We start from the raw sequence: 54,516 nt of genomic DNA, 5'->3' as shown, positions 1-54,516 counted from the left end.
CCTAAAAAGAGGCAACGCGCTGCCCTGGATGACGATTTCCGAAGCATCCTGCTCGCCGCGTATTTTTAAAAGCGATTTCCCTGGATTGTACGACTGTATTTCATCGATAACCACAACCGCGTTTGCCAAGCGATGCAACAAATAATTAACTTCTTTCCGATTGGTTTTGAGTATCTCGAAGAATTTAACATGCGATACCAGTGTTATAGGATACAATGCAAACAGATTGTCAATAAAATCCTTCTTGCTGCCACCAAATAGACCGTCTTCGAGCGCTTCCGTTTTACTGGCAAAAGCCGCCTTTGAATGCAATTCGATGATTTCATCGTCATGAAGCCCCATGCTTTCTTTTAAGGCACCAAAAGTTTGAGTGATCAGCGTAGTGAATGGAAACACATAAAAGACCTTATTAATATCCTCATGCGCCCTTAGCAATTCAGCAATGGCAATTGCTGAAAGATTGGTTTTACCTCCACCGGTTGGAGCTTCCAAATAAAACAGATGTTCGCTTAAGTGGCCTCGGATTTCGCGAACCAATTCGATGGACATTTCCTTACGCAACAGGTTCAGGTTTTTACTGGATCTGGTTGTCGGATGTACAAATTGATAGTTGTGCAAACTGTTGAACGTATCGGCATTATATCTATGCTTCTGTAAATGGCCAATTATTTCATTAACCCGATTACGGTCATTAAGCAAACCGAAATCTGTTGTTTTTGCCTCGTTGCTTTCGTTGCCATTCATATATTCATGCGTAGCCAAATAGTCGGCAGCCGTAAGCAGTGAAAAATTAAGTTTGATAAGCGCGAAAAGCGGGAATGGCGTGTAGGGTAATTTGTTTTTTACTGCTTTGTGCCACATGTCTTCCACATTGGCAAATACCTTTGTAAGCACCGGTTCGTCAATGACAATGGAATAGCTAGCAATAAAACGCCTTAACTCATTTACCGAATGCCGGAATTGCGACATGAATCCTTCTTTTTGCTGTATGTCATACAATGCCGGACTGTGGTGTTGCATAATGGTATATGCAAGGAAGAAACAATGGCAAATCATCGTTATTTTCCGTTCCTGCTTCCAGTCATTTTTGAGAAGCCAACGGATATGGTAGCTCAGAAAAATAAAAACACCCAAAAAGGAATGCCCATGTGGTGGTTTTAAAGATGTGTTTCTGAATGCCGTAAAAGCGTTGTTTTGCAACCTTGCCGTTTGGAAGTTTTCATTGATTTTTCCAAAATCGTGGAACACGATCGTATGTACAAACAGCATCTTAAGAAAGTCGGCATCTTCTTCATCCCCCCAACCGTCAACAATCACGAATGGCAGGAGACCGCAAACGTACTAACCACTTTAACTCGTTCAACGCTTCGGCTCCAGGCTGCTATTGGTTACGGCTAAAGATAGGTTTTTTTATCTGACACTCCAAGCGCTGTTAATAATTTGTCATAGGTTTATAGGTTATAACCTAACCACGGCAGAATAAATCGAAAAATGAGTAGGATCAAAATAAAACAATTCGGTTAGGTAAAAGAGGATGCCCCAAGCTTGGCACAAAAATCAGCTATACCCCGAAACCATCATATGCGGGCTGAAACATAAAAGTTCCCGGTCACTTTCGGTCAGACCCACAAGCTCCAACAGGCGTGTTCGCTTTGTCGGATCGGCCCAGCTTTGGAAAAATTGGCCATCCATCCAAGCTAAGCCCTCAAGCGCATACAATCCGGTTACCGTAAATCCAGCCTCATCAACCTCATCAACCAGCATACGGGGCCGATGGAAGTATGCATGTGGCAGTATGCCGGGCATGCCATCCGGAGGTTCATGCTGCCCGGTGAGCAGTTCTGAGCGACACATGGAAAAAATCTGTGGTTGGTGTATCATGCTGCTATGCAGCGCAGCAACAGCAGATGCAGCATGGGTAATGGCAAATCCCAACATCACCCCACCGGGTTTCAGCACCCGACGGGCTTCTTTCAATGCCAGTAAGCGATCACTACGCTCTTGCAAGTGGTATAGCGGTCCATGAAGAATGACAATGTCGACAGAAGCATTTTCAAGCGGCAGACGCCGGGCTTCACCGAGCAAGCAGGCGAATCCGTTGCCATTCCGTTTGGCTTTCCGTTTGGCCTGCTCGATGTGCTGGGGCACAGGATCGATCAGTGTAACCCGGTGCCCCAGGCCACAGAGCCAAGCCGCATAATGCCCCGTTCCGCCACCAACATCGGCAACAGTAAGTACATTGGTTTGCAGATACCGCCCGATCAGCAGCTTATTCCGTTCAAACTCCAGCGGCCCCAACCCAATCTGTAGCCGGGAGTCTTCCGAATGGCGGGTGTAAAATGCGGTAATGGCGGGTTCAATCATCCGGCAAATTTACAGCTATTTCAGATTGTCCCACCTGATTAATTTCATCTCCATTTCTATTCCTTCATCCTCACTTCCAACACCAACGATCTCTATGCCCTTACGACGAGTCATCTAAGGGAAAACCCTTAGGAAAATATACAAGAATCCTTCGATTGACCCACATAACCGACCGGGCTACCTTTGAACTGTAATCTATAATGAAAAAATGAGGAACTCAATACAGGTGATCGCCGCTGCACTCTTCGTACTTTGCAACGCATGCAAAAAAGAAGCCCTAGATGATATGGGCCTCGGCGGCGATATCGAACGTGTTTCGTTATTAGTCGATTATGAATCCGGTTACGGCGGATATATCTATCCGGTATACAATCCCTATGTGTTTTATAAAAACGGAACCGTCGTGAAAGAGCCTAAAATACCAATCGACGAGTTGGATCTTAATACGCTTACAAAAGACCAAGCGGCACGCTGGGGTACATGGCAACGCGCCGGTGACAAGGTGAATATCACCTATTCCAACGGTGATACCGCGGAGAAAGATTGGCCGGGAAACAACGCCTACCCCGCCGCAAAGGGTGAAATGCAGGAGGGCTCATTCAGCTCCATCTCCGGAGGAGGTGACCTCGCCTTCGGAGGTGATGTGGGCATCATCAGTTATTCCAAGATGTCTTTTACCTCCGATGGATGGTACACCACAGAAAATACCGGCGGCGTAAACAGCAGCGATCTCGCTGCTTATCATACCAGCACTACATCAGGAAGATATAGCTTCGACGGAGGGTATGGTATCACCCTCACGGCAAATAATGGACAGACCAAGCGCTTTTTCTTTTGCTGGTACGGAGCCAATCGCGACGGCGTGTTCCGTCTGGGCGGAAGGACATTTACCGAAAACTAACATTCATCGCTATGCCTCATCTCCTTATCGCCTGTCTGGTTGTGCTGCAGTTAGGCTGCAGCCAGGGAATCGGTCATACTGCGCAAGACACCCTGACCGCCACCGAGCTACTCAAAGAAATCGGCAAAGGACACGCATTGACATACCGCGATGTAACCATTGAAGGCGACATCAACCTCCTTGATATGGAAATGGGTCAACTGACTCCCAACAATTTTGTAGCCACTGTCGGCGCGCCACTGTATTTCGAGCGCTGCGAGTTCAAAGGAAGGCTGATCGGTTTTGAACACCGGGGCGACACCGCCCGCGTGATACGCTTTCTATCGGCCGTGTCCTTCAACAATTGCCGTTTTGAGGAAGGCATCGATCTGCGGGGCAGCACATTTGACCATCACCTTTACTTCAACGCGAGCTTATTCGATAAAGAGGTGCAATTGCAGGCTATCCGGGTCGGGGGCGATTTCCGCATGGAGAAGACCATCTTTAGCGGCGGCCTATTTCTCCAGGAGGCGGTCATACAGGGAAGCTTCTGGGCAAAAGACGCCACCGTATTGGGGCAGTTATCGGTACAGCAGGCTGACTTTTGGCAAAACGCGGTATTTGCAGGTCTGGAAGTTCATGGATATGCCGACTTCGGCTTAGCAAATTTCCGGCGATCGGCCTTCTTTGAATATGGGAAATACCACGAACGTGCCAATTTCAGCGGAGCGGCTTTCCGCCATCGTGCGGAGTGGACCAATACACACTTCGAAAAACACGTAGACCTGAGCAATACTTGGTTTGCATTCAAACCTATCTTCACCGGCATCCAAAAAAACGAACCCTTCACCCTCACAGGCGCGCGGTTCGACGGGGGCAAACCCGATAACGATACGTTAAACTGATAGTACCATGAAAACAACACACAAATGGCCCGCACACTTAAAAGCTATAACGGGGTATGGCCTGGCCCTGTTACTTTCATGTTCCTGCTCAAAAAATGGGCCCGACGCTCCCGATGATGGTGATCCGGATCCCGATGGAACCGGATTTACCCTCGGCTGGACAGGAACGGACGATCCTGAATCGATCCCCTCTAACATCTTTCTCGGTTTCGGCAACGGCAATCTGCCATCAAGCTATTCCTTAGTCAACAGGCTTCCGCCCATTGGCGATCAAGGCCAGTATGGTACCTGCGTAACCTGGGCCGCTGGTTACAACCTCAAGACTACCTTAAATGCGTTGGATAACAACTGGACAACGGCCGACCTGAACAACCCTGGCAGGCAGGCAAGTCCAAAAGATCTGTTCCTCTCCATTCCGGCAAACCTGCGTGGTTCGAATTGTAACGGTACGAATTTCGAACCTGCTTTTCAGCAGATGATCGACCGTGGTGTAGCCTCACTCGGCACGGCACCGTATACGGGCATGGGCGATTGCAGCCAATTGCCGGATGCCAGCGCCACGCAGGAGGCGGCAAACAATAGGCTCAGCAACTTCCGGAAAGTCAATATGGATGTTCAGGAAATCAAAACCTACATTTCCCAAAACAGACCCGTGGTATTCGGCGCACGACTCAGCGACAACTTCATGACGTGGCGCAGCGACCAGGTGATCACCAGCCACTCCACCTTTGACAACGTAGGCATGCATGCGTACCACGCGATGATGGTGGTGGGATACGACGACAGTAAGGGGCCAAACGGTGCATTCCGTGTAGTCAATTCATGGGGAACCAACTGGGGTGACACCGGGTTCATCTGGATCGATTATCAGTTTATGATCAATCCCGAGTTCGGTATGATGGGGTTTGTGGCTACCAACGGACAGAGTGAAGATTTCGATCCGGTAGATCCACCCGTCGAGCCAACCGGTGGATACGACCTGGCTCCATGGAACGTAGCCGATAACCCCCATTCTCAATCCAGCAATCAGCGTAACCGCGAAATGCAGTACAACGTTTATAACATCGGCGGCCGAACCATCAACGCCAGCGAGCGGTGGAACATCTGTTACCTGTATTACAATGCTTTCAATGCAGAAGATTTCGGCATCATCCTATACGATGAGTATACGGATCAGTATGGTAGGCTGGGCGACAACGGCGAACTCGCATCCGGTGGGTACGGCGAATCAGGAAACTGGTGGAACCACATTAATCTCCCGCCACAAACCGGCGTGGCCCAAGCAGTTTACAATGCCGATCACATTACGTGGGGGTATACCATGCCCAGAATCAATGGGTTCTATTACCTGGTATGTATCGCCGATGCCTTTGACGTCATTCAGGAAACAGACGAAGCGAATAATTATTTTTTCCTCACAGACGCTTCCGGATGGCCATTATATATACAGGATGGCATCATTCAGGCAGGAATCTTTGGCAAGTCACAGCTGCAATCGAGCACGAAACCGCTCCCCGGTGCGGGCACCCGGATGGTCGATCCGAAACAAAGCGGAAAACAAAAGAATGCCTATACCACCGAGGAGATATCAGACATGATCACCACGTTAAAGAAAAAAGGCATCCTGAAACAGAAAATCCAGCAATTCCAGTCGGAACGTTCCGGTGCAAAAGATTGATTAGGAATCTTCATGCCCGTAACGGGAGGTTCAAAATTGAGCCTCCCGTTTTTCTTTACAGCGGGCAATGCGTAATTTCCCCCCATGATATTGTCTGAATCCCTATACCACGCGCTGGAAGCTTCCCTTAAAAATCTGGAGCAGCAACGCCCGTCTATCCAATCGGTGATACCCATAGCGGGCGGCGATGTCAACCGGGCTTACAAGATCCAAACGTCAAAAGGCAACTATTTTGTAAAGGTAAACAGCCATCCGATGGCAACCCGGATGTTCCTGGCAGAATCCAACGGGCTGGACCGATTACGCGACGCATCGGGACCTGCCCATGTGCCGCAAACGTTCTTTACCGGCCAGGCGCAGGGTGAGAGCTTTTTGCTCATGCGATGGATCAATGCGGGGGATAAGCACGGTCCCGATCAACAGGAAGCACTGGGCAGGCTCCTGGCTTCCGTACACCGTCGGCAAGCAGACACCTACGGACTGGATCAGGATAATTTTATCGGGCCATTACCCCAACATAATACCCCCACGGCGAACTGGGATGACTTTTTTATCGGGCAGCGCTTGCAGCGGCAATTGGAGCTGGCGGAGCAGGTTTTGGACAGAACGGATCTGTGGAAACAATTCGATTTTCTGTTTTCTCGCCTGGCCAACCTCTACCCTGCCGAATCGCCCTCACTCCTCCATGGCGATCTATGGAGCGGTAATTACCTGGTAGATCAGACCGGCACCCCCCTATTGATAGACCCTGCCGTCTATTACGGTCACCGCGAAGTAGATATAGCTATGACGCGCCTATTCGGCGGATTTTCCGAACGGTTCTACACAGCTTACAACGAAGTCTATCCCTTGCAACACGGATGGGAGAAACGTGTCGACCTTTGGAATTTGTACCCGTTGTTGGTGCACCTGAACCTGTTCGGAGACGCGTACATTCCGGCAATCCGAAATAATTTACAGCGATTTATACGTTCCCAATAGTCAGACATCCTTATATTTACCACCGCAAACAGATATATAGACTTCATGAAAGACTTTCACGCGTTGATTCTTGTTGCCGCATTTTTAGCGTCAGCGTGCGACTCAACGAACAAAAATTGCACACCTGTCACAGAAGACCGCTACCTCAGCATGACTGATTCGTTGGCGTCCGCATTGGAATGGCCCGAAAAACTGGATATCAATGTTTTTGCTGGCCCGGACCTGGTACCTAGTCCGGCCTGCCTAGCCGTATCTGCTTCCGGCGATGTTTTTGTGGGCGTCGATAAGATTGGATCCCTCGGAAAGGAAATGGGCCAGGGCGCAATTGTCAAACTGATCGACTGCAATGGCGATGGCATTATGGATTCCCATACAGAATTTGCCCATGTGGATAACCCCAGGGGGATATTGGCAGTAGGCGATCAGGTATTTGTGTTGCATACCCGCTTTTCTCAGGAAACCCAAAAAGCGGCCAATATGGATCTTATTGTCTACGAAGACCTCAATAAAGACGGCATTGCGGACGGCGAGCCCAAGCCGTTGATTACGGATATCAGTAACCCGACGTACCTTGTTGAACGAGGCACCGACCATGCCACGAACGGTATCCAGATGGGTATCGACGGCTGGATTTACATTGCCGCGGGCGACTTTGGTTTCCATAACGCAACCGACCGGAGTGGCAAGCGGTTAACCATGCTGGGCGGTGGCATCGTACGCGTACGGCCAAACGGGACCGAGATGGAGGTATACACGCATGGCTTGCGGAACATCTACGACGTAGCCATCGATCCGTTCATGAATATTTTTACACGTGACAATACCAACGACGGCGGGGGCTGGAACATCCGCTTTTCACACCAGCTCCAGTCGGGCGAATACGGCTACCCGATATTATTCCAGCATTTCACAGAAGAAATTATTCCCGCACTGGTTGATCTAGGCGGCGGTTCAGGTACCGGATCCCTTTACCTTAATGACGACCGCTGGCCGGACGAATACAACAATACGCCACTGATGGCCGACTGGGGCCGCAGTTATCTCTACCGGCATCCCGTACAGCCCGATCAGGCAACGTTTACGCAGCAGGAAGAAAAATTCATCCAGTTACCCCAGATTACAGATGTGGACATCGATGCTTCCGGAACGATGTATTTATCGGCCTGGGACGGTGCGGGCTATTCGGGTAGCCCCGATATTGGCTATGTGGTGCGGGCAGTACCCACCGGATTCAGGTATGAACCTCTTGACGATATTCAGCAGTTTTCAAACCGGAAGCTGGTCGCGCTACTGAAATCGCCGCGTGCCAAAGCCCGGTTGGCAGCCCAATACGAACTGCTGAGCAGGGCCGATAATGCCGATGCCGCCCCACGCATCTGGAAACTTGTAGAAGACAGGTCGCTGGCGATGGAATCACGCGTTGCTGCGCTGTACACCTATACCCAATTGACTGGAAAGGAAGGAATTGCGCAACTGGTGGAAGCCACAACCGATACCGACTTACAGGAATACGCGCTCCGGGCATTGGCCGACCGTAAGGCGTGGGCGAGCGACGTCCCCTTAGAGCCGTTTCTTTTAGGACTGCGCTCGGCCTCACCACGTGTCAAAGCGGCAGCTATCATCGGCGTGGGACGCCTGGGGAACAAGGGAGCAATCAATACCTTACTGGAAACGCAGGTCCCCTCCTCTTTCAAGTCGCCCGACCTGGGAACCGAAGGACCCCACGCTACCCCCAATTCCGAAATTATCTTGCCGCACCTGGCTGTGAAAGCCCTGGTTGCCCTTAATGCAATAGATGAGTGCATCGAGGCATTGAACACCGGAAACCGCGAGCTCGCGTTGTGGGCCATGCGCTATATGCATGACGACCGTGTAGTGCAGGCATTGATTGTAGCACACGAAAACACGGACGACGAGGCATTCAAGGCAAAACTCATCAACACACTGGCACGCATTTACCATGAGGAAGCGCCATATGATGCATCGTGGTGGTGGAGCACGCGGCCAGACACACACGGCCCCTATTACAAGGGTGTGGAGTGGGAAGGCACACCCGCCATCCGGGCATTCTTGTTGGAACAGTGGAAAAAGGCAGGAAGCTCCAACAAGGATTTCTTCAAGGTACTCAACACGAGGTATCGGCTAGCGATTAACCAATTCGGCATCCTCGAAATACAGCCCCCAAAAGAAGACGCACCGCAGGTGGATCTGGAGAAACTCAAAAATAAGAAAGGACAAGTGGGCGAATCCTCGATCGAGGACATCATGTTGGCGCTGGATAAACTCAAGGGCGATGCGAAAGAAGGAGCCGCACTTTTTGTACAGCAGGGATGCAAAACCTGCCATGCCGTTGACCGCAGCGAAGTACAGAAAGGCCCTTTCATGGGGCAGATCGGATCCATCATGAACCGCCAGCAGATCGCCGAATCCATCCTGAAACCCAATGCTTCTATATCGCAGGGCTTCTCAACGGTGCAGATCCAGACAAAAAGCGGGAATGCATACGTAGGCTTTGTCACGGAAGAATCGGCCGACAAGCTTACAATCCGCAACATTGCCGGTGCCGCCACGACCCTTGCGAAATCAGAAATCGCAAGCCGGCAGGAACTGGAGCACTCCATGATGCCGGAAGGATTGGCCAATGCATTGAGCTATCAGGAATTCGCATCGTTGGTGGCTTACTTAGCGGAGCAAAAGTAGTATCCGGATGTCAGACTAATTGTTATCTTTGCACCCGTTTAAATAGAGGACAATTCATGGCTTTACAGTGCGGCATCGTCGGCCTACCCAACGTAGGCAAATCCACGTTATTCAACTGCCTTTCCAATGCGAAAGCACAGGCAGCTAATTTTCCATTCTGTACCATTGAGCCCAATGTGGGTGTGATCACGGTACCGGACGAACGGCTGAATAAATTGGCCGAGTTGGTAAAGCCGCAGCGCATTGTACCCAATACCATTGAAATCGTCGATATTGCCGGCCTCGTAAAAGGTGCAAGTAAAGGCGAGGGCCTGGGCAACCAATTCCTCGGCAACATCCGCAATACGGATGCAATCATTCACGTACTGCGCTGCTTTGACGACGGCAATGTGGTGCACGTAGATGGGTCGGTAGACCCGGTGCGCGACAAGGAGATTATCGATACCGAATTGCAACTGAAAGACCTGGATACCGTAACCAAACGCATCCAGCGGGTGGAAAAACAGGCCAAAACGGGAGGCGACAAGGAAGCCAAGCGGAGCTATGACATCCTGTCTGTGGTAAAAAGCCACCTCGAATCGGGCAAGTCGGCCCGTACGGCTCCCCTATCCAAGGAAGACTTTGAATTCATCGCCGATCTGTCGCTGCTCACCGTGAAACCTATTTTATATGTCTGCAACGTAGACGAGGGCTCGGTGAATACAGGCAATGCATACGTGGAACAGGTCAAAGAAGCCGTCAAAGACGAGGACGCCGAAGTACTGATCATTTCCGCACAGATCGAGTCGGAAATTGCCCAGCTGGACAGCTACGAAGAGCGGCAGCTTTTCCTGGAAGACCTCGGCCTTACCGAATCGGGTGTCAATAAACTCATCCGTGCGGCCTATCGGCTGTTGAACCTGGCCACCTATTTCACGGCGGGTGTTCAGGAGGTACGTGCCTGGACCATCGAAAACGGCTTTACCGCTCCGCAGGCCGCAGGTGTCATTCACACAGATTTTGAAAAAGGATTCATTCGCGCCGAAGTCATCAAATACAACGACTTTGTCAACTACGGCTCCGAAGCTGCCGTGAAAGAAGCCGGTAAGCTGGGTGTGGAAGGGAAAACCTATCTCGTGCAGGATGGAGACATCATGCACTTCCGGTTCAACGTTTAATCCGTTCAACCCGGTCATTATTTTCTTACACCCCCTCTTTTTCCTATCTTTGGATCCGTCTCTTCCATAGGTGCCCTGTGCGGATGGCAAGGGACAGGAGACCGCTTAGCCAATATGATGACAGTCCGGATTTTTACGTTTCTTTTTTTCCTTGGCCTTCCCTTCTTTGTGCACGCCGGAGATGATGCAAAAACAAACGCCCTATTGGTGGAACTGGATAAGGTGATCGGTCAGGCGGAACAATTTAAAAAAGAAAAAGAGCAGCATATTCGTACACTGAAAGAACAGCTTGCCACTCCCGGTTTGTCCGTTGGCGAACAATACGACGTATGCCGGAACCTCACGCACGCCTACGAATATTACCGGTGCGATTCGGCCCGGCAGTATGCGCTGAGGCAACTTGACATTGCGGAAGCTTCCGGGGATATTAGCCGGATCATCGACAGCAAGATTCAGCTGGCATCGGTATTGTTCAAAGCCGCCATGTTTGACAAATCACTGGAACTGCTTGGCAGTATCCCCAAGGAAACGCTGACCGCGGCCCAGGAAATCGAATACTACAAGGCGTATTACGAGACCTATGTATTCTGGCTGGAATTTTACAACGATGGGTATGGCGATCCTTCCATGACCCAGCAACGGGACTTCTATTACGAGCAGTTTTTGCGTGTGCTTCCGCAAAGCACCTATGAATACGCTTCCTATTACGGGATTAAGTACATCAATACCGGCCAGTTGGATAAAGCGGAAAAGGTGCTGTACATTTACCTGCCCAAGGCCAAGCTGGGTACGCGCCCCTACTCCATTCTCAATTCGGTGTTGTCCTTTTTCTACCGGGTAAAGGGCGATTCAACGAAGGTCAAGGCACACCTGGCCCTTTCCGCGCTATCGGACATCCGCGGCAACATCATGGAGAATGTTTCCTTGCGGGAGCTGGCAACCCTGCTGTACGAATCGGGCGATATCAACCGCGCAAACAGCTACATCAAAAAAAGCATGGAAGATGCCAACTTCTACAATGCGCGCATACGGAATTTCCAGACATCCAAAGTGCTGCAGATCATTAACAGGGCTTACCAAACCAATCAGGCAGCCCAGCAACGCAAACTCGAATACCTCTTAGCCGTGATCAGTGTTCTTTCTTTCGGGTTGCTGATCGGTATCTTTTTGATTATCCGTGAAGTCCGTAAGGTGTCCCGGGCAAAAAAAGAAATCAGCACCATTAACGAACAACTGAGGCAGAACAACCTGGCACTGGCCGAGACCAACCACATCAAAGAAGAATACATCGGCCATTTTCTTGAACTGTGCTCGCTGTACATTGAAAAGATCGATAAATACCAGAAAAAGCTATACAACAAGGCAAAGACAAGCAATGCCGACGAGCTCTTTAACACCATCAAGTCTACCCAGTTCATCGAAGATGAGCGCACGGAGTTTTACCACAAATTCGACGAGTCATTCCTCAAACTCTTTCCCGACTTCGTCCATCGGTTTAACGCACTGTTGCCCGAAGGCGAGCAGGTAACCTTAAAACCCAATGAAAAGCTGAGTACCGAATTACGCATTTTCGCACTCATCCGCTTAGGTATCACCGACAGTGCGAAAATTGCGGAATTTCTCAACTACTCGCTGGCCACCATCTACAATTACCGATCCCGCTACCGGAATAAATCAATCGTTCCGCGTGATGAATTCGAAAACAAAATCATGAAAATAGGTGTAAATTCCTTTTGATTCCGGTAATAACCGCCTTAATCCTTTTATATTTTTTCGAAACCGGAACACACACAATTCGTTGAAAATCAGCAAAAAAATCAAAAAATACCTTACCTTTTGTTTATATTTATTTTCTACTCCGGATAATCAAACGATAATCAACTTACTTTCGTCCAAGTAATTCTTGTAAACCAATTTATTAACCCGACATGAACAATAAACTACGTATTGCTTTGTTATGCTTCATCGGCACCCTGTCCTTTATGTCTTGCCACAAGATAGACGATGGAAGTTTTGTGGAGCCGATCACGCTCTATGAAAAGGTCAAGGGTAGCTGGACGTTGAGCGATGTATTGCAGATCGACGAAACGGCCAAGACCGCGGGTATCCAACCCGACGAGATCAGCCTGTATGACCAGTTTGATTTTTCGACCTTTCAGATCACGTTGGACGTGGATGCAGACAACCGCCCCACGGCATACCGTGTGGATGGAAATGCACCGGAGCTGTTCCCAAGCAGCGGATTCTGGGACCTGGATACCGATTTTCCCCGTGCAGCCGGTCCGGCTCCGGTAATCAACCTGTATTCAGATGCCGGAAAAACTTCCTTGATCGGGCAGTTGAACATCTCCGCGATGCCGGGTGCAAATCCGGTAATGGACCTGACCCTTACCCGAAAAACCGCAGGTGTCTCGTTTGTGTCCTACCAATACAAATTGTCAAAAGCTAACCAATAACCAACATGAATAGACTGATATACTGTTTATTAGGGTGTATGCTCTTGTTATGCCCCATCTTAAAAGCACAGGAGACGATCACCAATCCAGACCGCATGTGGACGGTTCCTGCCGTCTATACCCTAGATGAGCCTGTGACGTGGTATTTTGATTTTGCCAGTGCAACGCAGGTGAAAGACGGCGAGCAATTGTATCTATGGATCTGGGCTCCCACCAACCCCACGGGTACCCCCATACCCATCACCTACAGTGGCGACCGGATCTGGAGCATCCGCTTCACGCCGACCGAGTTTTTCGGGATGACGGTTGAGGAACTCTTTGCCAACACGGAAGCGTTTTATTTCCTCATCCGGGACCTGGATGCTACGAAGCTGACGGGTACGCTTTCTTTGCCCAAAACCGACTACATCAAAAATTTCGTGGAAAGCGGCAAGCAGATGGATTTTGCCCCGTCTGATTTCCAGCTAGGCGGCACCCTGTCCATCCTTTTCAATGCGAACTTGGTGGAAGGTTTTCTTCCCGCACCTTCGACCGTGCACATGCACGGTGGATTGAATGATTGGTCAGCCCTGCAGGAATTTCAGGCATGGATACCCGAAATCCGGGAAAAAACCGCTTTCAGGCATCTCGGAAATGGCATCTATAAAAAAGACATCGTGCCGCAAGACTACTTTAACGTGACCGAAGAGTTTGAAATGGAAAACGTGGTTTTTTTGGCCGTCAAATACAACGGAAACGATGCTACACCCGATTGGGCGGGTGCATCCCCGGATTATAAAATCATCGCTCCGGGCGTGCCGGAGCCCTTGCCTCCGGTGTTGTCGTTCTTCCCGCTGAAAATCAGCATCCACGATCTCCTGACCATCACACGCGACAATAACCTGCGCGGGCAGCGGCTCACCTATACAATAACGGGCGGTTCTAAGACGATCTCCGGTGAGCTGGAAGGAGCCATGACACGCCAACGTGCCTACATCCATATCGCCAAAGAGTTTAGCGGTATGGATATTTCATCGCTCCACATTCAGATCAAGGACCAGAATGGCTTGATGATCTACGACGAAGACATGCCTTTGGTCCCAGTTGATAACCCTGAAAAGAACTAACGAATGAACCTGAATAAATTTTCATTATGGCTGATGGCATGCTTGGCTTGCCTCATCAACACACTGTATGCACAGGAAAAACTGACGGTATCCGGTACGGTCGTCAATCCGGATCAGGCTGCCCTGACGGGCGTCAGCGTAGTTTCTGCCTCCGGCGCGGGCACCGTAACTGACGGCGACGGCAAGTTTACGCTGTCTGTAACCCGTGGCGAAACCCTCACGTTCTCTTACGTCGGCTACCAAACGGTTACCGAAACCGCAGGACCGGAGATGTTCATCGAACTACTGCCCACTGCGGCCGTGCTGGACGAAGTAGTAGTGGTCGGTGTCGGTTATGGAACCATGCGCAAGTCTGACCTTACCGGGGCCATCGCATCCGTATCGGCAAAAGATCTGCGGAAAGGTGTCATCACCTCGGCTGAGCAATTGCTCCAGGGTAAGGTTGCCGGACTCACCGTCACCCAGCCAAGCGGAGACCCCACACAGGGTTCGGCATTGCGCCTGCGCGGCGGCACGTCACTCTCGGCAAGCAACAGCCCCCTGATTGTGGTCGACGGAATTCCCGGTGTGGATATGAATACCGTGCAGCCCAGCGAGATTGTCTCCATCGATGTCTTAAAAGACGCTTCCGCCGCCGCCATCTATGGTTCGCGCGGAGCCAACGGTGTTATCATCGTAACGACTAACCGCGAAACCGGGCAACGCTCGATGAGTTACAACGGCTATGTAGCCGTGGGCAACGCCGCCAATCAGCTGGACTTACTATCGGCCAACCAATGGCGGGACTACGTGCGTAAAAACAACGTTGCCGGTGCGGTGGACTACGGTGGCGATACAGATTGGCAGAACGAACTGCAACGGACAGCCGTCTCCAATTCCCATACCCTTGCCTTTTCAAACGGCGGCAAAGACAGCGGATTCAGCGGCTCATTCAGCTACCTCGATGCACAGGGTATCATCAAAAAGAGTTCACTGAACCGTCTGGCAGGAAGCGTAACGGGCTACCAGTACGGCCTCAACAAGCGCCTGAAAATGGAAGCAAGCGTACACGCCAACAAAGACACCTATCAGCCGACCAATATGTCGATCTACCAGCTGGCTTATAACCTCAACCCCACCCTGCCGGTGATGCAGGACGGACAGTATACGCAGATCGGTGGTACACAGAACAACAACCCCGTAGAGGTGCTGAACAACCGGAAAGACGACCAGACCCGCACGCGGATACTCGGATTCGGAAAAGCGGAACTGGAAATCGTTGAAGGGCTGAAGGGGGTCGTAAACGGATCGTACGAGTACAATTCACAGCAGGGCCGCTTTTACCAGCCCTCCTATGCATACGATGGCCGTAGCGACAGGGGATACGGTCGCCGCAATCTGGGCGACTACACCAACCTCCAGTTGGAGACTTACCTCACATATGACAAAACATTCCAGAATGCCCACAGGCTGAACCTCATGGGGGGCTATTCTTACCTAAACAACACCTATGAGGGGTTCGGTGCTGAACGCCGTGGCTTCGATACCGACCTATTTGACTACAACAACCTGGCGGCGGGTATCGATTTCCGGCTGGGCGACGTGTACTCCTACAAAGGACAGGCAAAGCTCATTTCGTTTTTCGGACGTGTCAACTACGTTTATGACGACCGCTACATGGTTACCGCCACCCTACGCAGGGATGGTTCATCGCGCTTCGGCGCCAACCACAAATGGGGTTTCTTCCCCTCCGCATCGGCCGCATGGCGGATATCCGAAGAGTCCTTTATGGAAGGAACCCGCGATTGGCTGAACAACCTCAAACTGCGCATCGGCTACGGGGTTACCGGCAACCAGGATGGCATCGGCGAATACCGGTCGCTCTCGCTCATGGGTACCGGCGGTGGTGCCTATTACGACCAGGCCACCGATTCGTGGAAGCAGTCATACGGAATTACGCAAAACCCCAACCCCGACCTGAAATGGGAGTCGACTGCGCAGACGAATATCGGTATCGATATCGCCTTTCTGGGCAGGTTCAATGCCACAATCGATGCATACATCAAGAAAACATCCGACTTGCTGTACACCTACAACGTGCCGCAGCCACCGTACCTGTATGATAAAATGCTGGCCAACGTGGGCGATCTCTCCAACCGGGGCATCGAGTTGACGCTAGGCGCTAACCTCATCAATAACGACCGTTTTACATGGAATGCGAACCTGGTAATGGCTCACAACAAACAAAAGGTAGACCGGCTTTCCAACGATATTTACCAAACGGATGCGGTACCCTCGGGGAATCTACATGACCTTACCGGCATGTCGGGGGTATTTACCCAACTGCTGAAAGAAGGGTACGCTGTCGGCACATTTTGGGGGCCGAAATTCCTCGGACTGGATGATGATGGCAAATTCATCCTCGAAACCGACGACGCGGGCAATGTCATCCAGCAATACCTCGGGAATGCACAACCCTCCCTGTCGCTGGGTTTTGCCACGGATTTCGCCTACCGGGGGTTTGACCTGAACATCGCCGCCAATGGCATGTTCGGCCAAAAAATCCTCAACGCCCAAGCCATGAACATCAGCTATCCCGGCAGGCTCCCCGGATACAACATCCTCGATTCGTGGCTGGATAAAAATGTAACCGAAGGACCGATCTATTCGGATTACTGGATCGAAGATGGCAGTTTCCTGCGGCTACAGAGCGTTACGCTCGGCTACACCCTGCCCGTGCACAATGCCTGGTTCAGCCGGATAAGGGTTTATGCTACGGGTGAAAACCTGCTGACGTTTACCGGATACAGCGGACTGGATCCGGAGGTCAACTTCAGCGGCCTGAACAGTCCGGGGATAGACAAGTCGATCGGGCCGGGCGACAACTACTACTATCCCCGTGCGAAGACGTTTTCATTTGGCATCAATCTCTCCTTTTAACCTTTAAAACAGCAACGTGATGAAACTGAAATTATCCCTATATTTTGCTGCAGGCATCTGCCTGCTGAATGCCTGCACGGATCTGTCTGAGGAACTTTACGACCGGGTGCAGTCGTCGGACTATGGCAAGACCCCTGCTGAAATTGAGACCATCGTGGGCCGTGCCTATTCTTCGCTGCGCGGCGGCGCCTCAGATGGCGTAAACTTCTATCCTACCGGCGAGTTTGTTTTCTTCGTTACGTCGGTATCGTCTGATGAGTGCGTCATTCCCACGCGGGTGGGTGGCGACTGGTACGACGACGGGGTTTACATCGATCTCCACAAACATACGTGGACGGCGGACAACCCCAAGATCTGGGCACCTTGGAAATATTGCTATAACGGCATCGCAGCCACCAACGCCATCCTCTACCAGGTAGAGCAGTCGGGGTTGGACGCAGCAGACAGCCGGCCACTGTTTGCCGAGCTGAAAGCCCTGCGTGCTTACTATTATTATAAGCTGCTGGACCTATACGGCAACGTGCCCCTGGACACCACCTATGTGACCAACGAGGCGCCCGGCACCTCACCACGGGCCGAAGTCTATAAATTTGTTGAAAAGGAATTGCTGGAAAACGTAGACTACCTGCCGGAAAACGCCTACGGACGCTTCACCAAAGCCGCCGCCAACCTACTGCTGGCCCGCCTGTACCTCAATTCGGAAGTGTATATCGGCCAGGCACGCTGGGAAGATTGCCTGACGGTGTGCGGCAAGATTTCGGGTCAGTTGGAGCCCGACTACTTTACCAGCTTCAAAACAGACAACCAAACATCACGCGAAATTATTTTCGCCATTCCCTACGATGCAACCGTGGGCACGGTGGGCAATTACCTTGCCTCCATGACTTATCACTACGAGCAGATGTGGGCATTCTCGGCAACCGGCAATTACCAGTGGTGCGGCAACGGTATTTCGGCACAGCCGGGTCTCTACTCGGCTTTTGACGAGAACGATGTCAGACGAAACTCCCTGCTCATCGGTCCGCAAATCGATCTGCGTACCGGATCGACCATCATCATGCCCGCCTCCGGCAATCCGCTCGACTATACAGAGGAGATCTCGAATATCAACGAGGCGCTTCAGAACGAAGGTGCGCGCCTCAGTAAATACGAAGACAAGGAAGGAGATCTATGGGAACGGAACTATGATATGGTGCTCATGCGCTACGCCGAGGTGCTGATGATGCAGGCCGAATGCAATGTGCGCCTGGGTAATCCCGCTGCTGCACGTGCATTCGTAGAGCAAATCCGCAGCCGTGCCGGCCTCAGCACACCGGAAACCATCGATCTGGCGTTCATCGACCAGGAACTGCGGCGCGAGTTTGTCTTTGAAGACCACCGCCGCACGGACAACATCCGCTTCGGTACCTTCTTCAACGCCTGGTGGGAAAAAGGAGCAGATCCTGCGGATAAGCACACGGGGCTCTTCCCCATCCCGCAGCAAGAATTGAACAAAAACAACAAGTTAACCCAGAATACAGGCTATTGATCGGGAGATGAACAGAACTATGGTGATATGGTTGCTATGGGCGGTCGTACTTGCCGGGTGCAAGAAAGACACGCCCGATTCAAAAGAAAACGAGACGAAACTGGAAGTGTTTGATCCGGCAGCACCCGGCAAATCCAACCCCATGGAAGTGTGGGTGCACTACATGCCCTGGTTTGAGGACAAAACAACCAGCGGCAATGGACAGTGGGGCCAGCACTGGACCATGGCCAATAAAAATCCGGACATCGTGGATGCGAATGGCAAGCGGCAGATCGCTTCCCATTATTACCCGCTGATCGGCCCCTATGCTTCCAGTAATACGGATGTGCTGGAATACCACTTTTTGCTCATGAAATATGCCGGGATTGACGGTATCCTCATCGATTGGTACGGTACACGCAACCTGTACGACTACGCCCCCATCAAACGGAACACCGAAGCCATTGTGGAGGGACTGAAAAAAGTGGGACTGAAATATGCCATTGTATACGAGGACCAGACGCTACGCGACGGATTCGAAAGCGATGCACAGCGGATTAGCCAGGCGAAGACGGACATGAAATACCTAGAATCCAATTTATTCAGCGACGAACATTACATCCAACTGGATGGCAGCCCCCTGCTGCTTACTTTCGGTCCGCAGGTCATCAACTCCCCTGCCAACTGGAGCACTGTGCTCGGCGGCTTGGTATCCAAGCCGGCGTTTTTCACCCTATACAACCATTCCCATCTCGCCAACAATACCACCTACCACAATGCTTCCGGTGAATACATCTGGGTGGACGCCACTCCCATGGAAACCAAGTATGCCCGCAAAGCCGATGTAGACCGGTTGATCGGCGGTGCTTATCCGGGATTCAACGACTATTACAAGGAAGGCGGTTGGGGCAACCCGGTGCTGGCCGATATTGACCATGAAAATGGAGCCCTGCTTGACCGGCTCTTGCAACTGGCGAACGAGGAAGGCGTACCCTACCTCCAATTGATCACCTGGAATGACTTCGGCGAAGGTACCATGATTGAACCTACCGTCGAATTTCAATATACATTCCTGGAGCGGATACAGGGCTTTACCGGTGTGACATACCGCAAATCCGCACTGGAAAACATTTACACGTACTACGGCCTGAAAAAGCAGTTTGCCAAGGATCCTGACAAGCAAAAGCAACTGCTACAGGCATTCTACTACCTGATTTCCCTACAGCAGGACAAAGCAGCCGCATTGATCAACGAACTAGCCAATTAAAGACGAAGATGAAACCCATTGTATATGTATTGATACTTGCACTTCCATTGTTTTCCTGCACGCACAAGGGCCGTGTAACATCGCCGGACCAATCCATCGCTATCCAAGCCGGTGAAGAAAACGGAAGGATTTTCTATACGGTTAGCAAAAACGGGAAGACCCTTCTGGATAAATCGTTCCTTGGATTCCTACTGAAAGATGGGCCGTTGGGCGAAGACGTCGCCATTACGGAGGTATCGCACACATCATTCAGCGGATCGTGGGACCAAACCTGGGGGGAAGAAATCGTGGTTGACAACACCTATAATCAGATGACCCTCCAGGTAGCCGAAAAGTCGGGCCTTAAACGCAGATTCGACGTTGTATTCCGTGTGTTTGACGATGGTTTCGGCTTCCGCTACGAGTTTCCCAAACAGCCCGGCCTGAATGAATTTGTCATCATGGATGAATACACCGAATTCAATTTCACGGGCAAGCATAAGGCCTGGTCAATTCCCTATGGAGCCAATTATTACGAAGCGTTGTACGAGCCGCATCCGATCAACGAACTGGATACCGTCTGCACACCGCTGACCATCGAAACCGATGATGGACTTTACCTTGCCGTGCATGAAGCCAACCTGACAGATTATGCGGCCATGAACCTGGTTGCTGAAAAGGGCACCCCGAATTTACACGTTTACCTCACGCCGTGGTCAACCGGCGAAAAAGTGTTTATGCAAGCACCCGGTACCACCCCGTGGCGGACCCTGATTATTGCCGACACGCCCGGAGACCTGCTGCTTTCGCGGCTGATGCTTAACCTCAATGAACCCTCCAAAATCGAGGATACTTCGTGGATCAAACCGGGTCGCTACATCGGCATCTGGTGGGGCATGCACATGAATGCCTATACGTGGCATATCGGTCCGAAACACGGGGCAACGACAGAAAATACCAAGCGTTATATCGATTTCGCGGCAAAACATGGATTTTCGGGTGTATTGGTAGAAGGGTGGAATACCGGCTGGGAAAACGACTGGACCAAAGAGGGTGACAAGTTCAGCTTTACCCAAGCCTATCCGGATTTTGACATCGACGGCATTACAGCCTATGCAGCCGAAAGGGGCGTGAAACTCATCGGACACCATGAAACCGGCGGTGCTACATTGAACTACGAGCGCCAATTGGACAGCGCCTTTGCCATGTACCAACGTTTGGGGGTCAACGTGGTGAAGACGGGCTACGTAAGCCCCCTGTTGGATGGAAAAGAACGGCACAGCAGCCAGTACGGCGTCAGGCATTACCGCAAGGTTATTGAAACTGCGGCTAATTACCACATCATGATCGACAACCATGAGCCGGTGATGCCCACCGGCTTACAACGCACTTATCCCAACTTAATGACCCAGGAGGGTGTGCGGGGACAGGAATGGGACGCTTGGGACGCAGCGGGCGGAAACCCGCCCGATCATACCACCCTCATCCCGTTTACCCGGGGACTGGCCGGCCCGATGGACTTTACCCCCGGAACATTTAGTTTTGAAAATCCCGTTTTACCGGATACGCGCGTCAAAACCACGTTGGCCAAACAGCTGGCATTGGCCGTGGTGCTGTACAGCCCGTTGCAGATGGCCTCAGACATGATTGAACATTACGAGCCCTATCCGGCACCGTTCGAATTTATTACCTCCTGCCCTACCAATTGGGCTAAAACCGTAATCCCACATGCCAAGATAGGGGAATACCTGACCGTGGCCCGGAAAGACCGGGAGTCGGACGACTGGTACCTGGGTAGCATTACCAACGGCAAGAGCCGCAACCTATCCCTGTCATTGGATTTTCTGGATAAAGGATTTACGTACCGGGCAAAGGTATTCAAGGACGGCGCAAGCGCATCGTATGACACCGACCCCTATCCGGTGGCTATTGAGGAACTGGACGTCACGTCGACGACAACCTTAGACCTCCAATTGGCCGCCGGTGGCGGTACAGCCATTATTTTCAGCCGGTTATAAGTTTTGCACAACGAACCTAAAGCCTCCGCATCATAGAGGAGTCAGCTGGCGGTCAGCGTGCAATCATCTTGCAGTCAGGGTGCGAAAAACAGCCAGCAGACCGCCGGCACAGTGCAGGCAGCGGGCTACGTCATGCGCAGCAGTCACGCAGCGGTCAGGCAGCAGGTACGCAGCCAGCCAGAAGACCAAACCGATCACCCAAGGTCACTGCAAACAATTACCCCACCTGATTGTTTTGGGAATATGGAATACGGGGTATTCCCGCAATCAGACGAAACGCTGAAAGCATCGTAAACTAACTAAACAGATCGTTATGAAAAGAAAAGCCAATCCCAAAACACGGCAACTGGATCAGCATGTGGTGGATAACAGTCAGCGCATCATGACCACAAACGACGGTGTTCCGGTTTATGACAACAACAACACATTGAAGGCCGGGAACCGGGGGCCTTCGTTGCAGCAGGACCACATCTATTTCGACAAACTGATGCACTTTGACCGGGAACGCATCCCCGAACGTGTGGTGCATGCCCGTGGTTCCGGAGCACACGGTATCTTTGAAGCGACCGCTGATCTCTCGCAATACACATCGGCTGCTTTCCTGAAAAAGGGAACAGTTACCCCTGTGTTCGTGCGGTTCTCCACCGTAGCGGGATTCAAGGGATCTACTGACCTTGCCCGGGATGTCCGGGGCTTCTCGGTGAAATTTTATACCGAGGAGGGCAATTATGACCTGGTGGGCAATAATATTCCCGTGTTTTTCATCCAGGATGCCATGAATTTCCCGGACGTGGTACATGCCGTGAAGCCGGAACCGAACAACGAAATGCCACAGGCTGCTTCAGCCCATGATACGTTTTGGGATTTCATCTCGCTCATGCCCGAAGCGGCACACATGACCATGTGGGTGATGTCAGACCGCGCAATCCCCCGGAGCCTACGCATGATGGAAGGATTCGGCGTCCATACCTTTAAATTCGTAAATGCCAAAGGCAAGGCGACATTCGTCAAGTTTCACTGGAAGCCCCGTCTAGGCGTACATTCGGTTGCATGGAATGAGGCCCAGAAGATTTCAGGATTTGATTCCGACTTTCACCGCAGAGACCTGTGGGAAGCCATTGAAAACGGTGATTTCCCGCAATGGGACCTGGGTGTACAGTTGATTCCGGAGGAAGACGAAATGAAGTACAGTTTCGACCTGCTCGATCCCACCAAGATCGTTCCCGAGGAACTCGTACCGGTACAGCTCATCGGCACGATGACGCTCAACCGGAATCCGGAAAATTTTTTCGCCGAAACCGAGCAGGCTGCATTTGATCCCGGAAGGGTGGTACCCGGTATCGACCTTTCAGACGACCCACTGTTGCAGGGCAGGGTGTTCTCCTACCTGGATACCCAAATTACCGATTGGGTGGCCCCAATTTTCACGAACTGCCGATAAACCGGCCAGTCAACGGTAAGCATAACAACCAAAAGGATGGCTTTGGCCGAATGGATGTTTTAAAAGGAGCCGTAAGCTATTTCCCCAACAGCAAGGCCGCCGGCTGTCCGTACCATGCCATGCTCAACGGGGAGACAGGATTCCAATCCCACAGGCAACCGATCGATGCAAAAAAGGTGCGCGAACGTTCTGATTCATTCGCAGATCATTTTACCCAGGCCCGCCTGTTTTTCAACTCGCAAAGCCCCGAAGAACAGGATCACATCGTAAGTGCACTCAGTTTCGAACTGTCAAAGGTAAGCGATGTGGATATACGCAAAAGGGAACTTGCCATCCTGAATCAAATCGATAAAACACTCGCCAAAAAGGTGGGCGATAACCTCGGACTGGTACCCGCGGCAGAACTGGATCCGATGACGGTAAAATTCGCCCGCTACAATCATCCCCGGTACCCCATTAAGCCCCCAAAACCGGAAATTAAAAAATCAGAAGCACTAAGCATGAAGGTTAAGCCCGGAGGCGGTACCATCAACTCAAGAAAGGTAGCATTCCTGATGGACGATGGGGTAAGCCAAGCCTCGGTAGACCGGATGAAACGTACATTGGAAAAGGAGGGCGCACAGGTGGTGCCAATTGCATCGCATGTCGGTAAGATCACCTTTAAAGAGGGGGGAGAAATGAACATCCAACATTCCTACCTGACTGAGGCATCGGTTTGCTACGATGCTTTTTATACACCAGACGGCGACTCCGTGGAGTCACTTGCGAAAAATGCTGACTACCTCCAATTCATCAACGAAGGATATCGGCACTGCAAAGCACTAGCCTTTGCCAGGGGTGCGGAAGAATTGGCCAAACGCTCATTTATCGAGAAAGACCAGGGGGTGATTTTCGAAAGTTCCGACAACCTTACCGGAGATTTTGTGGACGTGATGAAAAGGCACCGCGTATGGGAAAGAGAAAAACCGAGAAAGGCACCTTCCTGATCGAGAATGATGCATTTACTGCCACCCGGTAATGGGCTTTCGGCTGATATAGACGATGGCGGAGTCGCGGCGCCCATCCAGCTTTTGCCCTTTAACGAATCAAACTTTCAACAGCTTATCGATTGGGTCAAGGATAAGCAGTTGCTCACTCAGTTTGCAGGCCCGATATTTACCTTCCCAATAACGGTCGAACAGCTTCTGAAATATACACAAACCACCAATCGGCAAATTTTCTCAATTTCCGAAAGAACATCTGGCCAGGCAATTGGACACATTGAATTAGACCGGATAGACTACGAGCATAAGTCGGTCCGCGTATGCCGTTTTTTAATTGGACGTGAAACACACCGGGGAAAGAAATATGGCCAGCAGGCGTTGGAAGCCCTTCAAAAAATAGCCTTTGATGATTTGTCATTAAATCGTTTGGAATTGGTCGTCTTAGCAGAAAATGTATCCGCAATAAAATGCTACGAAAACTGCGGTTTTATGACAGAAGGCGTCATGAGAGAAAGTTATTGGATGAACGGAAAACCGGTATCTGCGCTAATGATGAGTATACTATCAAGTGAATATCGTGCACGTCACAATAACGGGGGATGATAAATTTTATGTTACGGCTCCCCCCTAAGCGGCAAAGTTGGATCAAAAAAATGCAAAAAATCTCACAGCTCTGATTACATTTGTCCCAACAAATGTAATCACTGAAAATTATGAAACTAAATCCAGCCAAAAGCCGTTTCTCCCTGCTGTTTATAGCGCTATTCACGTTGGTTGTATCCTGCGTAAAGCATGAAACACCTGATCCGGATATGCAATTCCCTTTCTCGGTAAAAGCAACCGCTGTAGCATCGAAAGGCAACGTGCGGCTATTCACGCAAGGAGGTGAAGTAACCGATGAATCCGTAATTGCCCGTTTCATTGCCGATGCCGAGGGATTCAATGCGAAATTCGAAGTAGCCCCCACGGATATAGTCACTTTCCATACCGATTCTACCGCCGAATTCAAAGCGTTAACCGGAGTAATCAAGGTAGCGGTACCAACGTCCAACAAACTGGCTTTCCGCTATCCGTTTACGCTTGATAAAATACAGCCGTCCATGTGGCAACCTCTGCTGGATCACCAACTGATTGCGAAAACAAACATCACGCATACGGTACCCACCGCTACCGGTTTCACCCACGTCGGCGAGGTAGTGCAGATCGCTTCCGGCGACTATCAATCTTTTGAATTGCCCGCTACGGTTTATAAGTTAAGCCGTTGGGTAGGCCAGGGAGATGCCGGTGCTTCTTCCTACATCAACTCTGGTGTGTTCAGCCCGTTTAACGAAGATTTTTTGGAAACCCTCCGTCCGCGTGATACCATTGCTTACCAAGAAGGCTCGTTACGATTTACGAAGTAAACAAAAAACGGAGAGGTCCATAATGACGGTGCAAAGGTTGTATAAAAAAAGAAACCCGTTACCTTGTAGATAACGGGAATCCGCCCCAATGGGGTTAGGGGCTATCAACCTAAACCTACTGCGAATATAAATATATTTGTCATTATTTACCAAAATTAAAAAACCTTTGTCCTGCTGCACCTCGTTTATTTAATGTTTCGGGGAATAGGACTTCTTGTAAGTCAACGGTGAGACACCTGTTTTCTCCTTGAAAAATTTCGAGAAATAATACTCCGACTCGAAATTGAGGTCATATGCGATTTCCTTGATCAGCTTATCGGTATATAAAAGGAGGTGTTTTGCCCGGTCGATTTTCAGTTGCAATAGATATTTGCCCGGAGCGATACCCGAATATTTTTTGAAGACTTTACGGAATAGGGAATAACTTATTTTCAGCTGGTCGGCGATTTCCTCGATGGTTACCTTCGTTTCCACATTTTCACGCAATAGCGCTGTTGCTTTTTGCACAAGCTGCTGATGGTCATCGTCAGTTCTGGAAAGCGCCTGTTGTTTGGATAATGAGTAAACCAACCCCAGTAGATACAGGACACAACCGCTTACCAGCGGCTGATATCCGGAGCGCTCGTGCCGGGTGTAGTCTACGATGTCTTGATATAACCGGATGATATCCGGTCGGACCCCGGTAAAAAACACAGGCTTCTTTTTTGAAAAAAAAGAATGCCTAATCAGGTTATCCGCAATTTTCCCGTTAAAGCCTACCCAGTATTCACTCCAACCTGTTCGGTCTTGCGGCTTATAGCGGTGCCATTCGCCCGGAAACAACAGGATAACAGCCCCTTCACGAATGGTTATTTTACCACCGTTGGTCGACTCAAAGATGCCACTGCCCGCTGAGATATATATTAACTGATATTCCTGCAGGATTCTGCCTTGTTCCCATTTAAAGCGATATGCAGCCGGATGTTGTTGTTCATTTGGATAGGTATAGGCTTCGGGTATAGTCCCATATCCAACGTCCAATAGGGTCAATCCCCACTTTTCGTCAGCATGGCTAGTTGGCAGGTACTTGTGGTAGGTATCCATAAAACTTAGTGACGAATATAATTAATTACCGGTGAAAATGAATTAGTTTTTCACCAGAATAACGGGTTGCTTTTGGTATGCATTTTTATGCATCTATGTGAGAGTTCAGAAAAACTTCATGTACATTTGCGTTTATCAATTATAAAATGCATTAGGAGGAAATGGCTGCCAAAGTCTTATTGGATGAACGTACGCTACTATCCAAGGTAGCTGAGGGTGATCAACGAGCCTTCCGAGCCATTTATGACCACTACTACGATCGTATCCTTGGGTACGGCCTTCGCCTCCTCAAATCAGACCTGTTAGCCGAGGAAATGGTTCAACATGCTTTCTTAAAAATATGGACACTTGAAGAAAAGCTAACAGAAATCGAAAATCTTGAACGCTACCTGATAACCGTTGCGCGCAACCATGCGCTTGATGTGCTCCGCCGACGAAAGCTCACCGTCAGGGTAAACCGGGAAATCAGCATGGACTGGTCGGAATCACATAACGAGACCGAAGAAGAAATTCTACTAAACGATACACGCAGGATGCTTGACGAGGCTATTGAGTTACTGGCACCCCAACAAAAACGGGTCTATAAGCTATGCCGCCAGCAGGGTCTGAAGTATGACGAGGCGGCCAAAGAGCTAAACCTTTCTCCGGCAACTGTGCAATCCTATATGAAACTCGCCCTTAGCACGCTCCGAAAGCACCTCGCCAATCGCACGGACATCGTGGCAATGCTGATTATTTTCAAGCTCTTTTAAAAAAAATCCACCTGATACCCCCAAAGTTTGCTGCGGTCCGTCTACTTAATAAAGGATGGCGGCAGAATGAACAAAAGCAGGATCACCTACTTGATTGAGCGGTATCTTAACGATACGGCAACAGCACAGGAGCTGGACGAACTGGAAAGCGTATTGGCAGATCCCGATGCCGATCGTATGATTAAAACTATCCTCCGTGACAGCTACTACCACTTACCTGAGGTTACGGGAAATCATTCGGATAGCGAAGCAAAAGAGCGGATATTCCAACAGATCGTTACACAGTCGCAGCAACAGACGGAACCAGCAAAGCGCATAACGGAGAGACTGCTCAAGTGGTTACCTTATGCCGCAGCGATCGTTATCGTTGCAGCAATCGGATTATTGATTTGGAACAATAAACGGCCTTCTCATCAAGAAATAGCCGCTGCCGAGATATATCCGGGTGCAAATGGTGCTACCCTCTCGCTTGCCGATGGCAGAACCATCGCCTTGGATCACACCCAAGGCGGAATCAAGGTCGGAGCGGGAGAGATTACCTACAGCGACGGTCACTCCCCCATCCTTAAACTGGGTGACGGCGGGGAGCCTGTTGAAAAATTAATGCTTTCAACACCCAAGGGAGGCACATATACGGTCACGTTGCCTGACGGATCGAGGGTTTGGCTTAACACGGCCAGCACACTAACCTACCCCTCACAGTTTAATGACGCGGAGCGGGTGGTTCACTTAGAAGGCGAAGCGTATTTTTCAGTGAACAAAAGACCCGGAAAATCGCGGGAGACCCAAGAAATTCCTTTCAAGGTGGTAAGTAACGGGCAAGTAGTACAGGTACTGGGAACGGAATTCAACATATCAGCCTATGCCGATGAGCCCGAAGTCCAGACCACCTTAGTAGAGGGCCGCGTACGTGTTTCGGTAGATAAGGGTGCAGCAACAGGTGTATCGAAACATGCAACCACTACCCTATTGGAGCCAGGCGAACAAGCGATAAACCGAGCGGGCGTCCTCGATGTTCAGGCGGTAGATCCGAATCAATATACGGCATGGAAAGATGGCCTTTTCTATTTTGAAAGATCACCGCCTCAAGTTGCAATTGCACAGCTGGCGCGCTGGTATGATCTTGAAGTAGTTTATCAAGGGAAAACCCCGCAGGTTAACATTTTTGGGGTAATTGACCGGAATAAATCGCTGGGCTCCGTCCTGAAATCACTTGAAAAAAGCGGACTCAGATTCAGGGTAGTCCACGTGAATGGAGTTAATCAGCTTATCGTTTTGGGAGAGCACTAGGCGGATCTCAAAACCATTGTTAAACATAAAGGTAAATCATGAAAACATAGAATCAAAGAGATACAGTTAGATCGAATTCCAACAAAAAAACGGATGATGCTGACGACATCACCCGCTTCGTTTTGCTTGGACTGATACCCGGCCATGGTGTTAGCTAGGGCCGAAAACCAATTTTTTAACCATCCAAACTATACAAATATATGACTTTTACACGATGTGTAAGGGGATATCCCCGGCCTTTTAGATACCGATTAGTACTCATTATGAAATTAGCGATTTTCTTGACCGTTGTTTTTATATTTCAAGCATTCGCTGAAGGTAAAGCACAGAAGATAACACTTAACGCCCGAAACACCACGCTACGCGATGTGATGTTGGAAATCCAAAAACAACAGGGGTATTCGTTTCTGTTTCGTGGCGACCATATTGCGGATACGCGCATAGATGCCCGGTTAGAGCAAGTTGAATTTGCGGAGGCCATGCAGAAAATTTTGAGAGGTCACGGACTCGATTGGTCGATAGACGATGGCATCATAACTATCATGGCCGGACAAACCGAAAAACATCAGCCGCCATCCCCTGTGCAAGACCATACGGTGACGGGTATTGTAACCGACGAGTCAGGAACGCCACTGGAGGGGGTGACGGTAAGTGTCGTTGGCCAAAATATACGTACGAAAACCGGTCGGCAGGGTGATTACCGGATCACATTGCCCGATGAAGATGCGAGACTGGCCTTCAGCAGCGTTGGTTTTGAAACGCAGGAACAGCCGACACGCGGGCTTACCAACCTGAATATTACCCTGAAAACCGCAATAGACGATTTGAATGAGGTGGTGGTGGTGGGGTACGGATCGGTGAGGAAAAGTGACATTACGGGCAGTGTAGCTTCGGTAAAAGGTGAAAAAATCACAAATACCAGTTCAGGAAGTTTCGAGGCACTACTGCAAGGCCGCGTAGCGGGTTTACATGTAATCAATAGCAACAGTGATAACCCGCAGGGTGGGTCGACGGTGCGGGTTCGGGGGATTAGTTCCATCAACGGCTCGAACGCTCCGCTCGTTGTAGTTGATGGAATCCCCTTTGGTGATGCCGGGGGGTTAAACCTGATCAATCCGAATACCATCCTTTCAATGGAGGTACTGAAAGATGCCTCGGCCACAGCGATTTACGGTTCGCGTGGGGCAAATGGCGTTATCATGATTACCACGAAACGCGGCGACAAACATGTGCCCAGCGTTTGGCTCGACCAAAAGACGAGCTTCGGTGCATTCAGCGAGAAACTGGATTATTGGCGGGACCCATTGCTTATGGCCGAGTTGGCGGATGAGGCAAACGAGAATGCGGGTATTGACCCGATATATATCGGTAAAAAGGATGCAAATGGAACGTATTATCCATCGAGGGCGGATATAGCTAGTGGTGCATGGCCTTATTATACGGAATGGGCGGATTATGTGTTCCGACCCACGGCGATAACGTCAGAGACAAATCTCGGTGTGCAGGGCGGCGGAGATAAAAGCCAGTACTACCTGGGGCTTGGCTACTATGACGGCGAAGGCATGCAACGGAAGGATGACTATAAGAAGGTTACATTGGATTTATCTTACCAGCATGAGTTGTCGGAGTACCTAACCATTATTTCGAAAGCTGGCTTCATTGACGGAGACCGTAACCGGAATTATGGCATGAATTACCAGCGTAACCCTTTGTTTCCGGTATTTAACGGCGATGGTACCTATTTCAAAGCAAATGCCCTGGACTATGGGAATGCGCTGGCAATGACCAACGAAAGAAAAGACGTATCTCCGAATACCGACGGGTATGCAACGCTTCAATTCAATGTGAAACTTGCCAATCCGCTTGAGCTGGTTTTACGGGGGAACGCGCGTGCTGGAACGGCGGGTCATAACTTTTATAACCCCCGTGTTTATACCCAGGGTGGCGATCTGTATGACGGCGAAGGCGGCATTTCGTCGTCTTCATACAAAAACGTAACACTGGATGGGTACCTGACGTATACCAACACCTTTGCAGAGCGGCACGCGTTTACGGCGATGGGTGGTGTAACGTATGAAAACGGAACAAATAAGACCCTGAATACGATAGGACGGGGATTCGCAAACGATAATCTGATGGAGGAAAATATGTCTGGCGCAACAGAACGCTTCATCACGAATGGTTTCAGTGAAACGGTTCTGGCTTCGGGATTCACGCGCTTTAATTACGCCTTTGCCGACAAATACCTATTCACTTTCACCGCGCGCGCAGATGGAAGCTCCAAATTCGGCGACAACAACAAATGGGGGTTTTTCCCTTCGGGAGCAGCCAGTTGGCGGTTATCTGAGGAGGCGTTCCTAAAGGATGTCGAGGCTATTGATGACCTGAAAATCCGTGCGAGCTATGGCATTTCCGGAAATCAGGGCATCGCACCGTATCAAACCATTTCAAAATACGGACAGGACTACTATTACCTCAACGGCGAGGAGTTCATCATTTATGGCCTAGGCCAGCAAATCGGAAGGGAAGGTATCGGCGACCGCTATGTACAATGGGGCGGTATGGCAACGAAAGACTTACGCTGGGAAAAAACGTCGCAGTTTGACCTCGGATTGGACGCTTCGTTGTTTCACAACAGGCTTAGCATAACCCTTGATTATTACTATAAGAAAACAAGTGATCTGCTGCGCCAGCAATTCCTCAACCCGAGCACTGGGTTCGACCGGGTGTGGACGAATGACGGAGAAATCGAAAACCGGGGGTTCGAACTGGCGGTGGATGGACGGATTTTAACCAGCGGAAAACTAAAATTCGATGCCGGATTGGTGTTCTCACTCAACCGGAACAAGGTGCTTAACATTGGTTCACAAGAAAAGTCGGGATATGTGGTCGACAAAAACGGACTCCGGTACGAACCTTATGGAAGTGGGATCTTTAGCGATGCATATTTAAATGTGCTGGCTATCGGCCAGCCGGTGAACGCATTTTATGGCTATGAAGTAGATGGGATTATCCAGGAAATGCCTGATAACCCGGTGAAAATGACCAGACCCGGCGAATTTAATTACGTGGGGCTGCGGGAGGACGGAACACTTGACCCCGATATGCGCCGAATTATCGGGGATCCGAATCCGGACTTTACTTCCAGCCTGAACCTCCAGCTGAGGCACGATGCAGGAATCGACTTCTCACTCATGCTCTACGCCATGTATGGAAATGATGTTTTCTCCACCCGTAAGCTGGATCGGATATCACTGCAGAAAGATCGGTGGACGGGTGAGAATCCGAACAATGTGCGTCCGAAACTTCGGGCAGACCGGCAGTACTTCGCATCTTCCTGGTTTGTGGAAGATGGCAGTTTCCTCCGGATACAGCACGTGACCCTGGGCTACACATTCCAACGTATTCCATTTCTCCAGCAAGCCCGTATTTTTCTGAATGCTACGAACCCCATTGTGTTCTCCAACGTAAGTGAATATGATCCTGAAGTGGGTGAAAATGGCAGGGGAAGCGCTCCGTATCCGCGCGTGGCAATTTACACAGCGGGTCTGCAATTGAAGTTTTAAGCAACCATAGTTAAAAAAGACATGACTACAATAAAAAATCTTTTTGCCGGCTTACTTTTATTCGTTTCCTTATCTTCCTGTAACGACATGCTGCTGGAACAACCTTACGGTGTGTATTCGGATAATAATTTTTTTACAAGTGAAGCCGACGCGCTGAATGCGCTGCTCTATGCGTATGATCCGATCAGTAACATCGAGTATGGAGCCCGGTTCTTGTTTAATCTTACGGATATTCCTACGAACCAATACCGATCCTACAATAAAGGATTGGAAACAGGCCTGTTCGAATGGGACGTCAATCCCAATACGGAGGAAATTCTCTATTTTTTCAAATATTGCTACCTGGGCATTACCCGGGCAAACAGCGTGCTCGAAAATGTGGGTAGTATGACCAATATTTCAGACGAAGCCCGCCGCCAATTTTTGGGCGAAGCCCATTTCTTAAGGGCATTCCATTATTTTATGCTGGTCCGCATCTACGGCGAAGTGCCCTATCATGTGAAGGTAGTACAGGGTGTGCAGGAGGCAAAAGTACGTTTTGGATCCCTACCGGAATTATACGATCTCATCATCGCCGATTTAAATGAGGCAATCACGCTGATGAACGTTGCCAAACAGCAAGGGCGTGCAGACAAAGTGGCTGCCCAGGCACTATTGGCAAAAGTATACCTTACCCTGGCATCGTCGAAAGAAACAGGTGCCCCCGGCTATGAGTGGGTTTCGGATGTGGATAACCTGTTTGCCAATGCGGCAGAAACCGCCGGGCAGGTATTGCGCGGACAGAATACGTACGGCCTGGACCCGAATTTACTCAACGTCTATGACGTTGAACATCAAGCAGACGGAAAGGAGCATATTTTTATAACTTCCATGACCCGCGAGGGAAGCGGCTTTGAAGGGAATTACTCGCAACTACCCCAGATATTCACGATCGGACTTCCCAATGTCTATGTCGCTAATACGCTGACAGGGGACGGCGGAGTGATACCAGTAATCCAACCGGGGCAGCAAGGATGGCAATACTACCGGGTGGACAATGAATTTTACCACAGCTTCGACGACAACGATCTGCGAAAACGTTTAATGGTGACGACGATTTACAATGCCGATGGATCGGTATTGGCCAACTGGTCTGAAGATAATCTGACAAGCTCCAACCCTACGCTTTTTGCATTCTTCTATCCGTTTAGCCGGAAATACACCGATCCACATTCCAATTCGCACCGCACCAGTGCCAATCTCTACCTCATCCGTTTTGCAGAAGTGGCATTGACTTACGCAGAGGCGGCGGGGCCAACCGATGAGGGGTATTACTGGATCAATCAGGTAAGAGAACGAGCCGGTTTAGATGAGTTGCCCCCGGGGCTGTCTGCACAGCAATTTAAAGAAGCCGTGTGGGACGAGCTGACTTTCGAGCTTGCTTTTGAAGGGCATGGCCTCTTTGAGCTGCGGAGAACCAACCGTGTGCTTGAGGAAGTAACCAATAAACCCGTAAATGAAGAATATGCCTATTTTTTCCCTGTTCCGCAGCGCGAACTCGATTTGAATCCAAAAAATTAACCAAAATTTCGAAATGAAAAGGAAATGTAAATATGTGTGGGTTTGGCTGTGCCTGGTGGCAATTTCTGCATGCAGCAAATTGGAAAATGAACTGACCACGGGATCCAAAATAACATTGACTTCGCAAGAAGAAGTAAATAACTTTAAAGCAGATGGTGACATCTTGCAATTGACAATCAGTGGTGAATCCATTACCGATCTTTCGACATTGAATGTGCAGAAAGTCAAAAACCTCATCATCGAAAACACCGGGATTGAACAGTTACGCATACCGACCTTAAATGCGATCACCGTCATGATGCATATAAAGGGTAATCAACGGCTGTTATCGCTCGATGGCCTGGATAATCTACGATTTATAAACGGAAGTTTAATCATTGAAGACAACGATGCACTGGAGGATATATCGGGAATATTGGGACTGAAGGTTTTTACCGGTAGTCTAACCATTACCGGCAATGACCGGTTGGGGAAAAATGAAGTTTGCCTAACCGATCAGCTAGGCTTTTGTGTCATTAAACACCTGGTGGAAAGCGGTATATTTTCAGGCACGCTCACGTTGGCAAGTAACCACCCCGAAGCACCAACATCACTTCAGACAATTGGGCAGATCTCCGGCGACGATGTGATCAGTTACACGCTGGGATCAAAAGCCGATATCGAGAATTTCAGCCCGCTGTCGGATACCGTGCTGAACCTTACGGTAACCGGAAAGGAAATCAACTCGTCGTTATTAAACTCGCTTAGCAGCAAAATAAAATGGATCAAAGGTACAGTGCTCATCGAAAACACCGTTATTGTGGAGACAGAAGGCTTTTTTGACAAGGTGCATTGCGATGGCAGCATTGTACTCAGGGACAACCCAGAGCTCTTCAACCCGCAGGGATTCAGAGGTTATCGGCACATCAAAGGAGACTTAATTATCGAGAACTGCCCCAAGCTGGCCTTTTGGTGGTCCGCAGAAGGAAACGTCGGATTTTCCGGAATCGAGCAAATTGACGGCAGCCTGACCGTTGATCCCGCCATTGGCCTTGAATCGGGTGGAGCAAGTTTCTTAAGGCTAGCTCATGTGGGTGGCAATTTTGTTTTAGTGGGCAGTCCTGACGCGGGAAACATCTGGAACCTAGATACCTGGTACAGCATCGGCGGAGGAATCAAGTATATCGGTGGTGATTTGATATTCAGAGACCATTTCACGGTGAATGGTTTGAGTGGTTTCCAAGGACTTGAACACATCGGTGGCGATGTCTACATCTTGGATAACGGTGCAGGGAATAACCAAGAGATCCCGCTGATGAACACCGATAATCAAATCGGCTTCTGTATCGTCAAAACACTGATTGACAAAGGGGTACTGAAAAAGGAAAATCCAACCGTTCAGCTGCGGGTGAAACCGGGAGCACCACTGATAGATTTAAATACGTTGGCTGCATGCCAATAATTAAAAATACAAATGATAAGATCATGAAAAGATTAAGAGAAATAACTGGAGGCATGTGGATGAAAAAAATGATAGTTAAGGGATTCATCCTCGCAGCTGTATTATTGGGGGCGTGTAGCAAATCCGGAGAAGGAACCGTAAGCAAGACCAGACCGCATTTCGAGCGGAACTATACGTTTTCCGATGGGAACGTACCCCGTAATGTATTGGAAAGCTACCTTTCACGGGCCATCCTACAAGCGGAATACCTAAATACCGAAGGGTTTTATAACGATGGAGTATACCCTTATAAAGCGGATGACTTCCGCATGCTCAAGGAAGTTGGTGCAAAATTTATCGGCCGGGCAATCTACTCCTGGGATATCCCGGAGGCGTTTGTAAACCCGGCATTCCTGGCAAATGCGAAAGAGCGGGTGGAGCAAATGCATGCATACGATCCGGAAGTAATCTTTCAGGCCTGTTTATTCGAAATTGTGTCTACAAAGGTTGCGCAAATCCCCGTTCCCGACTGGGTTTTCGAAGCGTTCGACTTACCCGTTGAAGTCAGGAATTTTGATTATACACAGATGCTAAACGAAGAAGGAAAGTTCATTAACCATTGGCGAGAGGGAGCGAGTGTACCCGATATTACACGGATAGAATCACAGCTGTTCTTCTACTTCATGGCGGCGTCGTACATTGACATCGGCATCGAAGCACTTCACTTCGGTCAGGTAGAATTGATGGCCATGAATAGCAACGGAGGTGGTCCGGAAGCCTGGGATACCGTACTGAAGAACGTGAGGGAGTATGCACAAGCCCATGCTCGCAGGGGAACGGTGTTGTGCGACGGGCATATGGGAAGCGGTGGTATGGTAATCGACGGCAGGTTACTATTCGATTTTGTTTCGTTTCCGATGCGCATCAAAGAGATTATAGGTGATCCTCAAAAAGGGGAATTGAAAAAGTTTCACCTCGATGCCATTTATGGCCGCACCAAAGGTGGCATTACCCCAAGTGGCTGGAGCTGTGATCAGGTACCTTACATTGTTGAATTGGACAACTTCGGAATCAGCGACCACCCCGGTACACCAAACCTAAATGACCATTTTGTTTGGGGTTTTGACGAAATCTCCTGGTTTGCCAAGCAGCCTGAGGCCTACCGCAATGAATTCCTGCAATATGCCGACGGGTGGATCGAGCGGGTGGATCCGAATGGCTTTATCCAGATGCCCGGAAGCCGGGTTACCACGGGCACCGAGGGAAATCGCTACCGCGCAAATGCACCCAGTGATTCATGTCCCTTAGGTATGGGGCAAGAACAAATAATCAAAACGATCTGGAATCAATGATGCATATCGGCACCCCGGGTTGCCTTTAATGGCTTTAACGGCAACCTGGGGCTGTTCGGATTTAGCGCCAACCTAACCCGGGTGCAACATGCTTCAAAATAGAAGACAGCACGTGCACATTATAGTCAACTCCCAATGTATTGGGTATCGTCAAAAGGAGCGTATCCGCTTCCTGAATGGCTTCGTCTTGCCCCAATTCTCTGATCAGTTGATCCGGTTCAGCGGCGTAACTTCTTCCGAAAATGGTCCGTTTGTCATTTTCAATTATTCCGATTTTATCAACCCGACCGGCTTCCTGTCCAAAGAAATAGCGATCCTGATCGGTTACCAATGCAAAAATAGATCGACTCACCGAAACCCTTGGTTCGCGTTGGTGGCCTGCCTTTTTCCACGCTTCTTTGTACAACCGGATTTGCTCTGCCTGCTGTATATGGAAAGGTTTGCCGTTTTCGTCGTATTTCAGGGTAGAGCTTTGCAGGTTCATTCCATTTTCCGCGGCCCAAACGGCCGTAGCATTGGAAGCAGCTCCCCACCAGATACGTTCCCGCAATCCTTCTGAATGCGGCTCCAAACGTAACAGGCCCGGTGGATTCGGAAACATCGGGTATGGATTCGGCTGTGCGAATCCGATTCCCTTTAATTTATCCAAAAATTCCAATGCTTTACGGCGTCCCATGTCTGCGTCGGTTTCACCTTCACCCAGTTCATATCCAAAATAACGCCAGCCGTCGATGACTTGTTCCGGCGAACCTCTGCTGATTCCCAATTGCAACCGCCCTCCCGATATTAAATCAGCAGCTCCGGCATCTTCCACCATGTACAGTGGGTTTTCATAACGCATATCGATTACACCGGTTCCAATCTCGATATTGCTTGTCTTGGCACCGATAGCCGAAAGCAAAGGAAATGGCGATGCCAACTGAGCCGCAAAATGATGTACCCGAAAATATGCTCCATCTAACCCCATTTCCTCGGCGGCAATAGCCAAATCAATGGATTGAAGCAAGGTGTCGCTTGCTGTGCGGGTTTTGTAAGCGGGATGATTGGACCAATGTCCAAACGATAAAAATCCTATTTTCTTCATAAATCGTTTTACAAAGGTAATAATTATCATCCTGCTTCAGCCCATCACGCATTTGGTTATCAGGCCCGGTTATATTCTTTGGCCGCCAAACAAAAAACCCGTTACCTAAGATAACGGGCCGCCCCAATGGGGTTAGGGGCTATCAACCTAAACCTAAGACGAAGATACTGAAAAAACCCAATCTCTCAAAAGATTTTAATTTTTGAGGTAGGTCCCTGTTTGGTGATGCACCCCCGAAAGTATCTTATTCCGTTGTTAACTTGGCAAGATCTTCGTTCTTTCCGTTATCAAGAAAAAGATTATTGCCTTCTATCCGATAGCTTTTTGTTTGCTCCAATGCGTCAAAAAACTGTCCTTCCAATTCCAGATTAGGGCAAGCCATCATTGTGGCTCCTGCCTGCGAAAGTTCAATGCCTCCGCCTTCTTTCAGTTCAAAGCTCCCCATAAAATTATTACAGCCCCCGTTTCCGTTCAGTCTGTTTGTCTCCTCGTTAAAAATCAGGTGTGGTTCTTTATTGAAAGTCGTATCCAATTGGATGGCTTTACCGCTTAATTCGATCAATTTCCATTCTTTACCAAACAAATCAGTTGCATCAGCTGCTACCTGCTCTTCAACTGTTGCTTGTTGTGAGGTGTTTTTGGTGTTTGTGTTATCGCAGGCCGCTGCTACAACTGCCAATGCGACGATTAAAAGGCTTCTTTTCATAACTTTATTTAACATATTATAGGTAAACTTACTCAAAAATACTCACTTTCTTTCGCTTGGCTGCTATACTTTTTGTTCAGCAAATAACGTAAAGCGAAGCCCCGAAACGGGGAGAATCGGGGCTTTCAAACTAACCAATTATAAACCTAAATTATGAAAAGACAATTTTTTATTAACTGCTTATATAACGCACCAAGATGTGGTTTTGTTACAACGAAAATGTTAAGATTTGTTAAATGAATCTTAAAGTGGTCAAAAAAGAAACCTGAGGCATCAATACATCCACCGTGCGTCGTTTTCCATCACGTCCCTGTACCGGAACTCTGCTATCCGTTTGATCAGTTCTTCGGGCAGCGGTTGATCGTACGGGAACTGTATGGTATCCTTACCGGTTTTATAAGGAGCCAATTCCTTCCTGAATGGCTCCAATGAAGGCCCCGTGGGCATAAATCTCAGGTGGCTTTTGAAAGCAGCATACGAAAATAGAATTCGCTTTTCGATTAAAACAGGCTGCCCCCATTTCAGTTCCTCGGACGCGTTTGGGGCAATGGATTTCAACAGGGAACGGATTTCGTTCAGCTTTTCCCGGGCATAGTCAGGAGCCATATCAACGTATTCGTCTACAGTGTTTGGTTTTGAAGCAGGCATGGCAAGTAATTAAAGTTTTTTTAACAGTTATCTATTCCTAGCATCTTTACAAAACTATTGTTTCAGACAGACTTTTTTGCCGGGCAAAAGCGACGAATTAGCGGTGAATTTGAGACAAAATGATTGCGACCGCTCCGAAGGGATATCGTTTTATGTTTCCTGAACGTCTTACACATCTGCAATACCGTAGCATTGGGGTCCAAAATCAATTTTGTTTCTGTTGTTGTATTTCATTAATCATCTTAGCAGCGTTGTCATTTTTGGGATCGAGTGCGAGTGATTTTTGGTAATTGGCAATCGCGAGATCCAATTCACCAAGCTTCATACAGGCTTCGGCATAGCTGTCGTACACATTTGAACTACGTGGATACAGGTACATATTGATCTCAAAGACCTGTTGTGCTCGCCTTGTCTCTCCGGATCCCAGCAGCCGGTACCCCAATTGATTCAACCGGCCTTCGTCAACGGCGGGATCTTCAGGATGTGCCTTGACCAAGCTTCGATAGGCGTCAAGCGCACCCCGGAAATCGCCTTCAACAAGCTTTTCGTAGGGCACTTTCTCTCCGGCTTTCATGGATGGGTAAGCGGCGGAAGTTGCTCCTGTGTAGGGATTGAGTAGGATTAACTGGCGTTTACCAGACGACTTGTCCAGTCTGAATTGGATATGCTGATCCTGCTTGCGGGTCACAAACGTGCTATCGGCTATACGGACCAACTCTTCGGGGTTACCTTCAATGTCCTTGGTCCATATTTCATATCCATCACGGTATACAGTGATCACCTCCTCATTTCCCGACCGGTAGCGGCCCTCAAGAGTAATGGTATCCTTTCCAGTGGCTCTCCGGTATACGGGCACATAATTGTCCCAGCCGTACGTAAGGGCAACGGAACGTATCAATTCATCAATGAATTGAGGCTGGTTGGCATTGGTCATAACCACGACACCGTATCCTTTTTCCCTATGCGCGACGAGCATGCTGGAAAAGCCTTCATTCCATCCGCCGTGATTGAAATACGTATCGTCCTTCCGCTTGTCGAGAAAGATACCCAATCCGATGAAATCGGTGACATAGGGTGTCAGCATTTCTGCAACCATTTCCTTCGGCAGCACCGCATCGGATCGCCCTGCATAGGTTTGCTGTATATTAATCGCAAACCGGGCAAGGTCGGTTGCAGTGGTCCACAGTCCCGCGGCCGCCAACTCGGGATATGTATGTCGTTTGCCATCGGTCATTGATCCATCGGGCAGGTAACCGGTAGCGGCCAGCTTGAGCGCCGCCCCGGTAAGCGGCTGCGTATACGAACTGTTTTGCATGCCAAGCGGCTGTAGCACCAATTCATCCATTAGCACAGGAAAGGGCTTTCCGGTTACATCGATCATCAGCTGCTGTAAAATGCAAAAGCCACCGCCGGAATAGCGGAAACTTTCGCCCGGCAATTTATCCACACGGATCGCCGGTGTATTGGCGGGAGTCACGCCATCCAGCACCTGCACGAGACTGGGCAAAGGAACGCCTGGGCCATATCCCGGAAAACCGTGTACCGTTGTGCCCGCCGTATGGCTAAGCAGTTCCTTGAGTGTGACATGGTGCTTAAGCGTCCACTCATTTTCAGGCAGATGCCACGTCTTCAGGTAGCTGTTGATATCTTCGCCGAATGCGAGTCTATTTTCGTGCACCAGTCGCAATGCGCCATATGCTGCCACGGGTTTGCTGATGGAAGCCGCTTGAAAAAGGGTTTGATCGGTTATAGGCTCGCGACTTTGCGTGTCCGTAACCCCGTAACTTTTCGACCAGGCGACCTGGTTGTCATAGATAACCGCAATGCTCACACCCGGTACGCCGTAATGCGCCATACGCGCTTCAATGGTCCATGTGGAATCGCCCTCGATCAGGACCGGCCCGGTTAGGTTTGTTTCCACTTGTTTGATGCGATCTTCCGGTGCCCGGGTACAGGCGAAAAACAATGCAGCGGATAGGAAGGCAACGAGAAAATGATTGTTTTTCATCATGTTGAGCTTTAATGGGCGGCGGACGTGGATATCAAAATCGTTATGAAAAGAAGTGCAAAGTAGAAAAAATTGATCGGTACACAAAAAATTTCTGGAGTCAGGTTGAGAAGAATATACTTAGACCAGGAGGATGAAGCCAAAAAATTGTTATCCTTATCCATATTGATTTCAAAAATTTGAATATCTTTGCATCCCCGTTCCCGTAGTTCAATGGATAGAATTTCAGATTCCGGTTCTGAAGATAGGGGTTCGAATCCCTTCGGGAACACAAATCTTACCATCAAAACGTACAAAAGCCTGCAAATTGACCATTTGCGGGCTTTTTGTTTTTATCAGCATCCCGATTCATTCAATTATTCGCATAAAAACAGTGCGTAATTCGGTGAGTCAATTCCTAACCTACTGCTACTCACTGAAAGTACATTAAGTTGTTGAGCGACAACCCGTTCAATACCTGAACATCTTGACTACCGTAGGTTGCAAGGCTACATTTGTTCACCATAAATGATGTATTATCATGAGTACAAATTATTCCTTGCTCTTCTACTTGAAGAAACCAAAAAACTATGTTAGCGGCCCCGTTCCCATTTACATGCGGATTACCGTTGACGGAATCCCGAAAGAAATTTCAATCAGCAGGTCGGTCGACCCCTCCCGATGGAGACCCAAAGCGAATCGAGCCGCAGGCACCAAAGAAGAAAGCCGTACATTAAACAGCTACCTTGAAACCCTTGTCCGGAATATAGAGGACGTCCATACGGCGCTTGTCAAGGAAAATGCCGTTATCACCGCCGAATCGCTGAAAATGCGGTTTCTTGGACAGGACACCAAAAGACATTACCTGATTGAAATATACCTTGACCATAACCGAAAGATGGAAACCCTGCTCGGCAAAGGATACAAGCCCGGCACGCTGAAAGGTTACAAGACTTCCGTTGGTCACCTTACCGATTACGTGCTAAAGCAATACGGGGATATGGATATTGATATTCAGCGCATCGACCATGCATTCATTGAGGGTTACGAATTCTTCCTCCGCACGAAAAAAAGTTGTAGCCCCATATCAGCAGCCAAATATATGAAGCACTTTCGCAAGGTTGTCAAATTGTGCCTTGCCCACCGCTGGATTACCGCAGACCCATTCGTATTTTACAAGAATACCGCCAAGCCAAAGGAAAAAGGATTCCTCACACAGGATGAACTTGACCGGATAATGGCTAAGCAATATGTCACGCCACGGTTGGCTCACGTTCGCGACATATTCATTTTCAGTTGCTACACCGGCCTGTCGTATGCCGATGTAAAGAAATTGAGAACGTCCGTCATCGCAAAGGGTGTGGACGGCAAGCTGTGGATACTAAGCAGCCGGGAAAAAACGGAAACGGCTACCAATATCCCCCTGCTACCGCAGGCAAAGGAAATCATCGACCGCTATGCGGACTATCCTACCTGTGCTTCCAAAGGGTTGGCACTTCCCGTATTGAGCAACCAGAAGATGAACAGCTACCTCAAGGAGATAGCCGACCTGTCCGGCATTACCAAAACGCTGACGTTCCACATGGCTCGGCATACTTTCGCAACTACGGTAACATTAAGCAACGACGTACCCATTGAAACAGTTTCCAAGATGCTTGGCCATACGAGTATCAGGACCACCCAGCATTACGCGAAACTGCTGGATACGCGAATCGCCAACGATATGCAAACTTTACAGCGTAAGTTGTCAGGAAATTAATTTACCCATATTCGATATCCGTTCGGGGATATATTAAGTTCCCAAACGGATATTAGATATAAATACAAAACATTATATTTGAATCATGGCCAAAGCAACAAAACCAACAATAGGCACTTATATCGACCCATTAACCGATTTCGCATTTAAAAAGCTTTTCGGGAGTGAACCCAACAAGGATTTGCTGATTGACTTCCTCAACGGCGTATTCCGTGGACGGAAACACATCGTGGATTTGGTTTACAACAAAAACGAGCATCCCGGCGAAACGGTAAACGAGGGTGGTGCCATATTCGACCTTACCTGTACCGGAAACGATGGGGAGCAATTCATCATCGAAGTACAACGGGGAAAACAATGCAACTTCAAGCAACGGGCAATCTTCTATACCAGCCGCTTAGTCAGCGAACAGGCTCCAAAGGGCAGGCGTTCGGAGTGGGCTTATGACGTGAAAGAAGTGTACCTCATTGCGCTCTTGGAAGATTTCTCCTTGGATACTGTTAGTACTGATAGCGGTTTCCTGCATGATATTTGCTTGAGCAACAGGGAGACAGGCAAGGTTTTTTATGATGGGCTGGGGTATATATTCATTGAATTGATTAAATTTGTAAAAACGGAAGCGGAACTGGATACTGACCTTGACAAATGGCTCTATGTTTTGAAGAACATGAGCGGCATGGATAAGATTCCGGTATATCTCCGCAAACCGATTTTTGAAAAACTGTTTAACATTGCTGAATACAGCAATCTGACAAAGGAGGAAAAGACCATGTATGACACAAGTCTGAAACGCAAATGGGATAATAAAGCTGTGTTGGACTATGCAGTCAACGAAGCTGTAAAGGAAGCTACCAAAGAGGTTGAGTTGAAAAAGGACTTTTCTTTTGTCAAAGGCCTCATTGAAGGCACCGATTTCAGTGACGAGAAAATAGCCGATTTAGCATCCGTTTCGTTGGAGTTCGTCCAAAAGGCCAGAGTCGAATTGCAGGGCAATTAGAAGCTTCATCTCGATGTTTGATACAAGTTTGAAACGCAAATGGGATAATAAAGCTGTGTTGGACTATGCGGTCAGCGAAGCTGTAAAAGAGGCTGCATATAACACTGCGGTTGATATCGCACGTGACTTGAAAAGGGGCGGCTTTTCCGTTGAGCAGATTGCCAAATATACCAAGCTGTCCATCAAGGAAATCGAAAAATTTTGATAAAAAATCCACACCATATAGTGTAAGCCATCCCCAAAACGGATGGCTTTTTTCGTACTCCCCTTGCACACACCAAGGCATTTTAACCGCTTAGGCCACCGAACGCAAGGCGGGGGAATCGGGTCAAGGGCGCCGGAGAGCAAAGGCCTGTGGGAGGGGGCGTTTATATACCCTTGACCTTTCCCACGCCGTGGGTAATTTTGGCCGGGCGGTGCAAAGGCCGGATGTTTTCACCCATCGGTAAACTCACCGCCTGATACCCCGTGACTGCGCTTTCTTTTTCCGTTTGCGCCGCTTCTCCTCTTCCTCGATGGGGCTTTGCTGCTCACCCGCTCCCTCCACCGGAGCCATCAGTAATCCCAATAGGTCGGCAGCCATGCTGCCCGTGGTGGTCAGCATTTCGCCCACGCTTTCGAACATGCCTTGGGCAACATCATGCGCCAGCTCCATTGCCAACGGCTGACCTTGCGGATGCCGCCTCGTCAATTCCGTGAGCGTGTGCATCTGTGCCTTTTGCCGTGCTGTACCGTTCTTCATCGTATTGGCATATTGCAGGCTGTCTTTCAGGTTACGCTCGAAGTCGAACAGTTCATCGAACAGCGTCTCGCCCGACTGCTTGAACGCGGTGCGGTCGAACTGCCCCAGCTTCTGCGAATGGGCTTTGTTTTTGCCACGTGACGTATTCTGCGGGCTTAGCTTGATTTTATTGGTAATGTCCTTGCGGCTCACGATGATTTGGATGTGCATCTGCCGCCCCTCCTTGCGTTCGCCTTTTCTCTTTAGCCCGCTTTTCACCTCTTTGTCGTTGTGGTTGTAATAGCGGTGGTTTTCCAGCTTGCCGAACCAAAGCAGGTCTTTGTGGCTGTCGATGCCGGGACGTTTGAAGTTACGGGCATACTCGTCCATTACCCTCGCGGCAAATTCCTTTAGCTTTTCCCTTGCCCCGTCCTCGCCGTATCTGGACACGAGGTGCGCCAGCTCCTTTTGGCTGGGGCTGATGTTGATGAGGAAAAACTTACTGTCTTCCCTGCCCAGCTTCGCCACGTTGCGGTCGATACCCATCCGCACCTTGTGGGGTTTGATGTCGTTGTCCGTTCCGTTGAACCAACGCTCCGGTTCGTTTCCCATCCCTTTTTCCGGCTGCATCCGATTTTCTTTTTCGAGGTAATGCACCAGCGCACCGCTGCTGCCCTTGTTGTCGCCCGTTTCCGATTTGGTAATGTTAATATACATGGTCTTGTGTTACAGGTTGTCCAACGATTGCCTTGTATACTTGGCCAGTTCTTCTTTTTTGGCAGCCGATACAGGCCAGCCCAAGGCTTCACGCTGGGTGATGTAGTAATCCAGTACCTGCCGGAACCTGGACTTCAATGTTTCCCTTTCCCGCATGTTGCCGAGCATCTTTTTCAGCGTGCCGTCCACCAGTTTCAGGTAGCCGATGGTTTCCCTGCCCATGATGGTTGCCTCCGACTGCCCTTTGCCGATGTTTTTTAAAAGCGGGCTTTGTGCTTTGGCGATGGCCATCAGTTCCTCCATTGCCGAATACATAGGCACCAGCATGTCACCCTCCTGTTTGCGGATGAACGAGAGGATGCGGCTGATACCGCTTGACAGTTCCTTTTTCAGCACCTCGTCGTTCAGGTCGGCGGGGTCTTTCTTGCTTTTGTAGAAATAATCCACCATCTGCATGACCACTTCCCGCTTGGTGCGGCCAAGTTTCCGCGCAAGCAGGGTGAGCCGTTCGTCCACCGCCTCGGGGAAACGGACGGATTTCCTGTTCTCGTCAATCCTGACCATTTACCCCTCCCTCCGTGCGGATGATGAACCTGAACCTGCTGCCCTTGGCCGGATGCCACGAAGGGCGGTACTCCACATAACCGTAGGCCACCAATTCCGACAGGCACTTGTGGTAGGTGGCGATGGAGCGTATCCGCGAGAAGCGCATGAGCTTCCTGCGGCTGGCGTGGAAATGGTTTTCCGGGTTGCCGCAATCGTGGTGGTAGAACAATGCCGCCACTAACCCGATGTGCGTGGGCAGCAAACGCCCATCATCGCCAATCCGCTCAAAGAACGCGCTGAACGCGTGCCTGGGCATTTCCATCCGTTCAGCCATTGCCGTTACCTCCCTCCATCATTTTCCTGATGTCTCCCCTGCGGTAGTACATGCTGCCGCCCAACTTGCGGTAAGGCAACGTGCCATTGATACGGAGGTTCTGCAACGTACCGGGCGATATGCCCAGCAGCCTGCGTACCTCGGCACTTTTCAGCCATTCCCTGCCAAGATTGTCTTTTTCCCTGTTTCCGATGATTTGTTTAAACTCCTCCAGCATTTCCCGTTTGAACTGCCGGAGGTCTTCCCTTGTGACGATGTCTATTTCCATATCCCTATCATTATGTTTCCCTATCCATATATCCCGATAGTGGGATATTCAATCGCGCCGTCTAAGCGGCGCACGGTATACCGCCAAGTATACCGGAACCTTGCGCTGGGCCTATCCCAGCGTACCCAGGTATCCCCGGAGGATACCCGAAACCCCCATGGCGATAGCGTGGGGGCAAGCAAGTAGGGCTGTGCCCAACTTCCGCTTGCTCCATTCCCATCGGGGAATGGCAACTTGGCGGAACGTGCGAACAGCACGGTTCGGCTCTGCGGCCAAACAGGGTGATATCCGGTGTTTCCATCGGGCGGCACCCGCTCCGTTGGGACAAAGTTGGGGGATAAAACAGGAATATGGATGACCAACCGGGGCGGCTTGGTCATGTTCGGGGATTGAACGGGTAGACGGTTAGGCTTGGTCTGCGGGAACGATGCGGAACAGCTTCCTGCCATCCGGCACCTGCGAACCCTTTATCGGAGCTTCGTCCTTGCCCACGAAATAATTGCGTGCCGTATCCAATGGGATTTCCTTGCCGCCGTGGTTGAAGTATTTCGCTACCAATTTGTAATACGGACTGTGGTGGTCGCTTTTGAGCAGCGACCTCCCATTGGGCAATCCCACTTCGCGCAGTTGCTGGATGAGGTCGATGAGCGTGGGCAGGTAGCCGTCCTCAACAAACACTTTCTGTGCAACCCCATATTTTGTATGCGCTTTCAACTGTTCTTCCAAATTCTGTATATGAGCTTCGAGTTCGGCTATCTTTCCGTCTTTTTCTTTCAGCAGCACATCGTTAGGCCGGATGTTCCATTTATCGCGCGTGGCGAGGTATTGCTGGAATTCGGTAAGTTTCCCGATGTTTGACTGATGCCGGGGATGCCCGGATGAGAACGGGTCTTTCCGTTCGAAATGTTCAATCCGTTTCTGCACGATGTACCACACATGGGAAAGGAAATCTTTTTCGGAACCCTGACCCGTGGACAGGAAATGATTCAGGTGGTAGGTGTAATAGTTCTCAAATTCGGTTTTGTCTAACCCATATATTTTGAGCAAAAAATGGTTGTTGCCATAACCCCTCTTTAAACCAAATATGTTGCCTACATCAAACGGATGTGGGGAAAAATCGAAACGCTTTCTGCTTTTGAAATATTTGACCATGCTTCCTTATTTTTCCAATAAAGATAAGGAATAGGCGCGGGCGAAAGAAAAATAGGGGTGATGGGAACATTAAGTACGCTTTGGTATTACTTGTAATTTGCATATGTCAAACCGTTACTGTATTCAATGCAGCCCCGAACGCTTCAAGCATATCCCCGCAAGCCTGCTCCACCAATTCCTGTATGGTCTGTGACTTGTCCACCAAGTAAAGCAATTGTCTTTCGGTTATATAATACCCGTTCTCATACCGTACCGACAAATAGGCGCTGTCCAGCAACTCCATAATTGTCATGTCGTTTTCGTCATTCCTGTCGAAAACCAATTTAAGCTGCGGTAGGTATGCCAACACAATTTGATGGTGGTTCCGGATGGAATGTGACAGCTTTTCCTTGCCAAAAATCACGATTTCCGCCATACGGTAGCACAATTCAAACACCTGATGCAACATAAACGCGCAAAGCTGGTAATTACCTTTATCCAAATAAAACTGCGCTCCATCGCTGAAAGCCTTTATTTTCTGCTTTTCCATTCCAAGGGCTTCATTTGCCCGTTTAAGTACCCTTTCGGGCGATAGCTTGCTGCTTAGCGCCACGTAATTTGCCTTGGAATTTATGTAGAGCAGGTTGTCGGGCTGGCAACGGAAAAAGAACGCTATCCCGCCCTTGCGTATGCTATGCCGTACTTCATTGGCATAATAAAGTTTGTGCCTGAAATGCGAATACATGCTCATTACCGTACCGACCAACGGCTTGGCCTCGGTAATGAATTGTTTGTTCGTGTGTGGGAGAAGAATGATAAATTCCTGATGGCATATACCCTGAAATTCATACCGCGAAAAATAGATTTGGTCTACGAGAATGGTATTGACCAGCCGTTCGGTAATCGCGGTCAACTGCTGGAATGTTTTCATGTCGGGGCAAAGCATCTGAATCTAAATTGATGTGGTATAATGGATACTACCATTTATCGTTTTCATTTGAAGACATTTTTCGGCGATTAGTCGGTATAGTACTTCTTTTAGGTATCGGGGGCGTAAAATGGGATTATGGTGGGTGAGCCTTATGCGTTCATAGATTTGCAATGGAGATTGCGGGTACTCGAAAAAGGAAATCCGCAATAACCAATTAACGGCCTCATCAAACAAAGCCAACGCTTCCTGTTGCTGTTGGGTTTCCAGCCGGAATGGTAATTCCCTGTATGTAATCGGGAAATTCTTTTTTATCACGTTATCCCCTTTCTCAATGCGTATCAACCACGGATGGTGGAGCGTGTAATGATAAGCCCCCTGTTTTTCTTCACGCTCACCTTTTATGATACGTTTGTAATCATAGCCGAATTCATCGCGCTCGAAATTGATTGGACTCCTTAGCTGCGTTTTGAAAACCGAACAGAGCAGCGTTTTCTCGGCCTCGGTTAGTTTAGTTCCGTCTCGCATTTCTTCATATTCGCCGTAGAAGTAGGGATGCTTGCCCATCAGGAAAGATGCTTCCTCCTGCGTGTATCCGATGGCAATCCTCGATTGGCAGAACCCGAAGCGCACGTTAAAGTCGTCCTGTGTGACCAAACCTTTATAGGTGTATTTTTCCATTGCCATATATCCTTACATTGGTGGTTTTTCTTCCGCTGCTTCCTGTAAAGGCTCGACCCGGCTGCCCTCGTCCACACTAAGCCAAGAAAACCTCGGTGTACCGCAATACGAAAACCTGCTCCTCCCCAATATCCTTGCTTCCATTTCCCCATCTATCCAAACGGATGCTCGGGCATTATTGGTGAGATATACCATCCCGGTTGACGCTTGGAGCGATGCGCCGTCATACCGGCCATCGTGGTATACATTCAGGAATGCTTCAATGGTTTCACCTGCTACCTTTACATGACCACGTTTGAGTATGGTGCAATCCATACGCAATGCATCCACATTCAACTCCACCGTTCCACCCTGCCAGATAATGACACCAAGTTTTTCTACCCGAAGTTCTTCCGGCGTGGTAACATTTGCCCTATCAAAAAGCTGGATGCCGTTTAGGTGGGTACATGTAAGCTGTATTTTGGGATAGCTGTTGCTTAATAACAGATAGCCATAGTGCATGGGCTTGGTTTGGATGATTAATTCACCGTTCTCCACGTGGTAATCAATCCATTCGGCAATGTCATCCGGTTCATCCACATGGATGGCACATGAACTATCCTGATGTAAAGAGACCTCGCACCGGGTAAGGATGCGGATGGTGTGAAAAGGGGTTATGCTATTCATGGTTTTATACGTTAGTATTTTTCAAGTATGGATATATCGTCCTGCCGCCTGTTCTTTTCAAACCAGTGTTTGAACCAATATTCGATATACATATGATTGTTTTTCCAAAACAGTTCCTTGTCGTCCCAATCCATATTTTCGGTTGTGCCATAAATGGTCCTCACCGCCTTTAGCTCCTTGAACATCGTGTTTATCTCTTTTTCCGAATATGTCGGTTGCCCGAATCGGCAGGTAAGGAAAAACTTTTTGGCAGCTTTTCGCTGTTCTTCTGTTGCCCTGTCTGATGGTGCATAGCACACCATCCGCATAAAATCGCAGAGAATGTCTTTTGGCACGACACCGAGGATGGCGCATAACATCCTGAAATTGCTTGGGATGAACAGATCGACCTTTTTCCATTTGGACGAATACATTTCGCCGATTTCGGCATACTTCTCATGCTTGTCCACCGTCCTAACCTTGGTTTTTTGCTTTTTCATGTCTTGCAGTGTTTGGTTATACTATCAAAGTTCCCTAAGCGGAAAAGCATATACAAACCTATGGGCGGCATAAATTATCCCTCTATCGGAATATGTTATCCGTGAAATATTCCGTATTTTCGTCATCGGTAGCGGCTTGCGATGCTACCTTTGTCGCATCATTTTATCATTATGGAAAGAACACAACAAATACACGAGGGACGCAACATTAAACGGTTCAGGGAAATGCTCGGCATGAAGCAGGAAACCCTTGCCTATGAATTAGGTGAGGACTGGACACAAAAGAAAATATCCCAACTGGAAGCCAAGGAAAAAATCGAAGCGGATATATTGGAGCAGGTGGCCAAGATTTTAAAGGTAAGCCCGGAGGCTATTCAACGGTTTGACGAAGAGAATGCTTTAAATATTATTTCCAATACATTTACCAGCCACGACACCTCAACCCTCAACGCCATTAACCATAACTGCACATTCAACCCCCTCGACAAGCTTGTCGAAGCTTACGAAGAAAATAAAAAGCTGTACGAACGACTGATTGAGGCGGAAAAGGATAAGGTGGCTTATTTGGAGCAATTATCGAAGCCTAAAAAATAATCAACTTTCTTTGTTTTGGTGTATTGACAAGTTATGAGTGCAATGCTAAAAGCCACATTAAATTTAACGGTAATTTTTTTAATTATTATTGGTATCATTTTCAAATCCGAAGCGATCCTAATTACGGCCTCTGCTTTATTTATCGTGAATGTTGTATGCGAGCTAATATTCATAGCTAAGCAAGCAAACGACTATAAACAAGGAAGATACAGTAATCCAGTAACAAACAACAAAAAGATTAAAGGACTGCAAATTTTTTTGGAGGTCCTCTTGGTGATTTTTGGTATGTTTTCCTTCATATATGAAAATTCCTATGGCTTAAAAACATCAGGCAAGATAATTTGGTTTAGTATCATTGGCGCCTATATTTTTGGAGGCATAATAATATCGGAAATACTTAAAATTCCTATTCGAATGGGTTACGGAGGATGGACAATAGACAAAAGAAGAAGGAAAATTTAAAGCCAAGCCAGTTGTTGATTAATTATTTTGGCTCATGTGTGCATTAGATAATCTAATAATTTAGAATATGTCAACCTACCTTTACCTTGTGGGAATCGTCATTTTCGGATTGATAGGTCTATTGCTAAGAAAATTGCTTGATAAAAAGTTACTCCGTTCTTATAACGCATTAGCTGCAATCCCAACAGAACGCAATGGTGAAGAACTTATCCAGGGTTATTATTCCACGGAAGTTACTGTAGATGTCTCAGAAGACCATTCTGCAACCGATACTTACAATCCAGCTAAAAATACGTTCCATTTATCCGCTGACACTGCACGTAATCGAAATGCATTAGCAATAGGCAGGACGGTATATCTGTGTGCTTTGAAATATCGCCTTGATAATGGACTTGATAACACGGCATTGAGGCCAGTCTTGTCAATAGCAAGACTGGTTTCAGGGTTGGTGTTCTCCATACTGATAATTGTCGCATTATTCATAAACAGCGTCATCACTTTACAGGTTTCCTTAGTCTTTTATTTTGTCAGCGTTTTGATGCTTTTTTTCTTAAACATACTGCCATTAGTCAAAGTAAAAGGCAATATATCCCAACTGAAAAAAACACCGTCGGGTTATGTGACTGAAAACGAAATTCAAGCATTAAAGCAGGTTTTAAAAAGCAGGTTAAAATATGAAACGGCGATGCTTATCTTTCATCCCATTCTTGTAATTTATTATTATATCTATTTACTGTTTCAAAGCCGGGACGACAAATCTGCCAACAACGAACGTGAAGGAAAGTCGAATCGCGAAACCACGAATGACAGAGAACTTAAATCAACAGGTTCATCGCACGGTCTACATGCTTACGCTATGGGACTTAATTGCTATTTTAACCAACAATGGGATGAAGCGGTAGCCTATTTCGATAAGGCATTGGAAGAGGGCGCAATTCTCGGTGATATAGAAAAGAGGGACTTTTTTTCTTACAGGGCTCAATGTTTACAGGCATTAAAATATGAATATGACGCTATAGACGACTTCGACAAGGCCATCGAAATCTCTCCTAGAGACTGCAACCTTTACTTTTCTCGGTCAATTTCCAAGGGTGCCATATTGGACTATGTGGGAGAAATCACCGATTTGAAAAAGGCAATTGAATTATCAAAAGAAAGCACATCACTAAATCGAGAGTATAACGATGAAGCAAAAAAACTGGGATATTCGGATGCAGCAAATATGTTCTCTACGCGAATGATGATAGCTGAAAACAATCTTAAATCAGAAGCACAAAGGCAAGAAATGCTTAACAATGCCACGTCCGACCCAGAAAGGGAAAGGCTTCGCAAGTCCTTTGAGCAAATTCGAAATGTGAAACTGAAATTGGTTAAAAAGAGGCAATAGAAAATCTTTACTTTGAATGGGCGTTTGATTCTTACTAAAACCTCGGATTTGGTAAAAAATGCAAATAACGATATAATGACTGAAAATTTAAAAATTCCAATTTTAGCTAATAGTTATACAGATTTAAGCGAATTCGACTTTTCATTTAAAGGAATTCAAATAATGGACGTGAAAACAAGTTTTTTTGCCAATTACTTGGATTCCTTAGAAGGCAACGACGAAAAATGGGACTATCACGAAATGTTTGAGGAAGTCGTTTTACAAAATATAGAAGAACATGAAAAGTACTATGCAATAGTAAAAACAGAACCATTTGAAAACTTTAATTATCGAGAAATCCTTGCCGTTTATAAGTTGCTACTTATTATCTTCCCATCTGATTTACAAATACAATATGTCTTGGAATTTAATGGTTATGATTTGGGCATGTCTATATCAAGCTGGCAACGAACCTACACGGGCGAATATCCCGGAAAGATATTATATCTCCCTGATGCACCAGTTTCGGAAATCAATGAGTTCGTCGAAAAGGTTTTTGTTAGGATGAATGAAAAAGGTGCAATTGGATACATTATTGAAAATTATATCACCAGCTATGAGGCCTCACACCGCCATTTTCAATATTTAAATCTATGTTTCTGCCTTGAAACTATTGTGGATGGACGCACTGAACTAACATATCGTATGAAAAGAAATGTTGCCATCCTTTGTGGCACGAGTTCGTTCAATTCGCAATTAATATTTGACAACATTACAAAGATTTATAACCTTAGAAGTAAAATAGTGCATGGCGATACATATAATGAACAAAAAATTGAAGACTATTTACCCTTTCTAATATCCATAGTATCCCGTACAATTATAGAATTGCTTATCCACGACATCTATGATATTACTGCTATCGGGAGATTAAATAAACGAATCACCACTTTAGGTTTTGGTGACCGTCATAAAATATCAGATGACTGGAAAAAATTTGATTTTAATATTTTTACTATGACCACATCGAACTGGATAAGGCTGCAGTAAATAATCTTACCGGTTTACAAACGAGAAAAGTCATCAAATCAATACATGATATATACACTATTACTTTACTTACTACTCATTTGCATTTTATCAATCGTGATGGTAAACCTTATTGCTAAGAAAAAAATTAGTGAAGAAAGAATTTTGCAAATTGTGTTTCTATCATTGGAGCTTGTATTTGGTCTTTATTATATGATTTTACAATTAGATACCAGTCCCCTCTAATTTATACCAAAATTAATGGGATGGGTGTTTTCGCTATCACCCTTTGGCGCTTATTCATAAAGAATATTGGTGCTTTGATAACTTTATATCTATTCATGGGGCTATTTTTAGTTCCATTTATACCTTTTCGAGATAAAATGAAAAAGTTACATAAGATGGCCGATGAAACTGATCCAATAGACATATACATCACTTATTTTCTTTTCTCTAACATTATTATTTCGAGCTTTTTCTTATTTATGGCATATTTTAAATTATCTCCGTAACCACTAAATTTGGTATGGGTACGTACGTTTTTTTGTCAGTTTGTAGGATGGTGTAATCGGTAAATACAAGTGCAGAGAAAATGGAAAATAAGGATACAGAGAAATCGGCAACAATAAGTACATGATTTCGGCAA

The 54,516-nt window shown here is 48.3% G+C and carries 46 protein-coding genes, 1 tRNA gene and 1 pseudogene; 31 read left to right on the top strand and 17 right to left on the bottom strand.

Features of this window, described 5'->3' with window-relative positions:
- On the bottom strand, nucleotides 1-1,317 hold a 1,317-nt coding region (locus tag IEX60_RS22585; RefSeq protein WP_188753670.1), incomplete at its 3' end, for a CRISPR-associated endonuclease Cas3''.
- A gap of 240 nt (nucleotides 1,318-1,557) precedes the next feature.
- The gene (locus tag IEX60_RS22580; RefSeq protein WP_188753669.1) at nucleotides 1,558-2,364 is read right to left on the bottom strand and encodes a class I SAM-dependent methyltransferase; all 807 of its coding nucleotides are present in this window, start codon (nucleotides 2,362-2,364) and stop codon (nucleotides 1,558-1,560) included.
- Nucleotides 2,365-2,572: 208 nt separating this feature from the next.
- On the opposite strand from IEX60_RS22580, the gene IEX60_RS22575 reads away from it, so the two are divergent.
- From IEX60_RS22575 to IEX60_RS22495, 17 genes and pseudogenes are all read left to right on the top strand, one after another.
- Entirely contained in the window at nucleotides 2,573-3,265 is a 693-nt protein-coding gene (locus IEX60_RS22575; RefSeq protein WP_188753668.1) for a hypothetical protein, read from the top strand.
- Between the two features lie 11 nt (nucleotides 3,266-3,276).
- On the top strand, nucleotides 3,277-4,149 hold the full coding sequence (locus tag IEX60_RS22570; protein WP_188753667.1) for a pentapeptide repeat-containing protein: 873 nt from the start codon (nucleotides 3,277-3,279) through the stop codon (nucleotides 4,147-4,149).
- A gap of 7 nt (nucleotides 4,150-4,156) precedes the next feature.
- A complete protein-coding gene (locus IEX60_RS22565; protein ID WP_188753666.1) occupies nucleotides 4,157-5,827 on the top strand; it encodes a C1 family peptidase in 1,671 nt (556 codons plus the stop codon).
- A gap of 84 nt (nucleotides 5,828-5,911) precedes the next feature.
- A complete protein-coding gene (locus IEX60_RS22560) occupies nucleotides 5,912-6,808 on the top strand; it encodes a fructosamine kinase family protein (protein WP_188753665.1) in 897 nt (298 codons plus the stop codon).
- Between the two features lie 45 nt (nucleotides 6,809-6,853).
- Nucleotides 6,854-9,508: a DUF7133 domain-containing protein gene (locus IEX60_RS22555; protein WP_188753664.1), complete on the top strand. Its 2,655-nt coding sequence runs from the start codon at nucleotides 6,854-6,856 to the stop codon at nucleotides 9,506-9,508.
- Nucleotides 9,509-9,564: 56 nt separating this feature from the next.
- The gene (ychF, locus tag IEX60_RS22550; RefSeq protein ID WP_188753663.1) at nucleotides 9,565-10,665 is read left to right on the top strand and encodes a redox-regulated ATPase YchF; all 1,101 of its coding nucleotides are present in this window, start codon (nucleotides 9,565-9,567) and stop codon (nucleotides 10,663-10,665) included.
- A gap of 114 nt (nucleotides 10,666-10,779) precedes the next feature.
- Nucleotides 10,780-12,402 carry a SusR family glycan utilization regulator gene (gene susR, locus IEX60_RS22545; RefSeq protein ID WP_188753662.1) on the top strand — a complete coding sequence of 541 codons (1,623 nt, stop codon included), beginning with the start codon at nucleotides 10,780-10,782 and terminating at the stop codon, nucleotides 12,400-12,402.
- A 191-nt stretch (nucleotides 12,403-12,593) separates the two neighbouring features.
- Nucleotides 12,594-13,121 (top strand): DUF5004 domain-containing protein, encoded by a 528-nt coding sequence (locus IEX60_RS22540; RefSeq protein WP_188753661.1) that lies wholly within the window; start codon nucleotides 12,594-12,596, stop codon nucleotides 13,119-13,121.
- 5 nt (nucleotides 13,122-13,126) lie between these two features.
- Nucleotides 13,127-14,227: a hypothetical protein gene (locus IEX60_RS22535; RefSeq protein WP_188753660.1), complete on the top strand. Its 1,101-nt coding sequence runs from the start codon at nucleotides 13,127-13,129 to the stop codon at nucleotides 14,225-14,227.
- 3 nt (nucleotides 14,228-14,230) lie between these two features.
- Complete coding sequence (locus IEX60_RS22530; RefSeq protein ID WP_188753659.1) at nucleotides 14,231-17,146, top strand: SusC/RagA family TonB-linked outer membrane protein; 2,916 nt, start codon at nucleotides 14,231-14,233, stop codon at nucleotides 17,144-17,146.
- A 19-nt stretch (nucleotides 17,147-17,165) separates the two neighbouring features.
- Nucleotides 17,166-18,674, top strand: coding sequence for a RagB/SusD family nutrient uptake outer membrane protein (locus tag IEX60_RS22525; protein ID WP_188753658.1), 1,509 nt, complete (start codon nucleotides 17,166-17,168; stop codon nucleotides 18,672-18,674).
- 7 nt (nucleotides 18,675-18,681) lie between these two features.
- Nucleotides 18,682-19,920: a glycoside hydrolase family 99 protein gene (locus IEX60_RS22520; protein ID WP_188753657.1), complete on the top strand. Its 1,239-nt coding sequence runs from the start codon at nucleotides 18,682-18,684 to the stop codon at nucleotides 19,918-19,920.
- An 8-nt stretch (nucleotides 19,921-19,928) separates the two neighbouring features.
- The gene (locus IEX60_RS22515) at nucleotides 19,929-21,917 is read left to right on the top strand and encodes a glycoside hydrolase family 97 protein (protein WP_188753656.1); all 1,989 of its coding nucleotides are present in this window, start codon (nucleotides 19,929-19,931) and stop codon (nucleotides 21,915-21,917) included.
- A gap of 57 nt (nucleotides 21,918-21,974) precedes the next feature.
- On the top strand, nucleotides 21,975-22,211 hold the full coding sequence (locus IEX60_RS22510) for a hypothetical protein (protein WP_188753655.1): 237 nt from the start codon (nucleotides 21,975-21,977) through the stop codon (nucleotides 22,209-22,211).
- A 19-nt stretch (nucleotides 22,212-22,230) separates the two neighbouring features.
- Nucleotides 22,231-24,344 (top strand): annotated as a pseudogene (locus tag IEX60_RS25225) (catalase).
- 6 nt (nucleotides 24,345-24,350) lie between these two features.
- Nucleotides 24,351-24,944, top strand: coding sequence for a GNAT family N-acetyltransferase (locus IEX60_RS22500; protein ID WP_188753654.1), 594 nt, complete (start codon nucleotides 24,351-24,353; stop codon nucleotides 24,942-24,944).
- 110 nt (nucleotides 24,945-25,054) lie between these two features.
- Nucleotides 25,055-25,744 carry a hypothetical protein gene (locus IEX60_RS22495; RefSeq protein WP_188753653.1) on the top strand — a complete coding sequence of 230 codons (690 nt, stop codon included), beginning with the start codon at nucleotides 25,055-25,057 and terminating at the stop codon, nucleotides 25,742-25,744.
- Nucleotides 25,745-25,933: 189 nt separating this feature from the next.
- On the opposite strand, the gene IEX60_RS22490 is transcribed toward IEX60_RS22495, so the two are convergent.
- The gene (locus IEX60_RS22490; RefSeq protein ID WP_188753652.1) at nucleotides 25,934-26,827 is read right to left on the bottom strand and encodes an AraC family transcriptional regulator; all 894 of its coding nucleotides are present in this window, start codon (nucleotides 26,825-26,827) and stop codon (nucleotides 25,934-25,936) included.
- A gap of 161 nt (nucleotides 26,828-26,988) precedes the next feature.
- Here IEX60_RS22490 and IEX60_RS22485 point away from each other — a divergent pair, with 161 nt between their 5' ends.
- From IEX60_RS22485 to IEX60_RS22460, 6 genes are all read left to right on the top strand, one after another.
- On the top strand, nucleotides 26,989-27,579 hold the full coding sequence (locus tag IEX60_RS22485; RefSeq protein ID WP_188753651.1) for an RNA polymerase sigma factor: 591 nt from the start codon (nucleotides 26,989-26,991) through the stop codon (nucleotides 27,577-27,579).
- Nucleotides 27,580-27,645: 66 nt separating this feature from the next.
- A complete protein-coding gene (locus tag IEX60_RS22480) occupies nucleotides 27,646-28,869 on the top strand; it encodes a FecR family protein (RefSeq protein WP_188753650.1) in 1,224 nt (407 codons plus the stop codon).
- Nucleotides 28,870-29,132: 263 nt separating this feature from the next.
- On the top strand, nucleotides 29,133-32,435 hold the full coding sequence (locus tag IEX60_RS22475) for a SusC/RagA family TonB-linked outer membrane protein (protein ID WP_188753649.1): 3,303 nt from the start codon (nucleotides 29,133-29,135) through the stop codon (nucleotides 32,433-32,435).
- A 21-nt stretch (nucleotides 32,436-32,456) separates the two neighbouring features.
- Nucleotides 32,457-33,995 (top strand): RagB/SusD family nutrient uptake outer membrane protein, encoded by a 1,539-nt coding sequence (locus tag IEX60_RS22470; RefSeq protein ID WP_188753648.1) that lies wholly within the window; start codon nucleotides 32,457-32,459, stop codon nucleotides 33,993-33,995.
- Between the two features lie 13 nt (nucleotides 33,996-34,008).
- Nucleotides 34,009-35,436, top strand: a complete 1,428-nt coding sequence (locus IEX60_RS22465) for a hypothetical protein (RefSeq protein ID WP_188753647.1) — start codon at nucleotides 34,009-34,011, stop codon at nucleotides 35,434-35,436.
- Nucleotides 35,437-35,459: 23 nt separating this feature from the next.
- Nucleotides 35,460-36,767 (top strand): hypothetical protein, encoded by a 1,308-nt coding sequence (locus IEX60_RS22460; RefSeq protein ID WP_229717726.1) that lies wholly within the window; start codon nucleotides 35,460-35,462, stop codon nucleotides 36,765-36,767.
- Nucleotides 36,768-36,828: 61 nt separating this feature from the next.
- On the opposite strand, the gene IEX60_RS22455 is transcribed toward IEX60_RS22460, so the two are convergent.
- From IEX60_RS22455 to IEX60_RS22440, 4 genes are all read right to left on the bottom strand, one after another.
- Nucleotides 36,829-37,851, bottom strand: a complete 1,023-nt coding sequence (locus tag IEX60_RS22455; protein ID WP_188753646.1) for an LLM class flavin-dependent oxidoreductase — start codon at nucleotides 37,849-37,851, stop codon at nucleotides 36,829-36,831.
- Nucleotides 37,852-38,095: 244 nt separating this feature from the next.
- Entirely contained in the window at nucleotides 38,096-38,557 is a 462-nt protein-coding gene (locus IEX60_RS22450) for an META domain-containing protein (RefSeq protein ID WP_188753645.1), read from the bottom strand.
- Nucleotides 38,558-38,830: 273 nt separating this feature from the next.
- Nucleotides 38,831-39,205, bottom strand: coding sequence for an iron chaperone (locus tag IEX60_RS22445; RefSeq protein ID WP_188753644.1), 375 nt, complete (start codon nucleotides 39,203-39,205; stop codon nucleotides 38,831-38,833).
- A 205-nt stretch (nucleotides 39,206-39,410) separates the two neighbouring features.
- On the bottom strand, nucleotides 39,411-41,216 hold the full coding sequence (locus tag IEX60_RS22440) for a serine hydrolase (RefSeq protein ID WP_188753643.1): 1,806 nt from the start codon (nucleotides 41,214-41,216) through the stop codon (nucleotides 39,411-39,413).
- A 196-nt stretch (nucleotides 41,217-41,412) separates the two neighbouring features.
- Between IEX60_RS22440 and IEX60_RS22435 the strand changes: the two genes are divergently transcribed.
- The 4 genes from IEX60_RS22435 (at nucleotide 41,413) to IEX60_RS22420 (ending at nucleotide 44,153) form a co-directional block, all read left to right on the top strand.
- A tRNA-Arg gene (locus tag IEX60_RS22435) sits at nucleotides 41,413-41,484 on the top strand.
- A 249-nt stretch (nucleotides 41,485-41,733) separates the two neighbouring features.
- Nucleotides 41,734-42,951, top strand: coding sequence for a site-specific integrase (locus tag IEX60_RS22430; protein WP_188753642.1), 1,218 nt, complete (start codon nucleotides 41,734-41,736; stop codon nucleotides 42,949-42,951).
- Nucleotides 42,952-43,036: 85 nt separating this feature from the next.
- Nucleotides 43,037-43,948 (top strand): Rpn family recombination-promoting nuclease/putative transposase, encoded by a 912-nt coding sequence (locus tag IEX60_RS22425; protein WP_188753641.1) that lies wholly within the window; start codon nucleotides 43,037-43,039, stop codon nucleotides 43,946-43,948.
- 13 nt (nucleotides 43,949-43,961) lie between these two features.
- Complete coding sequence (locus IEX60_RS22420) at nucleotides 43,962-44,153, top strand: hypothetical protein (protein WP_188753640.1); 192 nt, start codon at nucleotides 43,962-43,964, stop codon at nucleotides 44,151-44,153.
- 246 nt (nucleotides 44,154-44,399) lie between these two features.
- On the opposite strand, the gene IEX60_RS22415 is transcribed toward IEX60_RS22420, so the two are convergent.
- The 10 genes from IEX60_RS22415 to IEX60_RS22370 form a co-directional block, all read right to left on the bottom strand.
- Nucleotides 44,400-45,386: a DUF5712 family protein gene (locus IEX60_RS22415; protein WP_188753639.1), complete on the bottom strand. Its 987-nt coding sequence runs from the start codon at nucleotides 45,384-45,386 to the stop codon at nucleotides 44,400-44,402.
- Between the two features lie 9 nt (nucleotides 45,387-45,395).
- Entirely contained in the window at nucleotides 45,396-45,950 is a 555-nt protein-coding gene (locus IEX60_RS22410) for a BfmA/BtgA family mobilization protein (protein ID WP_188753638.1), read from the bottom strand.
- Complete coding sequence (locus IEX60_RS22405; protein WP_229717724.1) at nucleotides 45,937-46,254, bottom strand: hypothetical protein; 318 nt, start codon at nucleotides 46,252-46,254, stop codon at nucleotides 45,937-45,939. The genes IEX60_RS22410 and IEX60_RS22405 overlap by 14 nt, the downstream gene beginning before the upstream one ends.
- A 4-nt stretch (nucleotides 46,255-46,258) precedes the next feature.
- Nucleotides 46,259-46,534, bottom strand: coding sequence for a helix-turn-helix domain-containing protein (locus IEX60_RS22400; protein ID WP_188753636.1), 276 nt, complete (start codon nucleotides 46,532-46,534; stop codon nucleotides 46,259-46,261).
- Nucleotides 46,535-46,554: 20 nt separating this feature from the next.
- On the bottom strand, nucleotides 46,555-46,914 hold the full coding sequence (locus tag IEX60_RS22395) for a hypothetical protein (RefSeq protein ID WP_188753635.1): 360 nt from the start codon (nucleotides 46,912-46,914) through the stop codon (nucleotides 46,555-46,557).
- 25 nt (nucleotides 46,915-46,939) lie between these two features.
- Nucleotides 46,940-47,686, bottom strand: coding sequence for a hypothetical protein (locus tag IEX60_RS22390; protein ID WP_188753634.1), 747 nt, complete (start codon nucleotides 47,684-47,686; stop codon nucleotides 46,940-46,942).
- Between the two features lie 106 nt (nucleotides 47,687-47,792).
- Nucleotides 47,793-48,596, bottom strand: a complete 804-nt coding sequence (locus tag IEX60_RS22385; protein ID WP_188753633.1) for a HEPN domain-containing protein — start codon at nucleotides 48,594-48,596, stop codon at nucleotides 47,793-47,795.
- Nucleotides 48,597-48,617: 21 nt separating this feature from the next.
- Complete coding sequence (locus IEX60_RS22380) at nucleotides 48,618-49,280, bottom strand: hypothetical protein (RefSeq protein WP_188753632.1); 663 nt, start codon at nucleotides 49,278-49,280, stop codon at nucleotides 48,618-48,620.
- 6 nt (nucleotides 49,281-49,286) lie between these two features.
- Nucleotides 49,287-49,940: a GIN domain-containing protein gene (locus tag IEX60_RS22375; protein WP_188753631.1), complete on the bottom strand. Its 654-nt coding sequence runs from the start codon at nucleotides 49,938-49,940 to the stop codon at nucleotides 49,287-49,289.
- Nucleotides 49,941-49,951: 11 nt separating this feature from the next.
- A complete protein-coding gene (locus IEX60_RS22370) occupies nucleotides 49,952-50,419 on the bottom strand; it encodes a hypothetical protein (protein ID WP_188753630.1) in 468 nt (155 codons plus the stop codon).
- A 171-nt stretch (nucleotides 50,420-50,590) separates the two neighbouring features.
- Between IEX60_RS22370 and IEX60_RS22365 the strand changes: the two genes are divergently transcribed.
- The 4 genes from IEX60_RS22365 to IEX60_RS22350 all read left to right on the top strand — a co-directional run bounded on the left by IEX60_RS22365 (nucleotide 50,591) and on the right by IEX60_RS22350 (nucleotide 53,891).
- A complete protein-coding gene (locus IEX60_RS22365) occupies nucleotides 50,591-51,013 on the top strand; it encodes a helix-turn-helix transcriptional regulator (protein ID WP_188753629.1) in 423 nt (140 codons plus the stop codon).
- Between the two features lie 33 nt (nucleotides 51,014-51,046).
- Nucleotides 51,047-51,475, top strand: a complete 429-nt coding sequence (locus IEX60_RS22360) for a hypothetical protein (protein ID WP_188753628.1) — start codon at nucleotides 51,047-51,049, stop codon at nucleotides 51,473-51,475.
- 67 nt (nucleotides 51,476-51,542) lie between these two features.
- Nucleotides 51,543-52,862 (top strand): tetratricopeptide repeat protein, encoded by a 1,320-nt coding sequence (locus tag IEX60_RS22355; protein WP_188753627.1) that lies wholly within the window; start codon nucleotides 51,543-51,545, stop codon nucleotides 52,860-52,862.
- Nucleotides 52,863-52,937: 75 nt separating this feature from the next.
- Nucleotides 52,938-53,891, top strand: a complete 954-nt coding sequence (locus tag IEX60_RS22350) for a HEPN domain-containing protein (RefSeq protein ID WP_188753626.1) — start codon at nucleotides 52,938-52,940, stop codon at nucleotides 53,889-53,891.
- Nucleotides 53,892-54,516 lie beyond the last annotated feature (625 nt).

Origin of the sequence: Parapedobacter defluvii (assembly GCF_014642075.1) — a bacterium.
Classification (GTDB): domain Bacteria; phylum Bacteroidota; class Bacteroidia; order Sphingobacteriales; family Sphingobacteriaceae; genus Parapedobacter; species Parapedobacter defluvii.
This window is presented reverse-complemented; position numbering and strand designations above follow the sequence as displayed.

Excerpts from the sequence above, each read along its gene's own strand:
- IEX60_RS22580 (WP_188753669.1), bottom strand. The coding sequence starts at position 2,364 with ATGATTGAACCCGCCATTACCGCATTTTACACCCGCCATTCGGAAGAC.
- IEX60_RS22575 (WP_188753668.1), top strand. The coding sequence starts at position 2,573 with ATGAGGAACTCAATACAGGTGATCGCCGCTGCACTCTTCGTACTTTGC.
- IEX60_RS22570 (WP_188753667.1), top strand. The coding sequence starts at position 3,277 with ATGCCTCATCTCCTTATCGCCTGTCTGGTTGTGCTGCAGTTAGGCTGC.
- IEX60_RS22565 (WP_188753666.1), top strand. The coding sequence starts at position 4,157 with ATGAAAACAACACACAAATGGCCCGCACACTTAAAAGCTATAACGGGG.
- IEX60_RS22560 (WP_188753665.1), top strand. The coding sequence starts at position 5,912 with ATGATATTGTCTGAATCCCTATACCACGCGCTGGAAGCTTCCCTTAAA.
- IEX60_RS22555 (WP_188753664.1), top strand. The coding sequence starts at position 6,854 with ATGAAAGACTTTCACGCGTTGATTCTTGTTGCCGCATTTTTAGCGTCA.
- ychF (WP_188753663.1), top strand. The coding sequence starts at position 9,565 with ATGGCTTTACAGTGCGGCATCGTCGGCCTACCCAACGTAGGCAAATCC.
- susR (WP_188753662.1), top strand. The coding sequence starts at position 10,780 with ATGATGACAGTCCGGATTTTTACGTTTCTTTTTTTCCTTGGCCTTCCC.
- IEX60_RS22540 (WP_188753661.1), top strand. The coding sequence starts at position 12,594 with ATGAACAATAAACTACGTATTGCTTTGTTATGCTTCATCGGCACCCTG.
- IEX60_RS22535 (WP_188753660.1), top strand. The coding sequence starts at position 13,127 with ATGAATAGACTGATATACTGTTTATTAGGGTGTATGCTCTTGTTATGC.
- IEX60_RS22530 (WP_188753659.1), top strand. The coding sequence starts at position 14,231 with ATGAACCTGAATAAATTTTCATTATGGCTGATGGCATGCTTGGCTTGC.
- IEX60_RS22525 (WP_188753658.1), top strand. The coding sequence starts at position 17,166 with ATGAAACTGAAATTATCCCTATATTTTGCTGCAGGCATCTGCCTGCTG.
- IEX60_RS22520 (WP_188753657.1), top strand. The coding sequence starts at position 18,682 with ATGAACAGAACTATGGTGATATGGTTGCTATGGGCGGTCGTACTTGCC.
- IEX60_RS22515 (WP_188753656.1), top strand. The coding sequence starts at position 19,929 with ATGAAACCCATTGTATATGTATTGATACTTGCACTTCCATTGTTTTCC.
- IEX60_RS22500 (WP_188753654.1), top strand. The coding sequence starts at position 24,351 with ATGATGCATTTACTGCCACCCGGTAATGGGCTTTCGGCTGATATAGAC.
- IEX60_RS22495 (WP_188753653.1), top strand. The coding sequence starts at position 25,055 with ATGAAACTAAATCCAGCCAAAAGCCGTTTCTCCCTGCTGTTTATAGCG.
- IEX60_RS22490 (WP_188753652.1), bottom strand. The coding sequence starts at position 26,827 with ATGGATACCTACCACAAGTACCTGCCAACTAGCCATGCTGACGAAAAG.
- IEX60_RS22485 (WP_188753651.1), top strand. The coding sequence starts at position 26,989 with ATGGCTGCCAAAGTCTTATTGGATGAACGTACGCTACTATCCAAGGTA.
- IEX60_RS22480 (WP_188753650.1), top strand. The coding sequence starts at position 27,646 with ATGAACAAAAGCAGGATCACCTACTTGATTGAGCGGTATCTTAACGAT.
- IEX60_RS22475 (WP_188753649.1), top strand. The coding sequence starts at position 29,133 with ATGAAATTAGCGATTTTCTTGACCGTTGTTTTTATATTTCAAGCATTC.
- IEX60_RS22470 (WP_188753648.1), top strand. The coding sequence starts at position 32,457 with ATGACTACAATAAAAAATCTTTTTGCCGGCTTACTTTTATTCGTTTCC.
- IEX60_RS22465 (WP_188753647.1), top strand. The coding sequence starts at position 34,009 with ATGAAAAGGAAATGTAAATATGTGTGGGTTTGGCTGTGCCTGGTGGCA.
- IEX60_RS22460 (WP_229717726.1), top strand. The coding sequence starts at position 35,460 with ATGAAAAGATTAAGAGAAATAACTGGAGGCATGTGGATGAAAAAAATG.
- IEX60_RS22455 (WP_188753646.1), bottom strand. The coding sequence starts at position 37,851 with ATGAAGAAAATAGGATTTTTATCGTTTGGACATTGGTCCAATCATCCC.
- IEX60_RS22450 (WP_188753645.1), bottom strand. The coding sequence starts at position 38,557 with ATGAAAAGAAGCCTTTTAATCGTCGCATTGGCAGTTGTAGCAGCGGCC.
- IEX60_RS22445 (WP_188753644.1), bottom strand. The coding sequence starts at position 39,205 with ATGCCTGCTTCAAAACCAAACACTGTAGACGAATACGTTGATATGGCT.
- IEX60_RS22440 (WP_188753643.1), bottom strand. The coding sequence starts at position 41,216 with ATGATGAAAAACAATCATTTTCTCGTTGCCTTCCTATCCGCTGCATTG.
- IEX60_RS22430 (WP_188753642.1), top strand. The coding sequence starts at position 41,734 with ATGAGTACAAATTATTCCTTGCTCTTCTACTTGAAGAAACCAAAAAAC.
- IEX60_RS22425 (WP_188753641.1), top strand. The coding sequence starts at position 43,037 with ATGGCCAAAGCAACAAAACCAACAATAGGCACTTATATCGACCCATTA.
- IEX60_RS22420 (WP_188753640.1), top strand. The coding sequence starts at position 43,962 with ATGTTTGATACAAGTTTGAAACGCAAATGGGATAATAAAGCTGTGTTG.
- IEX60_RS22415 (WP_188753639.1), bottom strand. The coding sequence starts at position 45,386 with ATGTATATTAACATTACCAAATCGGAAACGGGCGACAACAAGGGCAGC.
- IEX60_RS22410 (WP_188753638.1), bottom strand. The coding sequence starts at position 45,950 with ATGGTCAGGATTGACGAGAACAGGAAATCCGTCCGTTTCCCCGAGGCG.
- IEX60_RS22405 (WP_229717724.1), bottom strand. The coding sequence starts at position 46,254 with ATGGAAATGCCCAGGCACGCGTTCAGCGCGTTCTTTGAGCGGATTGGC.
- IEX60_RS22400 (WP_188753636.1), bottom strand. The coding sequence starts at position 46,534 with ATGGAAATAGACATCGTCACAAGGGAAGACCTCCGGCAGTTCAAACGG.
- IEX60_RS22395 (WP_188753635.1), bottom strand. The coding sequence starts at position 46,914 with ATGACCAAGCCGCCCCGGTTGGTCATCCATATTCCTGTTTTATCCCCC.
- IEX60_RS22390 (WP_188753634.1), bottom strand. The coding sequence starts at position 47,686 with ATGGTCAAATATTTCAAAAGCAGAAAGCGTTTCGATTTTTCCCCACAT.
- IEX60_RS22385 (WP_188753633.1), bottom strand. The coding sequence starts at position 48,596 with ATGAAAACATTCCAGCAGTTGACCGCGATTACCGAACGGCTGGTCAAT.
- IEX60_RS22380 (WP_188753632.1), bottom strand. The coding sequence starts at position 49,280 with ATGGCAATGGAAAAATACACCTATAAAGGTTTGGTCACACAGGACGAC.
- IEX60_RS22375 (WP_188753631.1), bottom strand. The coding sequence starts at position 49,940 with ATGAATAGCATAACCCCTTTTCACACCATCCGCATCCTTACCCGGTGC.
- IEX60_RS22370 (WP_188753630.1), bottom strand. The coding sequence starts at position 50,419 with ATGAAAAAGCAAAAAACCAAGGTTAGGACGGTGGACAAGCATGAGAAG.
- IEX60_RS22365 (WP_188753629.1), top strand. The coding sequence starts at position 50,591 with ATGGAAAGAACACAACAAATACACGAGGGACGCAACATTAAACGGTTC.
- IEX60_RS22360 (WP_188753628.1), top strand. The coding sequence starts at position 51,047 with ATGAGTGCAATGCTAAAAGCCACATTAAATTTAACGGTAATTTTTTTA.
- IEX60_RS22355 (WP_188753627.1), top strand. The coding sequence starts at position 51,543 with ATGTCAACCTACCTTTACCTTGTGGGAATCGTCATTTTCGGATTGATA.
- IEX60_RS22350 (WP_188753626.1), top strand. The coding sequence starts at position 52,938 with ATGACTGAAAATTTAAAAATTCCAATTTTAGCTAATAGTTATACAGAT.